Here is a 56,293-nt window from a genome sequence, read left to right on the forward strand (position 1 = left end):
TCCCAGGCGACATAACGTTTTCGAGCAGTGTCCATCGTTTTTTATTTAGTTCATAAATTTTTTTCCGTACTTGTGATAATTGTTCCATAACATTTCTCCTTTCTAGTACGTTTAATTATTATTATATTACGTAATATTTTACCATAAAAAAGAACGAAATGCAACTATTTTTTTAGTTTTTTTTCGTCCTTTCTATAACTATTGATTTTACTGTGTTTCAAGACTTATTTTCTTATAGCAACTTTTAAGATAAAATTAATATGGAATATAGTAGTAGAACTGTTATTCTATATTAAATATGCATGTATAAGTAAATGGTTACATTAGTTAACATAATTCATAAGCTGTAGATAAACACAAATAAAAAACAATTGTGAAGGAGGGTTTATTTTAATAAAAAGAAGGTTCAAAATATTTATAATTACTCTAATGTTTTTATTAATATTCCCTGTTTTTAGAAACATAGCTTTTGGAAATAATATTAAAGTAAATAATCAAAATGTAACTGACAGTGATATTATTTCCTGTATAAGGTTGTTTATTGAATTAGACGACAATTTTTTTGGGATTGGAAAAGAGAATATAATTGTGTCGGGGAAAAGACGCCTGATTTTGACTCTGATAATATATAATAGATTATTGCGTGGAACTCTACAGCAATGATGGCATAGTTTTAGATATAAAAAAATTTTAAAAGGATGTGGGATAGGTGAAAAAGAATAGTTTGTATTATTTATCAATTATTTTAATAATATGTTTTGCTTTCTTTAATGGTTGCTTGTACTAAAACGAAAAAGGAAATAAATGCCTCAATAGAATACTATAATTTTGAGGAATCTGTAGAAATGTCCGATTTGATAGCTGAAGTTGAAATATTAAAGAAGATTGATGAAATCGATGAACCATACTGTAAAACCCTTTTTAGTGCCAGTGTTATTAAAATCTTCAAAGGTGAAATTGATGATAATAAAAATAAAGAAATAATCATAATGCAGGAGGGTAATAGTGAATGGATATACAATAATATGAGACTGTTTGAAGCAGGCGAAAAGTATATTCTTATCTTGAAAAAAGCTAAAGGGTACGAAAACACATATTGGATAATAGCTGGAGATGCGAATATATACACAATTGAAACTTTAGATAATAAAGAATATGCAATAAAAAATTCTATTAAAGATGAGAAATTAAAGAAGATACAAATTGAAGAAATGGAAAGTATAGTAAAGAGAAAGTGGGAAAAAAAATTGAGTAAACAGGAAAGGATTAAAAATATACAAGTAATGGAAAAAGAATCATTTGAAAATGAACTTATTGCTACAATTAAGGAAAAGAGTGATGAAAAATGAAAAGAAAGTTGATTAAAAAAGTAATATTGATATTGCTGAGTGGCTTAATTGTGTTAGTTAGTTTTTCAGAAACATTTGCACATCCCAGTAGTCAGAGTGGAATTATATCATGGGGAGAAGACATCGGTTGGAGTATTGATGAAAACAATCATACAAATGGCACTACTATAACATATGATTTTCGTTCCGGAGTTGAAAGCCAATATCAAACAATTACAATTAATGGTGCGGCGAAATGGAGCATAATAAATATCGTGAGAACATCATCTCCTGTTGGAGAGGTATATACGTATTCAGATGAAAATAGTTATACAGTCGCTGCTTTCTGTGAATACTCTTCAGATTCCAACGGTCATCTAACAAATTGGAAAATAAAAATAAATACTGCCAAGAATCCTACTGAAGTTACAATGGCTCATGAATTTGGCCATGCTGCTGGTTTAAATGATTTAATACGATGAAGAAAATAATAAGGATAAGCTTATGTATGGTATAGAAGACAGGACAGCTTCTAGTCCCACCTCATCGGATAATAAAGGTGTGATGGTTATTACAGGGCAGCATATGGACCACAATTTTTCTTCTTGGACATTCTATGATAGTAATACTCACAGGAAATCATGCAGTGTTTGCGATGGCTACGTTTCTAGTAATCATGATTATGAATGGATAATAGTATATGATACAAGTGGTAATGATATAGGACATGTAAAGGATTGTGTACAATGTCATGACAGGAAAGATTCCGGATTTCATGTTTGGTCAGACTGGTATAATGCAGGTGCTATAGGTGAACAACGTCATTGTACGGTTTGTCAGCTTTCAACTGAAACTCGGCCACATGATTTTGATGTATATTGGTTATATGGGCAACCACCTACTTGCTTATATGAGGGGATTAAAGTATACGACTGTAAAAACTGCTTATACGAATATCAGGAAATTGTTCCTGCACTGGGACATGATTGGCAGTGGATAACATACAATAGCTACAAAAACTCATCTACCTGCCCATATCGGCGATATTGGGAAGATGAAAGATGTACAAGATGTGGAATATGGCACTGGGTAGATAGATATTATAAGGTTTCAGAGAACCATTCTTGCGCTTGGTTTTAATCCAGGCATATATAGTATTTTCGGATATTTGGTGGCGTCTAGCTACCAGGGATACGTTACCAACCTCCTGGCACTCAGCCAAAATTTGCTCTTTAAATTCTTCGATGTACTGCCTCATTAACCTCACCCCCTAAAGTTATTATAGTTCTTACACGGAAATTTTCCAAATCCTTTAGGAGCCAACTAGGCTACATCTCAATTTTCAGGACAAGAGTTATCTGCATTAATTCCTGCTTTGATTTATGCTTTTTTACAAACTGGCTTTTCGGAAGAGTTGTTTTTCAGAGTTTTTTTAACCAAAAGGCTGATACACAAGTTTGGCTTTCAGGTGGGAAATATAGTACAAGGTTTACTGTTTGGACTTATGCATGGTATAATGTTTATATCAAAAGCGGGAGTATCTGGTGAGTTTATTATTATTTATTTTACTGACTGGTATGGTGGGTTGGTTAATGGGTTGGATAAATGAAAAACAATCAAACAGGTCTATTATTTCAAGTTGGTTACTTCATGGTTGTGCTAACACTTTAGCATCCGTTATAGCGATGTTTAATATTCTTTAGATATACCTTATAAAGAGTATATCTTTCAGTTGTTAAACCGTATTTTACAATGTGTCGTAAAAGTAGAATAATGCAAAGTAAGGATAATTTGCATTAGCTTCGATAAAGCTTGACTAGCACCTTGGGGGATAGCTTATTATGAAGGTGGAGGTGTTTAGAAATGTTAATTAAAGAAGTGTGCAAAATAACAGGACTTACCAGAAAAGCGATAGAATATTATGAAGAAAAGGGGTTAATTGCTCCTAGAATTGAAGACAACGGATATCGTAATTTTAGCAAAGAAGATGTTAAAAGGCTTAAAGAGATATCTCTATTGAGAAAACTAGGTTTAAACATAGCAGAGATACGTAGTGTTTTGGATGGAGAAAATAAAAGGGCAAATCTAGCTAAAATCAAATACCAAAAAGATTTAGAATTACAAAAGGACAAGAGAAAACAAGAGTTATTGAATCAGTTGATTGAAGGGAAAAATCTTGATGAAATTATCCATCAAATTGAGCATCTTGATAAGCAGCAAACAATCATGGAAAAATTATTAAACGCTTTTCCTGGGTATTATGGGCGGTTCCTTGCTCTTCATTTTGGCAGATTCATGAATAGCAGAATTTTGACTAAAGAGCAAGAGATTGCATATAATACCGTTGTTGAATTCTTGGATAGTGTTGAAAATTTCAGAATTCCCCCTGAATTGGAGAAGTTTTTTGAAGACGCGACTTCTTATATAGATACTGAATTAATGGAGAGTATAACTACAAATATGATTAAAGCTGTGGAGGATATAGATGACTATATAGAACAAAACAAGGACATTTTAGAGCAATATATTGTCTATAAAAATTCAGAAGAATATAAGCAATCACCCCTTTATAAGATACAAAGTCTTTTATTGGAATTTCAAAGAACCAATAGGTATTATGACGTATTTATTTCAAACATGAGGAAGTTAAGTCCTTCATATGATGAATACTATAAAAAACTTGAAAGGGCTAATGAAAAATTTGTAGAGCAGTATCCTGAAGTATCTACATGGTATAGCAAATAAAGCTATTGAGCATTATCCTTGGTAAATTAATTATAAAGTTACCTGCATTTCGCAAACAAAAAGACGTAAAATGTAATGAAATAACATAAATGGATGCAATCTACCTGGACAGCCCAAAAGAAATATATGATAATTCTCAGAATTATGTCCAATTAAAAAGGAGGCGTGGCTATGAGAATAATAAAAATTAGTCAATTTGTTGGTTGTAAAGGTAGGTGTATATTATGGAGGGGTTAGGTGCAGTATATGAATCCATCATGACACTACTTCCTGTAGAAGCACAAAAGGAACTATTGTCAAAGCTAAAATTATCTGAAGAAATAGAAGCATCCCCCGCAGGTGCAATACTAATAGGGATGTATTATTCAACATGATTATGGATGCAGGGAAAAAAGCAGGTATACCGCTTAGCAAGTTTATAATTGACACAACGTTATTGGAACTTGATGGCACATTCAAGGATGCAGCTAAAGTTACAACTGGGAGGGGAAGCAACTCCTTATCACAGTTGATAGTAAGCCTTGTTATTGCATCGGGTTCAAGGCTGCCGGTTGGATTTGGCGTATTAGCGGGAAATACAAATGATTCAACTACTCTGCCCGAGGTTTATAAAACAGTGAAAGGAATTGCTGATGACGGAGCCGTAGAATTTATTATGGACAGGATTTATTCAACAACGAGCAATATTCTGTTTTTAAAAGAACACCAGGATGAACGAATGGTATATTGGATATCCCCAAGGAAAAAGAAAAGTTGAAAACATAATCTTGCCTTTAGGAGTGAAGACTTACGCTATCGCTCGGGACACAGAGTTGAATCAATTGTTCAGGAAGATATTTTCATTACCTGAACCATTGAAATTGATAAAAGTCTTAAGCGAAGCAGAAATGGCCCAAGTAGACGATTATGTACGAAAATGGTACGAAGCATGGTTGAAAACAAAATCCTAAAACCCGGTAAAATTCAATGATCCTGAAAGAAGGTGAAAACGAAGGTTAAATAATTTTTCATAAAAGCCATAGGATTAATATAGGCCTGATAAACTCATTTTATACCAGGCATAAGGTTGTGTTACGCAAAAATACAGAGCCCAATTGAATTCCTAAGATATATTTGGTATGATTTATTTGTAAAATGATAGCAGACATAGTACCAGAGGTTTTTCAAAAAACGAAAATTGCCTCATGATAGATAACGAGGACGAGTACGGTTTTATGCGTACCGTATTCCAACGCTATCAGCGTAAAAGCTTCGGCATATTTTTTGTGGTGAACAGTGGTGGACAGCGTAAAGAAAGCATATCTTCAATGACGGGCCAATTTGGCGACGCAGACTGGCCGAGGGGAATACAAATATTTTTATAACTCACCTAATTGTGAATATCATAGTGAAAAAGGGTTAGATATTATTGATCTTGTTTACAGGCTTAAATCTCTTACTTTTTATGGTGCTGTAAGATATTTATGTGGGCTGTATAATATTTGCATAAAAGATACGGATATGAAATGGGTGCATGAACAAGAAGCAAAATATATTAGTAACATGGAGCTATTGTCTTACCGAACATTTGCGGAGCGATACAAAAACCTGAATAGAGTTATCAGATCGGGGACAAAGATTCTGCTGGAAATTAACCAAATTGGACTTGAAAATATTACCTATGAATACTTTAGTTTTGAAGGGCAGAGCGTTTTCTTTTTCTCTAACCGTTATTTGGCTCATCTGTATAATTTTTATCTAAGAAATCTATTATTTTTTCCTTCATACGTATACAGCTGCCGTTTCGCTTATACATCATTGAATTGCATATACGCATGTAAACATCATATACAAATGTTCGCATTTCATTGAAAGTCAAGAGCCTCATAAACTGATGCTCGTTTACAAGTGTGGATATATCCATGTCGGTTTTAGAGATGATCGAAAGGGTAATGGATAATAAATTATAAAAGAAACACTGCATGGCCATATACTGAGTCTTTTGTTTTTAAAATTATCATCGATAAGGGTATCCAGTATCTCCTGTACTCTGTCAAAATTTCCCATACTGAGACTGTTTGTGAGATCACTCTCTTTATGGATATTTAATGTCATATATTAAATTTTAGATAATATACTAATTATAAGGAAAAGTTATAAATTTTCGTTAGGAAAACGTATAATAACGTATAATTATGAAAAAAATTCACCTGATTATAATAAAAAAACCAATTTTCCAATTTATTATATTGCCCTTTCTTTTCTTTACCCTTATTTGTATAAGCATATTTTATATCCAGGGCATTGAAACTGCTATTAAAGTTTCATCTTCTTCCAATAACGATGACTTTAGTTTATCTACACCTTCGAGTAAGGGAGGAAAACTTGCAATTATCATAGATGATTTTGGCTCAAACAGGGATGGGGTAAAGGAAATGATGTCCATCGGCAAGCATTTGACCTTTGCTGTTATGCCTTTTCTCGCTTATTCGAAATCAGATGCCCAGGAGGCACATGAAAAGGGTTATGAGGTTATTGTCCACCTGCCCATGGAGTCTAATTATGGTAAAGTGAGCTGGCTGGGCCCAATGCCTATATTAGTGGGGATGAGTAGTGATAATGTGAAACGGATTGTAAGGGATTCATTTGAAAGTGTGCCTTATGCTGTTGGAGCAAACATTCACATGGGATCTAAAGCAAGCAGTAATGAAAGTATAATGTCCAGTGTTTTGGATGTTATTAAAGAAAAAGGGTTATACTTTGTAGATAGTCGTACTGCAGACCGCCCTATCGGTAAAAAAATAGCGGATGCAAAAGGAGTACCATGTTATGATAGAGACATATTCCTAGACGGGCAAAAGCCCAAGAGTTTTGTTAAAAAGCGACTGGAAGAAGCAGGTAAGATTACACTAAAAAAGGGTAAAGCGATAGCGATAGGTCATGTAGGAATCGAAGGAGGTAAAGTGACAGCAGAGGCTATTTCTGAAATGCTGCCTGAATTTGATAGAAAAAATATACAGTTGGTTTTTGTATCTGAATTAGGGGAATAATCTTTTGAAGCTAAACAGTGAATAAAAATAATATGGAAAACCTGATAAGGTAGTGCTTTATGAGAAAGGTAAAAATAGTAGTGCTTAATAAAAAAATTGTATGTTTAACTGCTTTAATAACGTTTGTTATACTTTTTATGTCGGTGTTGTTATTTATTTATTTAGCAAATCTGCCGTCAAATATTTTTGTTGACCCCAAAAGTGGAATAATTGTCATTGACCCCGGACACGGAGGTATTGATGGAGGAGCAAATAAAGACGGGATATTGGAAAAAGAGATTAATCTTTCTATATCAAAAAAGCTTAGAATTTTATTGGAACAAAAAGGTTATAAAGTAATTATGACAAGAGAAGAAGATGTTTCATTGGACAGCCTGGATAATTCAAGCAGAAGCAGACATCAAAGGGATTTGAATGCAAGGGTAAACATTATAAACAGTAGTAATGCACAATTATTTTTAAGTATCCATGTAAATTGTAATTTAAAAAAGCCTACAACTGACGGGTCTATTGTGTTTTACAGCGACAAGTTCTGGCAAAATAAAGTGTTGGCTTACTGTATTCAAAGGTCGCTAAACGGAATGATAGTAAACGGTAAAAAGCGGACAATACACGACCCACAACAAGCCAACTTTTTTATATTAAGTTACTCTAACGTACCGGGTGTTATAGTTGAAACTGCCTTCATTTCCAATACAGAAGAGAGAAAACTATTGACAAAGGAGGAATTCAGAGAGGAAATTGCAAAAGCAATATCTAATGGGGTGGAACGCTACTTAAATGAACCAGGCTTTGTTTTTGCTCCAAATGAATTAAATAAACAAAATGATTTTTCATCTAAGTTTTATTCTCCTATCTTGCCCTGATTGTAACAGGGGTGCCATGGCAATCATTGCCAGAGACAAAAAAGACATTGTCACCTTTGGCTCTGAAGTATCTTGCCAGCACATCTTCCGGCAATAATGCGGCAATATGGCCAATATGCAATGTAAAGTTTCTGAAAACATTTTTGTAAGCAAACAAACTATTTAATATATATTAGCTGCTTCCTGCTGTTAAAAAAGCCCCTATAAGACAAGTAACAGGCAATAAATGAAGATATGGAAGTTGTTGAAAGCAGCATAAACGTAACCATTATCTGATACTTTATTGCTTCCAACGGCGATGTCCCAGCAAGGATTAACCCCGTCATCATACCAGGGAGTGATACAATACCTAATGTTTTCGCAGAGTCAATCGTCGGCAACATACCCGTTTTTATCGAGTCCCGGATAATTTCGATTGAAGAAGGCAGTATATCTGCTCCCAACGATAGTTTTGTTTCCACTTCATCCCGTTTGTTTTTAAAATCAGACGCTATCTGCTTATAACATAGTCCCAACGCAACCATCGAATTGCTGATAATCATACCGCTGACAGGTATAATTTGGTATGGCTCATATTGTATTGTTTTCGAAAAAATAAGGATTGCTAAAGTTACTAAAGTTCCTGCTGCTATAGACAAGAAAGATATGGTAAGCCCATTTTTAATAGCCTTTCCTCTTTTTGCGGCGTTATATGCAGCGTTAAAGGTCATAAAAAGAAGCAACAATGTTGTAAAAATAGGATTTTTTAAGCCGAAAATATATTCCAGAACGTATCCGACGGCAACAAGCTGAATTACAGCCCTAATTACACTAATAATGGTTTCCTTTTCAAGTTTGAGTTTTTGCGAATAGGAAAAGAAAAGTGTTACCAATACGAGAGAAGAAGCGATAAGTAACGATGTTATATTGATTGTATTTGAGCTATTCATTTTAATACCTCCAATGATTTAATTTCGCCGGCTTCTATTGTCAAAAGTTTGTTTGCGTATTTCCTGCTTTGTTCAGGGCTATGTGTTATCCATAAAACAGTAATGCCTTCCTTATTCAGTGAAACTATGACGTTTTCAACGATTTTAGTATTGTCTACATCAAGGGCAGAGGTGATTTCATCTAAAAGCAGGACTTCTGGCTTGAATAGTAAGCTTCTAATCAGTGCTATCCTTTGCTTTTCGCCCCCTGAAAGGTTTTTTACGTCTTTATTCAGAAAATCGGTTGTCATATTGAACAAGGAAAATAGCTCATTAATTCTATTTTGGTCGAGCTTAACGTTCCTAATGGAAAACGGGAACCTAATGTTATCCATCACTGTATCACCGAAAAGATAAGGCATCTGGAAGCAATACGCTATACTTTTCCTCAATTCCGTAGGATTGTACTCGGTAACATTTTTACCTTTGTATGTAATATTTCCGTTGGTGGGACTGATTAAGTGGCTGCAAAGTTTAAGGAACGTACTTTTACCGCTGCCCGACGAGCCAACAATTGAAATAAAATCTCTTGGCTCGATGCTTACCGATATATTTTTAAGAATAGTTTTACCGTCACTATCAAAAGATACATTTTGAAATTCAAGCAATGACAAAACAAGCACCTCCATATTTTATTCGTTATCATGAGAGAATAAGGCGTCTTTGTTGACGTTACTTAATAGTTCCCCAAGCAGTTCCTTTAGTTTCTCTTTTTTATCCTGGTCAAGAGTATTAAAAAAATTCTTTGAAAATAGCTTATCCTCTTTTATATGTTTCTCTACAGCTTTTTTCCCCTCAAGCGTGGTTACGAGTTCTATGGCTCTCCTGTCTTTATTTGTCCTTAACCTTTCAATCAATTTTTTATTTTCCAGCCTGTCGATAATCCCCGTGAGGGTAGACGGTGGGATGTTGTACTGCTTTGAAAGGTCTTTGACTACCATTTTTCCGTTAAAATATATCCTTTCTAAAACATACATATCTTGGGGCTGAATGTTTGAGGTTTGAAGCTGATATTCATTCTTGTATTCGAAAACTTCCAGGAGTTTATGGATTAAAGTATTTTCGTCCAAAATGTGACCTCCTTATTACATATTTACGAGTATCATAAATTACGATACTCGAACTATAATAATCATACCACTTTTTAATATTATCATCAATAAACTTTTATTATTTTTTTCCGAGTTATTATTTAACTTTCAAATCAGTTATAGTATTATAATTTATATTTGCGAAATATCGAAAATAAGAAAAGAGTAAAGTAATAAATGGTCGGTCATAAAGAGCTGTACAAACTCCATGCAGATTTCTGTAAATTCATGGCCAATCCCAAAAGGATTGAAAAACTGAAGAAGGTAAATGACCTTTGCATCGTGGGATGTGGATTTATTGGAGTGGAAATTGCTGAAGAATGCCGCAGAAGACGTCCAGACCTTAACATAAGCATTGTTGAAATGTTAAGCCACTGTCTTCAGCTTGTCTATGATGGGCATAGGTGCAGCGGCAAATATTAAGCTGGTAGAAAAGGCAGATCTTGAAATTGGTCCTACAAAAGGAATTCAGGTCAATCGGTATATGCAGACAAGTGATGATGATATATTTGCGTATGGAGACTGTGCTGAAAAAGTTTCATTTTTTGATGGAAAGCCGTCTAATTTAAAACTAGCTTCAATGATTTTTATAGTGTGAAACTTTAGCGCTATTAAGATTGCTAATTACAGATGCTGGTAAGTTGTGGTACATATTACTCCGGATAGACAACCGGAACAACATCCTTCATAAAACTCGTAAATGAATATTTTTTGTATTTTTCGGATGAGCAAGGATAACTAAAACTATAAATTGCTACAGGTTGGGGTATCTCAGCAGATACTTAAAGTTGTTGACCGTTTACTTTTGAAAATGACTATGCTTTAGGTATTGATTTTGGGCTTGACAACCTTGCAACATGTGTTTCTTCCAAAGATGGGCGTCATTCATAATTGACGGCAAAAGAATCAAAAGCATTAACCATCATTGGAATAAAGAAAAAGCAAGGCTTCAATCTATAGCCGACAAGCAAAATATTAAAGGTGTAACTAAAAAAATAGCCAGAATTACTGTTAAACGAAACAATCAAGTAATGGATGCAATTCGTAAAACTGCAAGGTATATAATCGACTAACTGCGTAGAAAACGGTATCGGCAAAATAATTGTTGGCTACAATCCCGATTTTAAAAGAAATATTAATATTGGGAAAGTTAACAGCCAAAACTTTGTCCAAATACCAACCGGCAAGATCCGTGAACAATTAGCCAACCTTGCGGAAAGATACGGTATTGAATGCCTGGAGCAGGAAGAATCCTATACCAGCAAAGCGAGCTTTTTAGACGCTGACGAAATACCGTTGTATAATACGGATAAGCCACAAGAATACGAGTTCAGTGGCAAAAGGATTAAGCGGGGACTGTATTAATCATCAAACGGCTTAACTATAAATGCCGATGTTAACGGAGCTTGGAATATAGTGCGTAAAAGTAAGCACAGACTGGATTACCAGCGAGTGTGTAAAGGGCTTTTGGCAAACTCTTTGAGAATAAGGCTTACTTAGCAAACTTCTCAAGAATCCCACGGCTTTAGCCGTGCGAAGTGTCAAAAAAGTTTATAAGTACCTCAAGGAAGCTATTGAAACTGGGAATTGCAGTGTTGTCAGAAGGAAGTAGAATATAAGCTCGTCAACTGGAATATGAAAATAAGAGAAACTATGAGAAAATTTAAGCTATAGGGCAAATTCTAAGAATAAAAGGGGTTAATTCGACTGAAATATTTTAAAAAATAAGACATTATGAGAAAAAACAATGCCGAACACTCAATAATTGATGGGTGTACGGCTATTTTGTTTTAGATTCATAATTCAAAAAAATCTGGAAATACTATTCTTGAACAAATAAGTTCCATCTTCAAAGCAACAAAATAGATATTTTGTTACATCATAAAAAACAAAAAAGAATAAGAATTTACGTTATATTATAGTAAGGCTGAGACAGCGGCTGTTAATATTAAGGGGATTAGTACATGAAGGGGATGGGACAATGCTTCAAATTATTGACGAGGAATTATTGAGGTACATAAAAAGCAGTGAGTCCGAATTCAATACTTTGGCTGAAATTCATAAGCTGCTTCTTCAAAACAATATTAAGTGTAGCATAGAAGAAATCCGCCAAAGGGTTGGCATGCTGTACCGGGATGGCTATCTAGGAAATGAACCTACAGGTGATGGTGTAAATATATACTATATCATTTTCCATCCGGAGTACCAGGAGTAAATTAACTAAAAACACCTTTTTTTCACAATAAAATTCTAGATTTATTTGTTGGACAGATAATTGTGTTCGATAAATTGGACAAAACGGTTAAGTCTATATAAGTCTATAATCGAACGCTTTATCGGATAAACTTGTTCCTGTAAAAAAACAGGCTTATAACATAAGGAGGTAGAATTGTTTATGGAAAAAAAACTTGCAAAACCGTCAAACATTAAAGATGAAAAGGGAACAGCACATGTATCTGTTCAAACCGCTGATGAAATGGAAAGGAAAAGAGAACTTGCCAGGAAGCAGGCACAAGATAAGGTAAAGGCCAGAACGCTGGCTAAGCAGCAGCAGTTGGCGGAAAGAATTGCAGCAGCTACAGAACAGCTTGCTTCTGGTATTGAGGAAGCCAGCAGTGCTGCGGAAGAACTTGGCGCTACAATGGCGCAGATAGCCAAGGGGGCTAGTGAGGCTTCTTCAGCGGCAGAAGAGTCAAGAGCCGCCATTAACCAGATAGACAAGGCTTCGGTAGTAGCTGACAAGAATGCAAAGGCATCCCTAGAAAGGGTGGATGCTGCAAAGGAACTCACCGAGAATACCTCAAAGGACATAGAATTGTTGATAAAGGGGATAAAGGAATCCGCTGATAAAAACCTGGAATCGGTGAAACTGGTAGCGGAATTGGAGAGGCAGTCCAACGAGATAGGGGAAATCGTACAGGCAGTAGTCAGGATTGCTGACCAGACCAACCTGCTTGCGTTAAATGCCGCTATAGAAGCTGCTAGGGCAGGTGAACACGGAAAAGGATTTGCGGTGGTAGCGGATGAAGTTAGGAATCTTGCCGAAACCTCAGAAAAGTCGGCAAGAAATATCAGGGAGCTTGTAAATGAAATACAAAATAATGTAAAAGTTGTTGTGGCCGATATAGAAAATTCAGGCAAAGTTGCCAATGAAGAAGTTGAAAAGGCAAAGAAAATTACTGAAGCCCTTGTGAAAATAAATGAGGAAATCGTTTTGGTACAAAAGGGCGTTGCTGAGATAGCTCAGAACGCGGCGGATGCAAATAAAGGAGCGGGTGAATTCCTTTCAATGGCTGAGCAAGTTGCGGCGGCTGCAGAGCAACAAAGCAGTGCTGCAGAGGAAGTGGAGAAGTCACTTCAGATGCAGAACAAAGCTTTTATTGAATTGAATGCAGCTGCGGCAGACCTGGCCCAGATGGCTGAAGACCTCAAGGTGTCTACAGATGCACAGAAATCCTCAGAGTCTCTTGCGGCCGCTGCCGAAGAACTGTCAGCAAATGTGGAGGAAGCAAATTCAACTGCGCAAGAGATATCAAAAGCTATGGAACAGATAGCTTCCGGTGCCAAGGCTCAGAGCGAGCTTACCGAGAAAGCTGCTACGTTGGCTGAAAAACTTGCCGTGGCTGCAAAACAAATGAACGAGAGGGCTAAATATTCAGAGGAAAAAGTAGCAGAACTTCAAAAATTGTTGGCGGACAATAAAATTGCAGTTGATAATATGATTGCCGGTATATCGTCCTCAGCAGATGCTAGTGTTGTGTCGGCTAAAAATATAAAGAACCTAGAAGAAACCACCAGAAAAATTGATAAAATCGTTGATGCCATAGTCAATGTAACTATACAGACCAATATGCTGGCTGTAAACGGTTCTATTGAAGCGGCAAGGGCAGGGGAATTTGGTAGGGGGTTCTCTGTAGTTGCCGGAGATATTAGGACTCTTGCCAATGAGTCTGCAGAAAATGCAGACAGGATTAAGGATCTTGTAAGAGGTATTCAAAACCAGATTCAAAGAGTTGCAGCCGATGTTGAACTTTCAAGTAAAACCTTATTCGCAGAGGTAGAAAAAGCAAAGAAGACAACTCACAATTTGAATGTGATTGAGGAAAGCATGGTGAAGATACTAGCAGGGTCAAGGGAAGTCCTAAAGGGTTCAGAGGAGTCACTGGTGGCTCTGGAGCAAGCAAGAAAGGGTGTAGAACAGATTGCTGCGGCTGCCCAGGAAGCCAGCAAGGGAGCCCAAGAGGCAGCTAATGCTGCAGCCGAACAGGCAAAAGGCTTGCAGGAATTGGCTGAAGCTATTGAAGAGATTTCCGGATTGGCCGACGAACTTCAAAATATGTAAAGAACGGAGGGAATAGTTATGGCTTCTGATATAAACAGTGCCAGTTTTACCGAGCGTCAGCTGGTTACCTTCCTCCTCGGAGAAGATGAGTTCGGGGCCGATATCATGGATGTAAAGGAGATTATCAGGGTTCCTGAAATTACAAAAGTGCCAAATTCCCCCAGCTATATTGAGGGTGTATGCAACCTAAGGGGAAACATTCTACCTATCATAGATGGAAGAATGAGATTCGGTCTGGAAAAAAAGAAAAAGGATGAGAACAGCAGGGTGCTGGTCATTGATGTAGACGGTAAGGCAACAGGAATGATTGTAGATAGGGTTTCCGAGGTGATGAGGGTAAATACGGCGGATATAGAGGAGACGCCGCAGATTGTAAAAAATGTGGATTCAGACTACCTGAACGGAGTTGTAAAGCTGGATAATGGAAACAGGCTTGTAATGCTTTTGGATGTTGTCAAGGCTGTAAATAAAGACAGCATAAGAATTAGTCATATGGGAGGGAAAAAAGAGGATATAGAAAAAAGTGGGATAAGGGAGGACAAAACAACTATTGAATCTTCTGAGGAAGAACAACTGGTTTCATTCCTGCTTGATAAAGAGGAGTTTGCCATTGGAATCATGCAGGTCAAGGAAATAATCCGCGTGCCTGAAATTGTAAAAGTTCCAAACTGTGAGGCTTATGTGGAGGGTGTAGTATCTATACGCAACAATTTACTTCCTATTCTAAACTTAAGAGTTTACTTTGGTATGGTACATAAAGAAATTACAGATCATACAAGGGTTCTTGTGGTGGATATGGGTAACTTTACAGCCGGAATCATGGTGGACAAGGTTTCGGAGGTTTTAAGGGTACCGGCAAGCATTATCCAGCCTCCCCCCAAATTTTCTAAACAAAGTAGAGAACAACTCAAGGGAGTGGCAAAACTGAATAACGGCAAACGGATGATACTTATGCTTGAACCATCACAACTAATCTCTGTTGATGAGTACAGCTCAATCAGCAGTACAGCCGGAGTACAAGAACAGGCTGAACAGGAAAAAAGCACTGAAAGGCAGTTAATTGACGAAGAACAGTTGGTCACTTTCAAAATTGATATGGAAGAGTACGGCATAAAGATAACTAATGTGCAGGAAATCAACAGGATGACGGAAGTTACCAGAATACCTCGGGCACCGTACTATATTGAGGGTATTGTAAACCTAAGAGGGAATATCATTCCAGCACTGGATTTAAGGAAGCTTTTCGGGCTTTCTGAAAAGCAAAAAACAGATGCAACAAGAATCATTATTGTTGATTTAAATGGTAAGAAAACCGGAATTGTAGTAGATTCGGTTTCAGAAGTTCTCCGGTTTGAAAAAACGCTGATTGAGCCCCCGCCGGACATATTAAGCAGCGGTATAGACAGTGACTATGTAGAAGGTGTCGGTAAACTCAACGATGGCAAAAGAATGGTTCTAATACTGAATCTGGATAAGGTTTTGAGCTTTAATAAAGTTGCAGTTTAACCGAATTTTACCCTCACGAGTGGGCAGATAATGCCTACTCGTGGGTAGACCTGATTAATTAAGTATTTGCAGCAGGTGATGGAATGAACGATAAAATAAAAGTACTGCTTGTAGATGACTCGGCCTTGATGAGAAAAGCGCTTAAGGAAATTATCGTGACAGACGGAAGCCTTGAAGTGGTGGGTACGGCAAGAGACGGACAGGATGCCATTGAAAAGGTGCATAAATTAAAGCCAGATGTAATTACCATGGATATCAACATGCCAATTATGGATGGTTTGACTTCCATGCAGTATATTTTGAACGATTATCCGGAAATACCTGTTCTAATAATAAGTTCCTTAACTACAGAAGGTGCATTGACTACCTTTGAAGCTTTGGAGCTTGGTGCTTTTGACTATGTTGCCAAACCTGCGGGGACTGTATCCTCGAATATATATATTGTAGGAAGGGAAATTATACAAAAAATAAAAGTGGCATATAAGAGCGCCAATAAAAAAAGCATTAGAGAAAGGATTAAAAGGCGGAATGCTTCAGTTCAACCAAATAAGGTTGCACCTGTAAGAAAAGCGGATATATCGCAAAGTACGGGCCTTTCAAAAATTGTTGTCATTGGTATTTCTACAGGTGGTCCGGGTACTTTGATGGAAGTCTTACCAATGCTTCCTCCCAACCTAAAAGCAGCAGTGATTGTAATACAGCATATGCCGCCATCATTTACATCTTCATTTGCAAAAAGGCTCGCTGATGCTTGTCAAATTCCGTTTAAGGAAGCAGAAGCGGGAGATATTCTTAGGGATGGCAGAGGATTCCTTGCCGCGGGAGGTTACCAACTGCTAGTGAGGCGTGAAAGAAATATGCTGCGCCTTTCAAACAATCCCAAGACTGTTTTTATGCCATCGGTTAATGTAACCATGGAATCTGTTTTAGATACATATGGAGGTAAAAATGTTATAGGTGTACTTATGACCGGCATGGGAGACGATGGGGCGGATGCAATGGTGAAAATAAGAGAAGCCGGGGGTATTACAATTGCAGAAGACGAGTCTACAGCTGTGGTTTTCGGCATGCCTAGGGAGGCAATTGAAAGAGGTGGAGCAGAGATTGTAGTGCCGTCTTACAAGATGGCCGATGAGATTGTAAAATCTGTTAATAGATAACAGTTCGAAAATGGGGATGCTGTATCAACGGGCATAACAGTAAAATTATAGGTACAAATGAGGAAAATGCAGGCATGGTATTTGCAATAACGTTACCATTGATGGATAGGCGGTGGTTTTAGTGAATTCAATGCTCCTGGCATATTTGGAGGAGACGGAAGACATGTTTCAGAAGGCTGAAGAATGTCTTATAAGGCTTGAGAAAGGTTATTCAACTGAAGATGTCAATGAACTTTTCAGAATTGCACATACCATTAAGAGTTCCTCCTATATGGTAGGATATGAGGATATAGGTAATTTGATGCATAAAGTGGAGGATATGCTGGATTGTGTCAGAACAGGAAAAATTAAGTTTGACCCGAACTTAGTTTCTCTTTGCTTTGAAGGTTTTGATACTGTTAAAATGATGTTGCAGTGCAAGAAGAATCTTGATGGTGAATCAGACAGAGCAAATCTTGCTAACGCTGTCTTAAAAGTTAGTAAAATGATAGATTCTTCCTTAAAATTATCTACAAAAAAGGAAGAAAAAATTCTTGCAAAGCAAAAGGAAGGTGGAATTGTTACTTCACTTCTAAACAAAAAACGGTTTGGCAAGAATATGTTCTACATATATTTTATTATAGAAAAAGATGCTCCTATGGTTTCTCCTGTTTTTATGATGATTCTCAAAAGCGTTGAAAGTGTCGGGTCTCTTGTTTACACAAGCATCTCTGATGAATATCTGTCCGGCTCTTATTTATGCGAGGATATCAGAATATGTGATGTTATTCTAAGCACAGACCTTGATGAAGCTGAACTTTACGCCTATTTTAACCTGTCCTACGTTGAAAAAATAAATGTGGTAAATATATCAAGAAGGAAAATGGACGAAAATGACATTCCGCTCACTCAGACAAACCAAACCATATTTGAAATATTTTTCGATGGTTATATAAAACTCTATCATTTGCTTTTTAAACAGCCTATGGAATTTGGTTCCCGTGAGGGGGAAACGGCACGGCTTCAGCAGTGGTATACATATATAAATAATTTTATCGGTAAGATGGAGCCAAATAAAGCGATCATGAGTTTTGCTGAAGAAATCAATGCATTGTATAATCTTATAATATACTTCATAGCAGAACATGTTAAGGAAAGTGAAATGCTTGAATCATTTATACGGGATCAGTACACCAAATTGCTGGAAAAAGCTTACAAATATGTACGGGGTAAATTTATATATGGACTGTTCAGACCCAGAAATAAAGAATTTATCTCAAGATTCAAAGAGTATATTGGACTGGTGAATAAGTCATTCATCAGGAAAATATTCCTTGATATGAGGGAGATTTCAGTTGTAGAAGTACATGAACTAAAAGAATTGATCGATGAAAAAAGACAATTAGAACGGCAAGGAATTGAAATAAATATTATTGCAAATGGACCGTATGCAAGGAGAATTATAAATATATTTGATTCAATTAAATCAATAGAGGAATTCAAGATGTTCAGTACCGAGTTGGATGCGGTTATAGGTAGAGGTATATAGGTATTAAGTATACAAATTTGAAGTACAGGAGTAATATAATTTCCCAAAACAAGGAGGGGTAGACGGATGAGCGATTACAGTATCATGATTGTTGACGATGAGGAAGGCATACTGGAGAATTTAAAAAAGAGTCTTGTCCTTGCGGGCTATAAAAAGGTGGAAACTTACTCAAGTCCTATTAAGGCAATGGAGATATTTAAGGAAAAGAAGTACCATATTGTTTTGGCGGATATTGTAATGCCCGAAATGGATGGTATTGAATTTCTAAAGGAGGTAAGAGGGTATGATCCTATGACACAGGTAATTATGATGAGTGGTTTTTCTACCATCGACAAGATTCTGTCGTGCCTGGAATATGGTGCGAATGACTGTATCTTAAAACCCTTCAAGAACGACAATTGTGTATTGGAAGTTGTAGAGTATTCTGTGAAAAAGCTTGATAGATGGAAGGAAGCTATTAAAGGTGTCGTAAAGATAGCCTTGTGAAGAGGATGTGTATCATGAGCAAGAATAAAACAGGGTTCGATCAAAAAGAACTGGCAGCCCTTATTGAAAGGCTGGTAAGAGAAAAAGAAAGGCATCAACAGGAAAAGATTGCACGAAAAATCGGAGAGATGAAACATGAGCAGACTGCAGAATGTGTTGCTGAACTGCTTTATTCAGATGATGCTTACGTACGCAATATAGCCATTGAGATACTGATATATCTTGGGGAAAAGGCACTGCCTGTTCTGGAAAGGAAACTGTATGACAAGAATAGAAATATAAGGAAATTTTCACTGGATGCATTAAGGAATATAAGAACAATTCAAAGCTGTGAAATGGCATTAAAGGCTCTTGATGACCCTGATGAAAATGTAGTGGAGGCGGCTATCGAGGTTATTATGGAACAGCAATATGCCGATGCATCAGGAAGGCTTGTAGAGATGTTGAAGAGGACAGACAGCGTATGGGTTCTTGATGCATTGATCAGGGCATTTGGCAGACTTGGGGCAAAAGGTATCGCAGATGAAATTGAAGAAAAGATATTAAGTCTCAATGCAACTACTATTGAAAAAAACATTCTGATAAATACATTGGTTAAAAGCCTTGGAACTATTGGTTCATCTCAGGATATAGAAAAGATTTTGAATACTTATTCAGTACAATACATGGTGAATGATTCGAATCTGATTTTTGGATTAAGTGGTCTTATAGTAAACAATAATGTAAGCATACTTCCAAATGAAGTTATTTTAAAAATTGAAAATATTTTCAAGAAGTACCGGGATTACAGCGATGCGGAACTAACACTACTTTTAATAGCTGCTTCAGTTAAACTTAAGCTTGTATTTTTCCTGGACGATGTTAAAGAAATAGTTTCCTTGCATAAAAGAGAGGAATTTTTTATTGAAAATCTTCTTGACCTTATTTGCAATTTAAATAATATTCCCCATGATTTTGTAAGTAAAATGCTATATAGTGAGGAACGTGAATTAATACTAATTGGGCTTAATCTGATATATAAAAAGCATATATGCGGATTTAATAGCATAGTTGAAGAACTGTGCTATTCTGAAGACAATGAGATATCGAAATTGGCAATAAATATTATTTCAGACCTGGATTGCTACAAGAATATCTGCTTACTTGAGAACTTTACGGATTTTAACGAAGAAGCGGCAAAAATTGCTGTTGAAGGCGTAAACGTACTAGATGCTAATACGATTGATTTTCTTTTTTCAAAACTTGAACACAAAAGTCAGAAAGTCAGGAAGGCTGCATCTGCGAAGCTTATTTCTCTTGCAAGTGAAATATGTATAGAAAGGCTTGAGGGAATTGTAAAGCGTAACCATGGTGAAGAAGGGCTTGAAGCACTGGAGGTTATGTTTAGGTTTGACAGAAATCTCGCATGGAAATATATAGCTGCCAGAATGGATAGCTGGGACGATAAGGTTAGAGCAGGACTGGTTGATATTATTGAAGATTCGGATGACAGCACTTTCTACAATTTTATGGAAACAATGGTGAATGATCCCTCTTATATGGTGAGAAAAAAGGCAATAAAGGCTTTATGTAAGAGGATAGAAGATAGAAGTTTGCAATTGCTTGAAAAATTATTGCAGTACGAATCTAACGTCGCAAACAGGAAAGATATTATCTCAAATCTATACAAATTTAACAATGACAAAGCGTTAAAAATAGCAATGGATGCGGCAGGAAGCAGCAACCCATTAATTCGGATTGCGGCAGTAAAGTCACTGGAATTGTTTAATGATGAACGGGCAAATAGTGTACTTAGAGAAATGTTGAAGGACCAGGTCGAGGAAGTGAGAAAATTGGCAGAAAGAGCATTACACAGGGGAGAGATGATTGAGTGATTTTAGACGATCAATTGTTTGACAAATTTGTAAAGTTGATTTATAAGAAAACAGGAATATATTATGATTGCAATAAAAAGTATTATGTTCAAAAAAGGCTTGAAAAACGTGCTGAAGCCTTGGAGATGGAAACATTGGACGACTATTACCAGATGCTTAAATTTACTGATGACCCATTAGAGTTTGAAAAACTGATTAATGAACTTACGGTAAATGAAACATATTTTTTTCGTGATTTTCCGCAGCTTAGGAACTTTGCTGAAGACGTCCTGCCTTTGGTTGTAAGAGAAAAAAGGAATAGTAGAAGGCTCAAGGTGTGGAGTGCAGCGTGTTCCACTGGAGAAGAACCCTATACTTTATCCATTATTCTTCAAGAAATGTTTGACAATCCTGATGAGTGGGAATTGCAGATTCTTGCTTCCGACATAAATACAGAAGTACTGCATTTTGCCAAGATCGGATTGTATGAGAACAGGGCAATCAAGGATGTGCCGCCTGAATATTTGGAAAAATATTTTACAAAGCGTCATGACAAGTACCTTGTTAATCTTAATGTTCGAAGGCTTGTTACATTCAAGCGGATAAATCTGGTGGACGAATATGAAATGAGCGGTGTAAGAGGGTGTGATTTTATATTCTGCAGAAATTGTCTTATATATTTTGATGATGAATCAAGAAGAAGTGTTTTATCAAGTTTTTATGAGAGCTTGAATCCTGGAGGTTTTATATTTCTCGGGTACTCGGAGTCAGTAGGAAGGATATCGTCAGCTTTTAAAGTTCAAAGAATAGGGGATTCAATAGTTTATTCAAAACCAAAATGAGGGGAGAGGTAATATGAGGCAGGATACTAAAAAAAGAATTCTGATTGTTGACGATTCTGAAATGGTCAGGAATTTCCATAGCTATATTATTAGAATGTTTGGTTATCAGACCGGAACTGCCGAAAATGGAGCTGTTGCTTTGGAAAAGTTGCTTACTGAAGAGTACCAGTTACTTGTAACGGATATAAATATGCCGAAAATGGACGGTTATGAATTGATAAAAAACGTACGAGAAAATGGTATTTCTATTCCTGTTATTGTAGTTTCTACCGAAGAAGAATACAAGTTAAGATTCAGCGGAGAAGAGCTTGGACCCAATTTGCACATTGTAAAGCCGACAGACCCTGAAAAGTTGATAATGGCAATTAAAATGCTTCTTTAGTGCTAAGGAGTGTGGATTATGAGCAACAGTTTTTATCTTGAAGATGTTGATTTGATTAAAATGTTTATTGATGAGTGGACTGAATGCCTGGAAGGACTTGAAAAGGAAATACTAAAGCTTGAAGTTCATTGGGATGACGGCGAACTGTTAAATGATATTTTAAGAAGGGTTCACAATATAAAAGGAGGGTCTTCCTTTGTGGGACTATCCTGTATAACAAAGCTCAGCCATGAGATAGAATTTACGCTGAATGCAATACGAAAGGGAAATACATCTGTTAATTTGGAACTTATAGATAGTTTGCTGCAGGCTGTAGACCTTTTAAACGGTTACATCGTCCAGCTTTACGAGAAATTGAAAGAATATGATTTGTCCGGTGAAAAGGGAGCAATTCATATAGAGTTTGTAAATAGTGAGAAAGAAAAGTCGGTTCTGGAAGGCTTAAAGCAGGCACTGGAAAAGAGTGAAAAAAATGAGAAGGAAGACGATGGGAAACCCGGGGGGAAAGAGGAGCAAGAAGAAGTCGGACTGGAGATACTGCAGACGGAGGAGTTTAAAAGCAGGCTGGCAGAGGGAATGAAGGAGCAGTTTCTCCTTGAAGGCACTGAACATGTTGAGCGGATTGAGAACCAATTGTTAATACAGCTGGATATTAATGGAGATGACAGGGATGTTATTCATGAAATGTTCAGGGCTATTCACAGCATTAAAGGCGGGATAGGAATTTACCTGGCAACGATAACTCATCAAAGTCCATATTATTCGGCATTAAAACAATTTTCCGAAGTGGTGCATACTTTTGAAAGCTTGCTAGCGCTGATAAGGGACAAGGAACTTACATTTGAAAAAAAACTCATCGATTTGAGTTATGAAGTGATAGATTATTTAAAGACTTCCATGAGTGCTGTTGCTTCTGAGGAATGCCATAACATTCCTGCAAGCGGTATTCTTGATAGAATTGACAGATATATATCGTACCTTCAATCCGTACCGGACAACAATACAAAGACTCCTGCAAAACCGCTCAGAGATGACCAAGGAGAGATTACTGATCTACAGCGAAAAGGCAATATAATACAGAGCATCCGCGTAAGTCAGGAAAAACTGGATAAAATGATGGACATGATATCAGAGTTAATAATTGCTAAAAATGCATTTATGCACATTTCATCAAGGTTAAATCTTGAATATGACCTTCCTGAAATGTCAAAAGAAGTAAAAGAGGTAGGGCTTTATATAAATAGAATCTCTGATGAACTTCAAAATACCATTATGTCTATAAGGATGGTAGAAATTAAAACAATATTTCAAAGAATGCCAAGAGTTGTAAGGGATATATCCCAGAGCACGGGAAAGAAGATGAAATTGATTATGGAGGGTGAGGATACAGAGATTGACAAGACAATAATTGAACAGATCAGTGACCCTTTAGTCCATTTAATACGCAATGCTGCAGACCATGGTATTGAGATTCCGCAAGAGCGATTGGCGAAAGGGAAACCTGAGACGGGAAGAATTGTGCTGAGAGCTTACAATAAGAACAAGTATGTGTATATTGAAATAGAAGATGATGGTAAAGGAATCGATGCGGAGAAGTTGAAGGAAAGAGCGGTTGAAAAAGGCTTCATCACTGAAACAGAAGCCGAAAAGATGAACCGAAGCCAGTTGATAAATCTTATATTCCTTCCCGGCTTCAGTACAGCAAAACAGGTTACTGAGGTGTCAGGGCGGGGAGTAGGGATGGATATTGTAAAAAGCAATATAGAAAAGATCAATGGAAATATTGCTATTGAAAGTGAAGTAGATAAGGGAACAAAAATGATAATTCAACTGCCTCTCACTCTTGCAGTTTCACGCGGTTTGATTGTTGAGGTATCCGGTGAAACATATATTTTCCCCTTGGAGTATATTGTTGAAACTGTAAAAATTAACCAAAAAAATATCCACACATTTAACGGAAAGTGCTTTGTACATCTCAGAAAAGATATTATTGGGGTTGAATGGCTTTGCAAGATTTTCCTAACAGGAGACAGAGATATGGAAAAGGAAGAATTGAATGCGGTTATTATATCAAACGGCGTAGAAAAATACGCAATTATTGTAGACAAATTTAAAAGCGAACAGGAATTCGTTGTAAAAACATTAGACGGGCAACTTGCGGCTATTCCGGGTATATCCGGCTCAACTCTGCTGGGTAATGGACAGGTTGTTCTGATTGTGAATCCGGTAGATATTATACAGCTTGCACAGAAATAATTAATTATAAATTTAAAAATAAAAGGATAATAAAATGACTAGGAGGGTAATAGAGATAATAACTATGAGGGTAATAGAGAGGGATTATATTGAGTTTTTTAAAGATTCTATAAGGAAATCTTTTGAGGATATGTTTGAAGAGGAAATAATATTGGAAAGCGAGACTTCAGCCCCAAGATGGATATCATCGAAGGGGGCCGCCGTTATTATCGGGATATCAGGCGTAAAAAAAGGAAGGGTTCTTCTTGACATGTGCCTTGACACTGCATTGGAGCTTGCCCAAAAACTTGATTCCGATTTTAACGATGAGGATCTTGCTCTTTTCACCATTGCCGAATTTTGCAATATTGCTTCAGGAGGGGCTATAACCATGATAAACGACAAATTTAGTGGAAGAGGTTTAAGACTGGCGTCTCCGAGTATTTTTGCCGGAACGAATGCTAGGCTTTTCTCTCCAAAACTGGATTCTGTATTATTGTCTTATTATACACGGTTCGGGAATATTGATTTTTATATCGGCTTTGGAGGAGAATGAAGGTGGACAAAAAATATATATGTCCTTTTGTAAATTCTATTTCGAAAGTATTTGCCAGTTTTGGGCTTGGAAAAATTGTAAGTGGAAGTGTTTACAAGAAAGATTCATTTATCTGTAAGTACAACCTTACAGTTATTATTGGTATATCCGGAAAAATGAAGGGAAATATTGCATTAAGTATGCCGTATGATACAGCCAAAAGAATTGCTTCAGTCATGATGATGGGGATGGAAATAACAGAGATAGATGAAATGTTGGTAAGTGCATTGGGAGAACTTACAAACATAATTTGCGGACAGGCTGCCACTGAGTTTTCATTGCAAAATTTGGTTAAAGAAGTTACTCCGCCTACAATAGTTTATGGGGACATGATGAAGGCTGTTATCAGCCAGGTTGAGACAACAGTAGTTGAGCTGAGTACTCAAATGGGAAATATTGAGCTAAATCTGGGTCTTAAAATATGACTTTTATTCTACCAGGGGGTTCATTCATATGACTAGCAAACTTAAGAAATATGCTGTATTTAACAATAAGGGAGGTGTCGGCAAGAGTACGATTGCAGTGCATGTTGCTCATGGACTAGCACTTAAAGGTAAGAAAGTATTATTGATAGATTTGGACGGACAAAATGATGCCGGTCTTTTTCTTGGATTTACGTCGGAAGATTATAAAAAGACTTTTTATGATTTTTTTGATAGGTTTGGGAATACCAAGGTTTCAGAATGTATCATCCATGCAAGAGAAAACCTGGATTTGCTGCCTTCAAAAAATTTAGATAGAATTAATGCTGAGCTATACAGAGAGTCCAGAATAGATGTAGTTTTAAAGGAAAAATTAAAAGATTTGGAATATATGGGCTACAATTACGTGATCATCGACTGTGGACCTCAGCGAAGCAAAATCAATGATGCAGTTTTGTGCTTTGTGGACGGAATTATTGTACCTGTGCAGCTAGAAGCAGCTTCTGTAAGAGCTATTGGGAATATTTACGAGTATCTTTCGGATTTGAAACTGGATTCAGACATGGTTTCTCTGATAGTGCCCAACATGTACGATCAAAGGACTATTGATGGAAAAGAAAACTTGGGGTTTATTAAAGAGTTTTTTGCAGGTACTGATTTGCTGACTCACCCCGTCCACAGGAGGATTAAGATTACGGAAGCAGGCAAGCTGGGAAAAACTGTATATGAATTTGATGAAGAGTCTTCAAAGCAATTTAATCATATTGTTGAAAGGCTGGTGAACATTGATGCCAGGGCGGAACAGTAAAAAAAGCCAGAATAATTTTGAAAAGATAAAAAGGGAAATGAATAGAAAGAAGCAGAAAGCTGACGGCTTAAAAAATGATTTTGACTTAAAGGCTGAATTGGAAGAACGGAACATGGTTGAAGGAGTGCCGAAGGATGAAGAAAGGGATTCGGCAAAGGATAAGAAAATTGAGATGGTGGTGTTCCGCGTCGGAGAAGAAGAATTTGCATTTATATTAAGCAATGTGAAAGAAATTATCAGGGTGCCTGCCATGATGAAAGTTCCTAATACACCTCCTTATATTGCCGGTTTGTGTAGCTTGAGAGGAGAGCTGTTGCCTGTCATTGACAGCCATAAGTTGTTTGGTATACCTGACAAGGAATACAATGAGAGCAGCAGAATTATTGTTACCGATATGAATGGCAAGAAGGTTGGAATGATATCGGATAAGGTTTCGGAGGTATTAAGTACGGAGGAAATATACATAAAAGAGACGCCAGAGAGCATTAGGGAGATTAATGGAGGAGTTATCAGCGGTATACTTGTGCTTGACAATGGAAAAAGAATAATCATGATTCTTGATGCTGAAAAAATTGTAAAAGCCGGAGAGCTCGACAGCCATGCAAATTATCAGAACGGACTACTAAAAATGGAACTGGAGGGTTCAAACACAAAAATTGAGGAAGAACAAATAATTATTTTTGCCGTAGGAAATGAAGAGTATGCTGTCAATATAAATGATGTAAAAGAAATCATAAGGCTTCCTAGTATAATGAAGGTTCCAAATACCGCAAATTATATTGAAGGGGTTCTTTCTATCAGAAACCATCTTCTTGCAGCAATCAATCTGGGAAAACTTTTGAATGTAAATTGCAAAGAGCCGGATGAATACAGCCGTGTTATAATCATTGATACAGGAAGCTTCACATACGGTGTTATTGTTGACAGGGTGTTAGAGGTTGCTCATATAAAAAAGGATTCATTCAAGAAGCATTTTCAGATTGCAATCAGTAAGGGTACAGAGTTCATCAAAGGGTTTGTTAATCTGAATAATGGCAGAAGACTTGTAATGGTGCTGGAAACCAATAAGATAGTAAATTTTAATGATTTAACCGGTATTTGCGATGGCGGACGGAAAGAAGACGTTAAGGATAACTCAGTGGAGCTAGATTTAAATGATTATAGTATTGAGCATATTGTAATATTTAAAATTGCAAATGAAGAATATGGAATCAGGATCAATTATGTTCAAGAAATTAACAGAATGAGCGAACTTGTGCGCTTCCCAGGTGCTCCTGCTTTTATTGAGGGAATGGTTGATTTGAGGGGAGAAGTAATTCCTATACTCAATCTTAGAACACTGTTTGCGATAACAGATATACATTCTCTTGACTCTTCCAAATTTTTAGTTATAGAGTATCAAAAAAAGAAGATAGGTATTTTGATAGATTCGGTTTCTGAAATTTTGAGGTTTTCAAACGAGCTTCTTGAAGAAGCTCCGGAGGTGATTTCCGTAAGTGATAAAAATAGATATATTGATTCTATTGCCAAACTTAGTGATGGCAAAAGAGTTATTCTAATACTTAACCTTGCTGTAGTACTCAATTTTATGTAATTTATAATGAAAAGGACATGAGGTATTTTTATGCTTAACATATATGCCGAAAATAACTAGTTAGGCTGCTTGAATTATTACATCCATGGAGGAATATGAAACAGGTAATGCTTAGAATTGATGAAATTTTCAACATTGGTATAAGGATTTGCTACTTAAAATCAAGCATATTGCTGTAGACAGACAAACTTCGGTGTCGAGACTTCTGGCAAAAACCCTGGAGGAGATAGTTGAAAAGGAGGATTCCTATATAAAAGCCAGGCAGCACCATTTAGAAATCCTGGAAAAGGGCATAGACATGAATACCAAAGGTGAAATTAACTGGAAGAGGGATGACATTCATGAACGATAAAAGCAATCGGCAGTTTATTGACACTAATATCTTGGTCTATGCCCATGATATTTCAGTCGGTATTAAAAACCGGAAAGCCAGGGCGCTTCTTGTTGATTTATGGAATTCAAGAAAAGGCTGTTTAAGCATACAGGTACTTCAGGAGTTTGAGGTCACTTAGCGTTGTTAGCCTTTCTTTTTCACAGGAAACCATATTGATCTTTCAACATTTTTGTAATAAAGTTTTTCTCTAAATCCAGTTTTTTATCTTCTATTTGTGATACCGGCATAATTTCTAATAAGGAATTAGTCAAAAAAATTTCATCTGCTTCCAGTAGTTCTTCCTTTGTATATTCTCCTATTTGAAATTTCAAATTTAATTTATCTATGATATCTATTACTTTATTTCTTATAATACCCGGTAAAAGCCCGCAATCTATGGAAGGTGTATGAATTGTACCGTCTTTTACAAAAAATATATTAGTCATGGAACCTTCACAAATTTTTTCATAGATATTCAAAAATATAACTTCATCGTATCCTCTTTCCGTTGCTCCTTGTCTTGCTATTAAATTTTCCACATAGTTATTGGACTTTATATAGGTTAACGGAGTATAAGGATTTCTTTTTATATCAGTAAAACAAAGCTTAAACCCCTTTTTATAATCTTCATCTTTATATTTGTTTTCCCTTACTGAAATAATCAAATCATTTCTGTTCTTGTTTTTTGCATATAAAATTCTCAAAACCCCAGACTTAAGGTTATTAGCAGCAATTAATTTATTACAATGATCCTGAATAAACAATGTATCATAATCTAGGGAAAGCTTCAATGTATAGCAACCATCTTTAAGTCTTTCAAGGTGTTCTTTTAAAAAAAAGATTTTTTTATTATCGAATTTTATTGTTTCAAATACACCATAACCGTAAAGAAAACCTTCACTACTTACTGACACCAAAGCTTTTTCTTCCTGTATGAATTCACAGTTTATTGAAATGTACATTTTTACCACCTTTTCTTAATTTATCTGGAATTGATAGCTAACTAACTGTTTAGTGCCTCAATCAACGCTTTTGCCTTATGAAGAGTCTCTTCATATTCCAGTTCCGGATCTGAATCCCATACAATACCGCCACCCACTTGAAAATAGGATTTATTGTCTTTACATATTATTGTTCTAATAACAATATTTAAATCTATATCGCCATTAAGGCCTATATACCCTATTGAACCTGTATAAACATTTCTTTGAGTAGGCTCCAGTTCATCGATAATTTCCATAGCCCTAATTTTAGGTGCTCCTGTTATTGAGCCTCCCGGAAAAGCAGCCATAATACAATCAATGACATCACAGTCTTCCCTCATCTCTCCCTGTATTGTGGAAACTAAATGATATACAGTTGCATATTCTTCTAAATGAAATAGCTCCGTTACTTTTACCGTGCCGATTTTTGAGACTTTGCCCAGATCATTTCTCTCTAGGTCTGTAATCATCAACAATTCTGCCCTATCTTTCTCGCTGGATAACAAATCATTTCTGTTTTTTGAATCTTCTTCCGGCGTTTTTCCTCTTGGTCTCGTACCTTTAATAGGTCGGGTTTCAATAACTCTATTTTTAATCTGTATAAATCTCTCCGGTGAACTGCTGACAATATATCCTTCCCCAAAGTCAATAAAACTTGCAAAAGGAGCGGGGTTAATATTTCTAAGCTTCGCATATAATTCATAGGGACTTCCCTCCATATTACATTCAAAACGTTGGGTAAGATTTACCTGATAGATATCTCCATTCTTAATATAATCCTTAACTTTCTTTATTGCCTTGATGTATTCATCTTTAGTGAAATTAGCCTTTAATTTCACTGGATTATTCTTTTTGTTTATATTACTTATATTATTACTTATATTTCTTTTAATACTTTTTTCTTCTGCCCGGTATATTTTGTTTGATATTTCGGTAACGATATTTTCCGCTCTATCTTTAATACCTAAAGCTGCAATATAGACCTTATTTTTTACATGGTCAATAATAATAATTCCATCATACATACCTAGAAAGCAATCTGGAATATTTACATCATCAATAGCTGTTCTGGGCAGTTTCTCTATATGATGGCATAGGTCGTAGGATAAGTATCCAACTAGACCGCCCATGAAGGGAAATTCACTCCTATAGTCTATCTTGTATTTTGAAAGAATTTCTTTAAGCTTTTGAAAAGGATTACCATAAAAAGTCCGATATACACCTTTTTCTATGATATTTATTTTATTATTTTTGCTTTTAAAAACTAATTGAGGGTCAAACCCAATAAAAGAATATTTCCCTAATTTTTCATGATCCACACCACTGTCCAGAAAAAAACTAAAGGAATTATCTTTAAAAATGGTATATAACTCAAAACTATCCAGTGAAGTCTTTATTTCCTTTATAAGCATTTTTTTCACCCGTTTTTCTTGTATAAAATAATTAAAGAGAACAGTATCACTTTATACAACATTATAACTTATTTACTTACCGATATTCAATTACAATATCGTGTTTTTCCTAACTTTTAAGGCAAGTATTTTGGCTACACATTATGCATGTTTTTTCCCTGCCTCAAGCTAAAGCTTATTCTGTATCCTATATTTTGATGGAGGAATGCCGGTATGTTTTTTAAAAAAGCGGGAGAAGTAGAATTCATCTGAAAATTTAAGCTTATAGGCAATTTCCTTAATGCTTGAGTTTGACGTAAGAAGTTCTTCTTTTGCTTTATGTATAATCATTTTATCTATGTCATATTATGATGGAATGGCAGCTATAAACCTGGAAATGCCTTCGAGGGTACCTCGTACTGAATATTCCGCTGAATCCCATTGGGAACTTTTAAGCATTGTAACAGGTATACATGTTGACAATAAAAGTCCATGGGATTTAAAGAAGAAGGCCCAGAGAGCTTTCAGGAAAGCCTGGAATTATGATTTTATCTGGAGCACTCTTATAAGTGGTCACATATTTGGCGATATAAGGACAAGTATGGGGCATGCCGTATATGCTGCAGAAGGTGTTGATTATAATAATCAAATTTATTGTCCTTTCAAAGAGCCTGAAGATGTATTAAACTTCGACCCATGGAAGGTTTATGGAGAAAAGGATATAAGAAAATTAAAAACCGAATTTGAAGAACATTATAAAAAGGCATGTATGGAATATCCTGATGCCGTTAATATGACAGGAATATATGTCACATGCATATCCGGACTAATTGATATATTTGGATGGGAGATGCTACTTATCAGTGCTGGTGCCGACCCTGAAAAGTTCGGTGAAGTTACAAACCGTTATGTATCCTGGATACAGCAGTATTTTGATGCTTTGGCAGAAGCTGATGTGCCTGTGGTTATGGTTCACGATGATATTGTATGGACCCAGGGGCCTTTTCTGCATCCTGATTGGTATAGAAAGTATGTTTTTCCCAACTATAAAAAATTACTGGCTCCCTTAATTGAAAGCAAGAAAAAGATAATGTTTACTTCAGACGGAAATTACACTGTATTTATAGACGATATTGCTGCTTGCGGAGTTCACGGTTTCGTGCTGGAGCCGGTTACCGATATGGAGTATGTGGCAGAAAAATACGGTAAAACCCATGTATTTATTGGTAATGCAGACACGAGGGTTTTATTGGATGGAACAAAAGAAGAAATATACTTAGAGGTTAAACGCTGTATGGATATAGGTAAAAAATATCCGGGATACTTTATGGCAGTAGGCAACCACATACCCCCCAATACACCTGTGGAAAATGCACTTTATTATAATGAAGTGTATGAAAAGTTAAGCAGGAGGTAAAATAAATCACTATAAATATTTGGAAAATACCAATTGTTATATTTGGAATATGATATAATTAGATTAGGTGCAATAAACATTTTTGATTTTTTAATGATAAAGCGTAACAATAGGGCTATAGAAGGAATTATTTGAAGCAAATAATGATAAATAGTCCGGAGGGAACAACAATGTATGGTCTTGTATTAGAAGGAGGCGGAGCAAAGGGCGCCTACCATATAGGGGTAGCTAAAGCTCTGGTTGAAATGGGAATAGAAATAGGCGGGGTTGCAGGGACTTCGGTAGGTGCCCTCAATGGGGCAATGATAGTCCAGGGCGACCTGGATAAGGCTTATGAGGTTTGGTACAATATAAATCCCTCCAAAATAATAAAGCTTACTGATCACGAAGAAAAAGAATTAAATGATATGGAAACTGCAGGGGAAAAACTAAGTAAAAAAATTGAAAGATTAAAGAAAATTGTAACAGAAAGGGGCCTGGATATAGGACCATTGGTTCAAATACTAAATGCACTGATAAACGAAACAAAAGTTCGGGAGTCTGCTGTGGATTTTGGAATAGTTACCTTTGATTTAACTAGCAGAAAACCCGTGGAAATATATAAAGAAGATATACCGAAAGGCAAATTAATAGATTACCTTATTGCAAGTGCAAATCTTCCATTTTTCAAGATGAAAACAATAGATGGGAAAATATATATTGATGGAGGAGTTTATAATATCCTTCCCATTAACCTTGTCCAGGGAAAAGGATATAAGGATATAATTGTAGTGAGGACTTTTGGATTGGGACGTGTAAAGAAAATTGACACAACAGGATTGAATATAATTACTATAGCTCCAGGAGAAAACCTTGGCCCGATTCTGGACTTTAGTGCGGGAAGGGCACAGAAAAACTTGGCTATGGGTTATTTTGATACATTGAAAATTTTTAATAAGCTAAAGGGCAAAAGATATTATATTAAACCTATAAACGATGATGATTTCTTTATTAAGTATTTAATAGGGCTGGAAAATCAAAAAATTGAAAAAGTATGCAGTTTATTCGGGTTGGAAAATGTATATGGCAAGAGGGCACTTTTCGAGTATGTTATACCGAAGATAGCAGACATATTGGGAGTGCCTTCAAATGCTTCTTATGAAGACATAGCGGCTGTCCTGGTTGAAGAGGTTGCGCGAATTTACGGCGTAGAGAGGTTCAAGGTATATACTATAGAAGAATTAATTGTGGAAATTAAAAAGAAATATAAACCGGAAGAGGAAAACTTTATAAAAGAAATACCCGCTTTCTTGAGAGGTATGAATCTTGTTTCCAGGATTGTAAGGGACAAAATGGTGGGAAGCATAGCCATGGAGCTGTTTTAATAAGGCAAACATAATAGGTAAACGGGCGCATTTTATTTTTATTTTTTATGAAGAAAATGCGCCCATTTGACCTTGAATAATTAATGAAAATAGAGTAAAATACAAAATGATGAAAAGAACAAAAGGGCCAAAATCCCCGATGAATTTATGGACTTTATGCTTCAAGGGAAAGGAGATTGATATGACAAAGAAAATTGTAATGAAGGTACCTCTTGTTGAAATTGACGGGGATGAAATGACAAGGATTATATGGAAAATGATAAAGGAGTTGTTATTGGAACCCTACATAGAGTTGAAAACCGAGTACTATGACCTAGGTCTGAAAAAAAGGGATGAAACTTGTGATAACATTACCATACAGGCTGCCTATGCAATCAAAAAATACGGTGTTGGCGTAAAATGCGCAACAATAACTCCTAATGCTGAAAGAGTAGAAGAGTATAATTTAAAGCAAATTTGGAAGAGCCCGAACGGTACTATAAGGGCTATACTGGACGGCACAGTCTTCCGTGCCCCCATTGTTGTAAGCAGTATAAAGCCTTCTGTAAGGACATGGAAAAAGCCCATTACAATTGCCAGGCATGCATATGGAGATGTGTATAAGGATGTGGAATACCGCATTGAGAAACCAGGCAAGGTGGAGCTTGTCTATACTTCTGTAGGGGGAGAAGAGGTACGGCAGCTTATCCATGAGTTTGACGGCCCAGGGGTTGTCCTTGGAATGCATAACCTTGACAAATCAATAGAGAGCTTTGCCAGGGCTTGTTTTAATTATGCTTTGGACCAGAAACAGGACCTTTGGTTTTCAACAAAAGATACTATTTCAAAAAAGTATGATCATACCTTCAAAGACATTTTCCAGGAGGTTTACAATAAAGAATACAAGAAAAGGTTTGAAGAAGCAAACATAGAATATTTCTATACTTTAATAGACGATGCAGTGGCTCGTGTAATAAGGTCGGAAGGGGGTTTTATATGGGCATGTAAGAATTATGACGGAGATGTTATGTCCGATATGGTGGCAACGGCTTTCGGAAGCCTGGCAATGATGACTTCGGTACTTGTTTCCCCCGACGGCAGCTATGAGTACGAAGCAGCTCATGGCACAGTTCAGAGACACTATTACAGGTATCTCAAAGGTGAAGAGACTTCTACAAACTCTATGGCAACAATTTTTGCATGGACGGGAGCCTTAAGGAAAAGGGGAGAAAAGGACGGAATACCTGGACTTGTGGAATTTGCAGATAAATTGGAAGCATCTTCTATTAGAACAATTGAAGAAGGAGTAATGACAAAAGACTTAGCCTTGTTGTCGGAAGCTGCCGACAAAAAAGTTGTGAATACAAGGGAGTTTTTATTGGAAATTAAAAAGAGATTGGACGATGAGTTTACACGGCTCTAGGGAGCTATGTTATAATTATAAATATCAAAAGAATATATTTTCAAGGAGGCATGGATATGGTTAAAGTAGGTTTAATAGGTTTAGGATTTATGGGAAGGACACATTTAGATAACTACATACGTCTTGAATCAGAGGGCTATCCTGTAAAACTTACAGCAATCTGTGATATTGATTCCGAAAAGTTCAAGGGAAAGTTTGTAGAAGGCAATATAGGAGTAGGTAATGCCGACTATGACTTCAGCAAGTATAATCTTTATACTTGTATAGATGAAATGTTGGAAAAAGAAAATGTGGATTATGTAGATATTACTCTTCCGACTTACCTGCATGCTGAAGTTACTATAAAAGCCTTGGAAAAAGGTTTTCATGTGTTATGTGAAAAACCTATGGCCCGTACTTCTAAAGAATGCAGGCAAATGATTGAGGCCGCCAAGAAAAACGGGGAAAAATTAATGATAGGACAGTGCCTTCGTTTCTGGCCTGAATATGAAATTCTTAAAGAATATGTTGATAGCGGAAAATTCGGCAAAGTAACAGGCGCATATTTTTATAGAGGAGGAGGTTCGCCTATATGGTCATATCAAAACTGGCTTTTGCAGAAGGATAAGAGCGGAGGTTGCTTGCTAGATCAGCATATTCATGATGTAGATATGATTAATTGGTTGTTTGGGAAACCTGAAAAAGTATCCACAATAGCAAAAAATATTATACCGGGAAGTGGGTATGATATTGTTTCTACCAATTACATATATGAAGATGGAAAGGTAATAAACGCCCAGGATGACTGGACATTGAACGGCGACTATGGGTTTGAAATGCTTTACAGGGTAAACTTTGAAAAAGGGAATTTAATTTTTAAAGACGGCAAGCTTATAATAAACCCAAATGATGGGAAAAGCTTTGTTCCGGAATACCCTAATGAAATGGGGTATTATAGGGAGATTAAGTATTTTATCGACTGTATTTTAAACGATAAACCCATAACGGTAGCTCCTCCTGAAAGTACCATGGAAACGATATCCATTGCGGAGGCTGAAGAAGCTTCTGCTGATAACGGAGGAGAGCTGACGCCGGTAATGTATTAAGATGTAGCAGTGAACCTAAAAATTAAGAATTAAAAATTAAGAATATATATAAGAATATATAAACAAAAGGCTGCCGGGACTAAAATTCCTCGGCAACCTTTTGTTTTTATTTTCAGTTGATGGCTGACATGGTTAATTGAGCTGTTAATCCATGTCATATGATGGAGCAGCCGGAGGAGTGGTTTCTTTCTTTGGTTTTTCTGCAACGCTGCTCTCAGTTGTAAGTATCATTGTAGCGATAGATGCTGCATTTTGAAGTGCAGTTCTTGTAACTTTTGTTGGGTCAACGATTCCAGCTTTGATCATATCTACATATTCTTCCTTAAGGGCGTCAAAACCAATACCCTTAGGACTGTTCTTTACTTTATCTACAACAACAGAACCTTCGAAGCCGGCATTTACTGCAATCTGTCTCAATGGTTCTTCCAGAGCCCTAAGTATAATCATGCCGCCTGTTTTCTCATCCCCTCCCAGGGAATCTACGAATTTCTTAACTTCAGGAATAATATTGATGTAGGCTGTCCCGCCACCGGCGACAATGCCTTCTTCTACAGCAGCTCTTGTAGCATTGAGAGCATCCTCAACCCTGAGCTTCTTCTCTTTCATTTCGGTTTCGGTAGCTGCTCCTACTCTAATAATTCCTACGCCGCCTGAAAGTTTTGCAAGTCTTTCTTCAAGTTTTTCTCTATCATAATCGGAAGTGGTTATTTCAATCTGCTTCTTTATAGCTTCTATTCTCTTTTTGATTGCAGAAGGATCACCGGCACCGTCAACAATTATTGTATTCTCTTTTTCTATTTTTACTGATTTAGCTTTACCAAGCCAATCCAGTTTTACATCTTTAAGACTCATACCGGTGTCGTCTGAAATAACCTGGCCCCCTGTCAGAATAGCAATATCCTGGAGCATTTCTTTCCTTCTGTCACCAAAACCTGGAGCTTTAACAGCTGCACACTGGAGAGTTCCTCTTAACTTGTTTACAACAAGAGTAGCAAGAGCTTCACCTTCAACATCTTCAGCAATGATTAGGATTTTTCCGCCTTCTTTAACGACAAGCTCAAGAACAGGCAACAGGTCCTGTACATTGCTTATCTTTTTATCAGTTATTAATATATAGGGATTTTCCAAAACAGCCTCCATTTTTTCACTGTCGGTTACCATATACGGTGAGATATAGCCTCTATCAAACTGCATGCCTTCAACTATTTCAATATAAGTTTCGGAAGTTTTTGACTCTTCAATGGTAATAACCCCGTCTTTTGTAACCTTTTCCATTGCATCAGCGACAAGTTTTCCTATTTCTTCATCGCTGGAGGAAATGGTTGCAACAAATACCATGTCTTCTTTACCTTTTATTGGTTCACTGTTTTGTTTTAGAAGTTCAACAGCTTTTTCGACGGTTTTTTCTATACCCTTCTTGAGTATCATTGGATTAGCGCCTGAAGCAACATTCTTCAGACCTTCTCTTACTATGGACTGGGCAAGCAGAGTTGCAGTAGTTGTACCGTCACCCGCAATATCATTGGTTTTGCTTGCAACTTCCTTTACAAGCTGTGCACCCATATTTTCATAAGGATCTTCTAGTTCAATTTCTTTTGCGATGGTAACACCATCGTTTACAATTTGAGGAGAACCAAATTTCTTATCCAGTACAACGTTTCTTCCTTTTGGACCAAGAGTAATTTTTACAGTATCCGCCAGTTTGTTAACTCCTCTTTCCATAGCCTTTCTGGCATCTTCACTATAGAGAATCATTTTAGCAGACATTATTCATCCCTCCTGAAACATTATTGTATTACTCATTATTACGTTATTGCAAAATTGCAAGTATATCATCATATTTTACAATTAAATATTTTTCATCATCCAGCTTCACTTCAGTGCCGCTGTACTTACTGTAAAGTACCTTATCGCCCTTTTTAACTTCGATTTTTACTTCTTTCCCATCTTCTAATGTTTCGCCGGGTCCTACTTCAATAACTTCAGCAATATAAGGCTTTTCCTTGGCATTTGAAGGAAGGACAATACCACTCTTGGTAGTTTCTTCGCTTTCAATTTCCTTCAGTAGCACCCTGCTTCCCAAAGGTTTAATTTTCATAAGCTCATCAACTCCCCTTCTCATATTTTATTGTTTCCTATTTTATTTGATAATTTTACCTGTTAGCACTCTATTAAAGTGAGTGCTAACAATAAATATTTTAGTAATTGTACCTTGTTCTGTCAAGAGGTTTTTATAAAAATTTTTTTATACAAATTTTTTATATTCCTCAATGAAGGTATAGTATTAGGATTTACTCATTTGCTCTTTCCCATGCATCCAGCACCATATTTCTGTCTTCCTTTTTGCAGCTATACTGTAAAAGCAAGTGTTTTCTGCCATTCTTATGGGAGGCTTGTACATATTTTCTGAAATATACATCAAGGGGCTCATTCTCATCCTTTGGAATATATCCATAATATATTTTACCTTCTTCAGCACATCTGTTTAAGACAGTTTCCATATGGTGCATTTCAGGGTTTCCAAAATTTATACCATATGCCAAAGACTCTGACATAACCGCTTCGAAGAGGTGAGGGTTTTTGCCACAATAATGAATATAGCCACCGCCGAAGTGTTTGAGTATTCTATGCATATAGGGGGATACAAACTCTTCAATATGCTCTTTTGACAAAAGGGTGGATGTATCTTCACTCAACTTTATACCGCCCTTGGATCTTGGCATTACTAGGCTATTATAATGGGCTACTTTTATGTTTGCGTCCGGTATTATTTTCAGGCATTCTTCCATACCAAGAATAATTGCATGACAACTCAAATCCAACAAATGATGCACAAATTCCGGGTCGTCATACAAATCATAAAATATCTGATCTCCATATACAATATGGGCAGTATCAAAGACGCCTTGTAAATCCATAGGAAAAACAAGACATCCTGTATCTTCCAAGTGCTCTGCCATATAAGACATATGTGAGAGCCCTGCCTTGAATTCATCTCCCAGCTTTAAATCTTCCGGGCCCATTTTAATTAAAACATTTTTAGGAATGTGTTCCTGTACCCAGGGCATTTTATCCTCAAAAAGCTCCTGTTTAACTCCAAAAAGACTTGGAAAAATGCCGCAACCCATATTTGCCCTTACTGAAGGAACAGCTTCGCGACCTCCATACAGGACTGTCAAAGTATCTCTCAAACCGTTTAAAAGCATTTTATCTTTATCATAATGTATTTCTTTCAGGTTGAAATACGGCAGGGCATTACTTTCTTCATCATCAAGAAGACACTGCAGGAGTAATGGTTGTCTTTCAGTTTTTTCCCCGTTCCACAAAGCTAATTGAATTTCAGCTGCTTTGTCGAAGGTTTCCTTGTTCTGTTTTAATAAGCTAATAATATTAAGAATAATCTCTTTCATATTTATTTGTCCCTCCTGGTATACTTTAATCAATTTCTATTCTACAAATAAAAATATACAAAATCTTTGCTAATATTGGCAAAAAGTTTGCACAAATTGCTATATGCAAGTCTATTGACAAAAATAGGTGTGTGCATTAAAATTTATACGTATAAATGAATATAATGAATATAATAAAACTATACAATTAATGCAAGGGGTGTGCTATGAAACGTAAAAGTTCGGTATCAAGCCGGGATGTAGCAAGGGAAGCTGGAGTGTCACAGGCTACAGTCTCATATATACTAAATAATGTAAGTGATGTTAAAATAAAGCCTGAAACCAGGCAGGCAGTACTTGATGCTGTAAAAAAACTGAATTACCATCCAAATCAAATTGCGCGGGGAATGAAACTTAAAAAATCGATGTCTGTAGGTGTTGTTACTGATAGAAATGTTACCAATTTTTATTTTATGAAAGCCCTGGAGGGTATTAGAGACGGTCTTCAGGAAGATAATTATTCTATAACCCTTCTGTTTAACAAACATGAGGGCATAGAAGAGGCGGAATTTATCAAATACTATAGTTCAAATAGGATAGACGGTATAATATTTGCTTTTGCTTCTGTTGGGGATGGTGAGATTGAATATATGGACAATATAGGATTACCATATGTAATTGTAGATACTCATCCTTCAGGAAGGAATGTCCACGAGGTATGTACAGACCATCTTGCCTATATTCAAAATGTGATAGGTTACTTTAAATCCAAGGGAGTACAAAATGTGGCATATACGGGGCCTGTACCAAAATGCAGGGCTGACAGAAGGCTTGAAGCCTTTAAAAATGCTTTAGCTTTCCATGGTTATGAGTTAAAAGAAGATTTTATTATCCGGAGCACATTCGATGATAATGAGGTATGCAAAGCAATAAAAGGACTTTTTGAAGATAATTACTGCAAACCTGATGCTATACTTGCAGGTTCTCCCAGATTTGGCATGCTTACTGTGAAGTCCTGTCAGATGCTTGATATAAAAATACCTGAAGATGTTCGTATTATAGCCGTAGGTTCCTCAAATTTCTTTGACCTTATTCACCCACCCCTATCTTCAATCGAACTGCCTCTTTATGATATGGGGTTTAAAGCAGCGCAAATGCTTCTGGAAATAATTAATGGGGGTGATATGGAAATGACGTTAATACTGCCTTCTGAACTTATTCTAAGAGAGTCTTCATGATATTGCCGTATCGCAAACAAAACATCCTGATACCACATGAGAATAAGAATAGGAGTTGATATGATATAATATGGGAGCAAAACAGATTTTATGGGATTTTATTAAAGAACATAAATGGAGATATTTAGCAGGTATAGTATTTCTCTTTATTACATCGTTTATTACATCATTAATACCGAAAATAATTGGGTTAATAACAGATAGCCTTAATGATAGAATGCCAGTTTCAGTTATAAACAGGTACCTGGTTATTTTAATTGCTGCAGCGGTTGGAGCTTTTGTTTTTCGATTTATTTGGAGATATTTCCTTGTAGGTAATTGCAGGTACTTGGAGTGTTATCTTAGAGAAAAGTTGTTTAAACACTTGCAAACCCTACCGGCAAGTTTTTACGATAACAATAAGACAGGAGATCTTGTAGCCTATGCTATAAATGATATTCAGGCAATAAGGCGGACATTTGGTTTCGGTTTTACTGCAATACTCGACGGGGTTGTGGTGAACGCTGTGTCAATTCTGATTATGGTAAAGACCATTAACCCTATATTGACTATAATGGCCCTTGCACCGGCGCCATTAATCGTATTTATACTTTACAAATTAAGAAAAAAAATACGTGAAAGATTTGCTGCAGTGCAGAAAGCCTTTGCCGAAATATCTGAAAAAGTACAGGAGAATATATCAGGCATTAGGATAATAAAGGCTTTTGCCCAGGAAGAAGAGGAAGTTAAGGACTTTGTAAAATACAGCCAGGCCAGGGTTGACACCCACATGGAACTGACAAGGATTTCTGCTGCCTTAGGGCCGGTAACCCAACTTTTCTTCGGTTTGAGCCTGGTGTTCTTTATTATTTATGGTAGCGGATTGGTCACAAGAGGCATAATATCTTTGGGAGACTATGTAGCCTTCAATTCATACATAATGGTGATCATGGGTCCTATAGTAAGTATAAGCAGGATTGTTGAGGTTTGGCAGAGGGGCATAGCTTCAGTCGGCCGGTTGGATAAGATATTTTGTGAAAAGGGAGAAGAAAGTATAGAAAGTATAGAAAGTGTAGAAAGTGTAGAAGCAGTAACAACAACGGAGGAAACAGCAGCGGAAACAGCAGCAACAACAGCAGGGAAAATAGGGAAAGAAAGAACTCGTTGCTCTCAGAAAAACAAGTTTACGGGAAGTATTATAATAAGAAACTTGGATTTCACATATCCTGGCTCAGAAAATAAGGCTTTAAAGGGTATTAACCTGAAGGTCAGGGAGGGAGAAACACTGGGTATCCTGGGTAAAACAGGCAGCGGAAAGACTACATTGGCAAACTTGCTGTTAAGATTGTACAATGTTGAAGACGGGCACATATTTATAGGAGGAAGAGATATTAACCATATACCTGTGGAAGTCTTAAGGGAGAATATGGGTTATGTACCCCAGGATAATTTCCTGTTTTCGACGACAATAAGGAGCAATATTGAATTTTTCAGGCCTGTTTATGCGGAATATGAAATTGAACAGGCGGCGAAGATGGCGGGAATATACGGTGATATACTATCTTTCTCTGAAGGTTTTGAAACTGTTGTCGGGGAACGGGGAGTAACCCTTTCAGGGGGACAGAAGCAAAGAGTTTCCATTGCCAGGGCTCTTATTAAAAATCCAGCCATACTCATACTTGATGACAGCCTTTCAGCAGTAGATACAAAAACTGAAGAAGAAATTCTTAAGAATATAAAGAAAGTATTGGAAAACAGGACGGGAATAATTATTTCCCACAGGGTTTCTACGGTAAGATACGCCAACCAGATTGTTTTTATGGACGAAGGACAGATTGTCGAAAGAGGGACCCATGAAGAATTAATGGAAATGAAAGGAATGTACTATAACCTGTATAAATCCCAGGTGGAACAAAATAACGATGTATTATAGAATCAGGGGGTATTAACAAAAATGAAAGACAAATATGTACATGATGAATATTCACTAAGTAAAGGGAAGAGGACTCTATTTGCAAGGTTGTTGGGTTATTTCATACCGTATTTGCCGTTAATGCTTTTAAGCATTTTATTTGCGTTTTTAATTAATGGAGCAGTATTGATAAAGCCGTATATAATCAAGTATGTAATAGATGATTACCTGGCTGTGGGAAAAAATGATCCCAATGTTTTTATGCTTATGGGTTTAATATACTTAGGAGTAGTATTACTCGGAGCAGGATTTGGTTATTCCCAAACCTACCTTTTGACTTATATTGGACAGAAAATTATGTACGATATCAGGAATCAACTTTTTACTCATATACAAAACATGTCCATGAAGTTCTTTGACAGGAATTCATCCGGAAGAATTCTTACAAGGGTTACAAATGATGTAGAGGCCCTCAATGAAATTTTTTCCGGTGTGTTGGTAAATTTCATAAGGGATTTTATAATGATTGTGGGAATAATAATTGCAATGTTTTCAATGAATAAAAACCTTGCTTTATTAAGTATATGCAGTGTGCCGCTGATAGCAATTATAACAGTAATATACCGTAAAGCTGCAAGAAAGAATTTCATAAAAATGAAGGGACTTATTGCAAGAATAAATGGATTTTTGGCGGAAAATATATCGGGCATGAAACTTGTCCGAATCTTTCATAGAGAAAAAGAAAAATTTGAAGAATTTGAAAAACTGGATAAAGAATATTTTGCCACAAGTCTTAGGGAGGTAATTCTAAACAGTTTGTGCAGGCCAATTGTGGAAATTATCAATACTCTTACTGTGGCACTATTGATATGGTATTGTAGTGGGAGAGTTACAGAAGGCTACCTGGAAATAGGAGTTTTATATGCTTTTATCACCTATATTAGACAGTTTTTCGGCCCTATAAACGAAATTTCCGAGAACTATACTTCAATACAGTCAGCTCTGGTATCGTCGGAACGAATATTTGACATACTTGACAACCGGGAGTTGCTGGAGGATATTGAAGGAGAAAAGCATATAGATAAGCTTAGAGGTGAAATTGAATTTAAAAATGTATGGTTTGCATATAATGAAGGAGAATGGGTATTAAAAGATGTCAGTTTCAAGATCAGGCAGGGAGAAACAGTTGCTTTTGTAGGTGCTACAGGTTCCGGAAAGTCTACAATTATAAACCTTATGGCAAGGTTTTATAATATACAAAAGGGAGAAATTTTAATTGACGGGATTAATATAAAAGAATATAATTTAAAAGACTTAAGACGTCAAATAGCAGTTGTAATGCAGGATGTATTCCTGTTTTCAGGAGATATAAAATCCAATATACGCCTTAAAAACAGCGTAATAACTGACGACGATATTGTATATGCAGCAAAACTTGTATGTGCTGATAAATTTATCGAGTCTCTTCCAAATAAATACGATGAGGAAGTAAAAGAGAGAGGGTGTACTTTTTCTGCCGGCCAGAGGCAATTAATATCCTTCGCCAGGGCAGTCGCATTCAGACCTGCCGTATTTGTATTAGACGAGGCTACAGCAAATATTGATACAGAAACTGAAACTGCCATACAAAGTGCCATGGCTAACATATCGGGGGGCAGTACCACTATTATTATAGCTCATAGGCTTTCTACTATAAGAAATGCCGATAAGATTATTGTAATTAATAAAGGCAGAGTGGAAGAGATGGGTACTCATGAGGAACTGTTGAATAAGGGAGGTATATACAGCCAGCTTTATGAAAAGCAACAAAGCTACCAGCGTACTGCTTAAGTAACCTTACTTAAGTAATCTTAATAAATTGATGTTTAATATAAATAATCATAAAAATTTTTTGAGTAATGTAGATAAAAAAGGATTTTATTAATTTATGCAGAATATATTTATATATATAATATTAAAAATATTATATAATAATATGAGTTATAACCGACGTTAGGTAAGTTGGTAGGGGGGTGTATATTTCGTCTACTTGCGTTGGTTTGCCAGGAGGAATTTTGTGAAAGCTGAAAAAGCTTTATACAATAATAAAGTTGTATTTATATTTGTATGGGTGCTTGTATTTTTGTCAGTGGTCTTGCTTGTATTTGTGATATGTTTTTCCCCAAGCTATAGTTATACAAGACAAGTTCCTAGAGCAGAAAAAGGGATTCTAGACCTAACAAGCTGGAGTTTTGAGAAGGACGGAGCTGTCAAGCTAAATGGAGAATGGGAATTTTACTGGGGGCAACTCCTAACACCTGAGGATTTTGCAAAAAAACAGAGTGAAGAAAAAGCTGAAATGAAAGATATATGGGCAATTGTTCCCAAATCATGGAATAAATATAAGTTAAACGGGAAAACACTAAGTGCAGATGGATGTGCTACATTCCGCCTGAAAGTAAAACTTAAAGATACTGATAATATAAATGTATTGGGTATAAAATTAGCGACAATTTGTACATCCTACAAACTATGGATTAACGGAAATATACGCAACAGCATCGGCAAGGTAGGCAAGAAAAAAGAAGAATTTTCTCCGGGGTATTTCCCGGATACTGTTTACTTTAACTGGCAGAATCAGAATGAAACAGGTGAAGCAGACGGAATAAATGAAATAGAAATAATAATTCAAGTTGCTAATTTTATTCACAGAAGGGGCGGAATTTGGCAGCCTTTAATTTTGGGTACAGAGAACCAGATAAAAAGCTTAAATGAACGAAGACTGTTTTCAGATATATTTATTTTTTCATGCCTTTTTATAATAGGCTTATATCAAATATTTATGTATTTTACATCTCCAAAAAGATTGTATATGTTTTATTTAGGGGTGTTTAGCCTTATTTTGTCAATTCGGACGTTGCTTCTTGGGGAGATGTACCTGGTTAAATTATTTCCTGCTGTTCCCCAGGAAATATTCCTGAAAATAGAGTATATAACCTTATGCCTTGGCCTTATATATAGCACTTTATATCTTGAATCTATATTTCCAGGAAAATTAAGCAAAGAAATATGTTTAATTTTCAAACTTTCCGGAATAGCATACTCGGTTTTCGTAGTGTTTATTCCTACAAGAGTACTTACCAGGTTTGTAATTGTTATTCAATTAACAGTTATTATGGCCGGTTTGTACTTTATTAGTGCAATAAAACCAGTGCTAAAGGAAAGAAAGGAGAAAGTCTTTATACTCGCCGGAACACTATTATCACTATTATTTTATGGAACAATAGTAAATGATATCCTGTATTTTAATGAAATAATATCTACAGGAAGCTATTCTTCCTTTGGTTTCTTTATCTTTGTTCTTGCCCATTTCCTTATGATTTCCGTACGTCATACGATGGCATTCTCAAGAGCCGAAAGTGCATCGCAGCATTTAGCGGCAATTAACAGATTAAAGGATGATTTTGTAATACATGCTTCATACCAAGGTGATTTATATTCTTCAACCCTTGAATTAAATGAAGTTTTAGATAGACTTTTAATAAGGCTTAAGAGTTTTGTTTTGTTTGATTGTGGTGTGGTAATGCTTAAAGAAGATGGAGAAGAGACCGATAGTCTGTGGGAAGTTGGGTTTAGAGTTGTTTTGCGTATGGGCTGTTTCAATGCGAATTGTTCTCATCGGGGAAAAGGCGGTAAAACTTTAATTATTCCGAAAGATAACCCTCTTATCAAAACTGTACTGGAAAAGCAACGACCTGTAATAATCAGAGATGCTAATAACGTTTCATACTGTATTTGTGAAAATGTTGAATGTGATAAAAGGTCTTTTCTCGCGGTACCTATTGTAAACAGTGGGGAGGTTTTAGGAATTATAGTCTTGCAAAAAAAAGAGAAGAATGCTTTCACTGAATATGATGCAGAGATATTGTATAATTTTGCCGCCCACTCGGGAATAGCTATAAAGAATGCAAAATTATTTACTGAAGTAAAAAATCTTGCCAGAATTGACGATTTAACAAAGCTTAGTAACCGTAGGTATTTCTTTGAACTTGCTGAAAGAGAATTTAAGTTGCATAAGAGATATAAGAACCTTCAAACCCTTTCGATGATAATGATGGATATTGATGACTTTAAAAAGATCAATGATACTTATGGTCACTATTTGGGAGACAATGTTTTAAGGGCTGTGGCAGAAAAGTGCAAAAAATCTTTAAGAGAAACTGATATAATAGGCCGTTATGGAGGGGAAGAGTATACAATACTTTTACCTCATACAGGCAGTGAAGAGGCAAAGAGCGTTGCAGAACGCTTACTGTCAAGTATAGCTGAATGCCCTATAATATTCGATGATAATGAGATTTCTGTGACAGTTAGTATAGGAGTGGCAGTTATGGATGATAGTATAAACACTATGCAAGAACTGTTGCAAAAAGCAGATACTGCTTTATATGCAGCTAAAAAGAAAGGGAAAAATTGTATTGTTCTGTTATAAGTAATAGTATGAGTTATATTATGAGTATATTATGAGCTATATGGGATGAGCCATTCAATGAACTTTACATAGTAGCGGGTGAAGGGTAGAAAGATTGCTGCACTAAGTAAATTGAAAACAGTGTGGGCATTGGCTACAAGTCGTGATTTGTCCTGCCCCAGCATGAATGTAAAGCTTTTTACACAGTGGGAAAATTGGCTAAGGAGGACAAGGGCAAGGAGGCTTCCTATTATGTTATACAAAGTGTGAGCCCATGCAGTGCGCCTGGCAGGAACAGTAGCCCCTATAGTGCTTATTTGGGCCATAAAGCAGGTGCCAATATTGTCACCCAAAATCAAGCCTAGAGCAGCGTCAAAACTAATCAGTCCTCCATTGAACAGAACAATGGTAAGCCCTACTGTCGCACTGCTGCTGTGTACCAACATTGTTGCAATCATGCCTATAATCAAACCCAGGTAAGGATTGTTACCATACTTAATGAATGTATTCTTAATAAAGTTGCTTTTTTCAATATATGGAATGCTCCAACCCAATATATTTATCCCCATTAACATAATTCCGAAACCTACTGCCGCATTGCCTATATTCTTGACAGAATATTTTTTCCCCAAAATCTTTATAACCAGCCCGGCTATTATAAATAAAGGGGCAAAATCCGTAAGTTTAAAAGACATAAATTGAGCTGTAATTGTGGTACCTATATTTGCACCGTAAATAATGCCTACCGCTTGAGTAAGACTGAGCATGCCGCTACTGACCATGCCTACTGTGATAAGTGTAACTGCAGTGCTGCTTTGTGTTAAAGCAGTAATAACAGTACCTGCTATAAGTGAAGTAAACACACTTGCCGTAAAGCGCGAAAGAACCCGCCTGATCCTGTGCATATTTATTTTTTCAAGGCTTCCACTCATAAGATTTACACCAAATATCAGACTTGCACTACCTGCAGCAAGATTCAATAGAATAATTAAAATTACTGTCACACATACCTCCACAAATAATACTGAATGATACCCTATAAAATAATAGTTTTTTTGTGTGTAAATTAGAACTGGAAAACTTGTTCATAATTAATAATGGTTAATCATGAAAGAATTAGGAAAGGGAAGGATAGTTTTTCCCTTATGTGACAGTAGTTAAAAGGCAATGGTACCAGGCTCAAGTCTTGCTGTTGCGAACATCACGAAGGTATGATACCCTGTATTCACCAGGTGTTGTACCATATTTTAACTTAAATTTCCTTATAAAATATTGAGGACTTGAATATCCTACTGCAGCACAAACATCTTCTATCTTTATATTTTTATTTACTAAGAGCAACTCTTTGGCTGCATTAAGTTTTTCTTCCATCAAATATTCCACGAAGTTCATTCCCGTTTCCTGTTTGAACATTCTACTTAGGTAGGTAGGGCTTATGTGCATAGCTTCAGCTACATAATTAAGAGATATTGATGGATTTAGGATGTTTTCTGATATAAAATCCTTGACCTCTTTTATAAAATCTGAGTTCTTTTCTGACCTCATTTCTTCAAAATATTCAAATATTTGAGTTATTATTACTTCAAACCACTTCTTAAGGTCTAGTATGTTGTCTATATTGTTGAAATCTGTATAAATATCATTAGATGTAATATAATCGGGATTAATTTTAAGCTCTGCAACAGTATCTTCAATGCAGGTTACACATTGCAACAAAGTTCTTATAGAATAGTTGTAGCACATGTGTTCCTTGCGTATAGTACCAATTATGTTTTTTATACTTTCAAGAGAAGCTTTTTTGTCGCGCATTTTCATTGAATTATAAAATTCCTCATAAATTGTACGTAATACTTCACCTGAATTCAATTCCCAGTTTATCCCTTCCTTGACGGTAAAGATGTTCTTTTCAGGATAAATGTAGCTGTAATTGACGTACATTTCCGCTTCAGTAAAAGAAGTGCGTATGTTATCAAGACCTGAATAACTGTTTCCAATGCTTATATTTACCTGGAGATTCAGAGAATTATTTATATAATCAACCAGCTTCATAGCATAAGGTATAATATCGATATCCTTATTATTAAGATTTAAAATTATATTTATGGAATCTATGCCTTCAGTACAAATAGATTTTAAATTATAATCCGATAGAATTTGCTCGGCTTTTTCCATAATATCAAGTTTTACCATCTCAAGAGTTTTTAAACCTATGGAGTTAGGGTATTTCCGTAATTTTAGGGTCATTGCAATAAAGTATTCAAATGGAAATGTTACACCTAAAAACTCCATTTTTTCGTATATATCTTCTTCATTTAAGGAATCGGACTTAAGAAGACTTTGAATAAAATGGTGCTTTATTATAGGAATACTCTTTTCTAATTTTTTTTCTTGTTCTTTAACTTTTGACGACAATAAACCGAGGGTTGAACTTATTATCCTGCATTCATCTTTTGGAATGTTAACAAAACGTGTTTGTATAATATTTTTACATAATTCGGATAAATATTTTAGGGGGGAATATATGCTTTTGGTTGATATTAATGAGACAAACAGGCCGAATATGAGGGTTACAACAGTAATAAGAATTATAGTTTTCCCAAGAAAATTAAATTTTGTTTCAATTAGTTCTGCTATTGGCTGTACCGTAATATATTTCCATTTATTGTAATCCGATGATATATAGGAGATAATACAATCCTTTCCAGCAACTTTTGCTATGAAGTAACCATTATCATTATTATTACAAGAATTCCATACTTTATTTCCGAACGATAAATCCCTTATATTGCTGAAGAGATATTTTTTGTCACTATGAGAAAGGATTTCACCGTCTTCATTAATGACAAAAATCTGGCCGAAATTAACAGGTGCAGAACCTTTAATTAAACTGTGCAGGATACTTTCATCAACAGCTATGGCAATACTGCCCCCGGCTTTGGATTTTGCCGAAGGAGAAGATATTTTACGGACATAGGTTATAAACACTTTTTCTGTATCAGTTGAAGAATTCACGGAGGGTGCCAGGGTAGACCTTTCTTTTTTTAGTCCCCAGTATTCCTTAATATCCGAATCATATAACTCGTAAATATATAGTCTATCTGGCATTATAGAGTTATCATCAGGATTATATTTTATTCCATCTGTGGAGACCAGCAGTTCATTATTTTTATAATATATTGTTATAGAATTTATTAATGGGTTTGCTGCTTTAATATTCTTTAAAAAATCAGATACTTTAAGCAAACCTGTATAATTACCTTCTATAGAATTTAAAAAATAGTATGAAATGTCAGGGTTATTTATTGCATTTTGAAGTACAATTAAAGATATTTTATCCACATTATCCAGTATAAAACTATCAATGGTGTGTTTAAAGTGATTAAGAAGGTCATTATTGGATTTTATTGCCCAATTTTTAATGTTATTGCTTTCAAGCCTGTAGGAAAATACAGCCATGAAACCAACACAGATAATTACGATAATTAGATAAGAAATAAATAGCTTATATAAATAACTTAGCTGTAAATATTTTGCATTTTTAATATTTTGCACATTTTTAATATCGAAAAATCTTTTTGATTTTTTTGAAAAATCTATTTCATGGTAATAATCCCAAAATTTGAGGTGCATTAAATAACCCTCCTTCAAAATACATTATAACTCATTGTTATTCTTTTTTAAAGGTCTTACTATAAGGTTTTCAAATTATTTACCATAAGTGCAAGAAAATTATCATTAGAAAATCAAATAAATTATTATGGTTGAAAGTTATTTATATTGAATTTCTCTCTCAAAGGTACTAACATAAAATCATAGTAGCCAGTTACTTATGATGTTTGTATTAATTTTCGTTATTTTCTATTAATTATATTATTGAACTAATATTGAACTAATTTCCGGTTTATGCCGGGATTAGTAAATAAAAAATCAAATATAAAAATCAAGGAGGTATTATCTTATGCAAAAAGCTAGAAAAAGACTTTCATTAGTACTAGTTATAGTACTATCTATACTAGTGCTTACAACTGGGTGTGTAGTGAGGGATACTGATACAGGACAAAAGACGGGGCCGGATAAGACTACAGAACAGACAAAAACGTCTGCGGATGAGCCAAAAGTTGAGCCCCCTGTAAAATTGAAAATGTTTTTTGGGGATGCGGGTATAGCTTTTCCAAATGATGTGGACAAAAGCAACAATCCATTCTTGAATGTTATTGAGAAAGCTGCTAATGTAGATTTGGAAATGATTCAGCCAGCATATGCGGATTTCCAGACAAAATTCAACTTAATGATGGCTTCCGGTGATATACCTGATATTGTACACTGTTGGTTCCACGCAGATATTGACAAGTATGGTGCTGATGGTGCATTTTTAGACTGGGAACCTCTAGTACAAAAGTCGCCTGTATTATCAAAACTTTATAATAAAGAAATGCTTGATATGATGAGGACAAATGATGGAAATATTTATAAATTATATACATTAAGCAATGATAACCCGCAGGGGACATATGCAAGAATAGACCTTATAAGAGAGGTAAACGGAGACAAGATGCCTATTACTCCGGATGACTGGTATGAAGTAATGAAAAAAGTTAAGGAGAAATACACGGATTCTGTTCCCCTTTCAAGCAGAGGCGGCTTCATGATGATGGATATGTTCTTTAAAGCTTTTGGTGCACAAGTTGACGGTAACGGCGTAAAAATGCAAGTAACACCTGACAATAAATATATCTGGGCTTTTGAATATCCTAAAATGAGAGACGCAATCGCATATCACAGGAAATTGTATGAAGAAGGATTACTTGACAAGACTTTTGTAACAAATACTGGAGTTGAATTTGCCAATAGAATCACCGAAAAGAACATGATGGTATGGCGCGGTGATTCTGCAGCAGTATTAGGGCAACAACAGCAGTTTGTTCAATTAGGAAAGAAGAATGTAATAATTGGCTTTGTTAATAATCCTATAGCGCCTGGAGTAGATCCTGAATTAGCATACTGGTCATATTCTCCTTTAGGGTGGCATATAGTTTCCATTTCTTCAAAGTGTACTAATGTTGATGCTGCTGTGAGAGTAATAGAGACATTTCTGGATTACGAAATTTGCAAACAGATGTCATGGGGACGCGAAGGCATAGAATATTATGTACGTCCTGACGGTACAAGACTTGTGGATGTTGAAGCAAGTGCCAAGACATATTATAGAAATGCTTATACATTCATGAGACAATACTGGTATCAGGAAGGTATGAATGTAAGAATGGCTACTGTACTTCCTACCATGGATGCTACACAGGCTTCAGAGTTTAGAAAGGCATGGGACTCTGGTATTGAAATTAGAAACAAGGAATCAGCAAAGGTGCCAATAATAACGCCTGCAAGTTTTGTTTCAACAATTGCTGACCTTGCTCCGAAGTCTAGTCAAGCGCGTGAGGAATCCAAAGCAATAATGTATAAGGCTGTTATAGGTGAGATATCAATGGAAGAGTATGACAGACAAGTTGCAGCCTGGCTGCAAAAATACAAATATATTACTGACGAATATACTAAGTCATTGCAAAAAGTAATCCAAGAAAGAGGAGATAAAAAAGTTTATCGGTCAAACTAAATAACTTTTATGTAGTGGCTTATATAGAAAAAGTGCACGTATTTAAGTTTTAGATATTATACTAATTTATTTTAATAATTTTTAGCAGTCACCGGGGATATGACTTGGTAAAAAGTCATACCCCCGGGAGTATATATATTTTTTGCAGCAGGGTTACGGAGGTGGTGTGAATGGCAGAAGCAGGTCAGATGAAAGCTGTACAGGTGACCAAGACAACAAAAAAAATAAAGTATAATAAAAATGGCAGACTGAGTTTTTTACCGGGCAGAGATATACCGATATATATGCTTCTTGCGCCTGCAGTAATATTGTTATTTGTCTTTCATTATATACCGATTTATGGTATTGTTATGGGTTTTCAGAATTACAGTCCTTTTAAAGGAGTATTTCGAAGTGAATGGGTTGGGTTATATCATTTTAAAAAATTCTTAACAGATGCAAGCTATTGGAGAGTAATGAAAAATACCGTAATAATAAATATATACTCCCTCATTTTTTCTTTTCCTGCACCAATTATATTTGCTTTGTTATTAAACGAAATAACTAATATGAAATTCAAAAGAACTGTACAGACAATAAGCTATCTTCCGTATTTTATATCATGGGTTGTTACGGCAGGACTTGTAATATCAGTACTTTCACCTACAACTGGAATAGTAAATATTATTCTTAACAAAGCCTTCGGTATGGAACCTATTTATTTTATGGTAAAAAAGGAATACTTTCGGACTATACTTATTAGCTCGGGTATATGGAAAGGTGTGGGAATGTCATCAGTATATTATCTTGCAGCAATAAGTTCTATTGATCCAAACCTATACGAAGCGTCAATAATAGATGGGGCTAATAGATGGAAACAAACGTGGTATATTACTCTTCCGGGGTTATCTTCCATTATTACTGTTCTTTTGTTACTACAAATTGGAAGTCTTTTAAGCATAGGATTTGAACAAGTATTTTTACTTTATAATCCGATGGTATATGAAGTCGCAGATGTTATCAGTACTTATACTTACAGGTTAGGTATTGAAGAGACGCAATTCAGTGCAACAACTGCTATAGGATTCACCCAATCAGTGGTAAATTTCGTTTTATTGTTTATTGCAAACAGAACTGCAAGAAAGGTTGCAGGATGGTCTGTATGGTAATATGAAAATTAGTAACTAGAAAGGGAAGAGTTATGATTAAATCAACGGGAAAAAAATTATTTGATGCATTTAATTATACATTTATGATTGTGTTTTGTATGTTAATTGTATTACCCTTCATGCATATTATAAGTATTTCATTAAGCAGCAAGGAAGCACTGATAAAAATGAGTGTCAGCTTCTGGCCAAAAGGGTGGGAATTTTCAGCGTATAAAGCTATACTAAGTGATAATGTATTTTTATGGTCAGTAGTAAATACCATTTATATCACAATAGTTGTAACAATATTAAACTTAATAATCGATGTAATGGCTGCATATGCCTTTTCAAAAAAATTTTATGGAAAAGCTTTTTTTAATTATTATTTTGTTTTGACAATGTATTTTTCAGGAGGATTAATTCCTTTTTATATATTAATGACAAATTACTTGCACTTGCAGAACACATACCTGTCACTTATACTTCCGGCACTGGTAAATGTTTTTTACATTATTGTAATACGCACCCAGATAGAATCAATTCCGACAAGCCTGGTGGAAGCAGCTATTATTGACGGAGCAACACAATCACAAGTACTTTTCAGAATAGTTGTTCCCTCCATTGTACCTACAATTGCGGCTATAGGGATGTTTATTGCTCTTGGTTCTTGGAACAGTTGGTTTAACGTGATGCTTTTTATAAATAATAACAAAATGTGGACACTTCAGTATTATTTAAGGAAATTAGTTATGGAGAAAATGATTACTGCAAGTCTAAGCGAAGCGGGTCAAAGAATAATGGAATTGGGAACAGTAGAAATAACACCGGAAAACTACCAGATGGCTGCTATTATCCTTGTAGCACTGCCAATTGTTTGCATATATCCGTTTGTTCAAAAATATTTTGTTAAGGGAATACTTGTAGGTTCGGTAAAGGAGTGATAAAAAGAAGCAGATATTGACATTATACCCACGTTTAAACATACACAAAATCACAAATTTGTGCTATTATAAAACAATAATGTTAATGAAAAACTCTTTTTGTACAAGTATAATTAATATAGAAGTACAATTAAAAAAAATTAATATGAATTGTTAAGGAAAAGTTCTTTAATTGGCCTGAAAATACTGTACAAAATATTGATTCAAACATTGGGTCGAAAAGGAACTGATTCCTGTGATGTGACTTCTATGATTTATGCTAGAATGAAATTAAAATGAAAGGGTGGATAATACATGTCTAACCTAGCAATTAATGGGGGGAACCCTCTTAGGACAGAAGGCTTTCCTAAATGGCCTCAATATGGAGAAAAGGAAAAAAAGGCATTGGAAAGGGTTTTAAATAGTGGAGTCTGGGGAACTCTGGGAAACGAGGTAAAGCAGTTTGCCAAAAAGTTTGCTGAATACCAGCAGGCAAATTATGGGATAGCAGTAACAAACGGTACCGTTTCAATAGAAATTATTTTAAGAGCATTAGGGATAGGATATAGTGACGAAGTTATAATCCCACCATATACATTTAACGCTACAGCATCTGCCGTACTTTTCTTGGGAGCTACACCCGTGTTTGTTGATATAGAAGCTGATAGTTATAATATTGATCCTAATAAAATTGAAGAATCAATTACCCCAAAAACAAAAGCAATTATACCGGTGCATGTAGGCGGAAGAGCCTGTGATATGGATAGAATAATGGACATAGCATCTAAGCATAACCTCTATGTAATAGAAGACTGTGCACATGCCCATGGTTCCGAATGGAAAGTGAGAAGAGTGGGTTCAATTGGCCATGCCGGTTCATTCAGTTTTCAGGCCAGTAAGAATTTAACCGCAGGGGAAGGTGGATTTATTACAGTAAACGATACTGCCATTTATGAAAAATGCTGGTCAATACATCATTGCGGGAGGGCTTACCGAGGGACAGTATGGTATGAACATGTAAACATTGGGACCAACGCCAGGATGACTGAATGGCAGGCAGCTATACTGGATGCTCAGATGGAATCCCTGGATGAACAGATACAAAGGAGAATGGAAAACGCAGAGTATTTGAATTCACGTTTAGAGGAGATACCATGTGTTGAGCCATTAAAGCATGATGAACGGATAACTAGGAATTCATACCACTTGTTTATTTTCAAGTATAAAAGTGAAAATTGCAAAGATTTACCCAGGGAAAGGTTTATAAAAGCATTAAATGCTGAAGGAATACCCTGTTCTTCCGGATATGTATGTCTTTATAAGCAGCCTCTTTTCCATGGCGAAGATATTAGAAGGGTAACAGATTCTAAAATAGATTATAAGAATATGTATCTTGAAAATGCAGAAAAGGCCGGAGAAAAAGAAGGGATATGGCTTACTCAGAATATGCTGCTTGGGACTAAAAAAGATATGGACGACATTATAGATGCTATAATTAAAGTATATGAGAACGTGGATGAATTGCTGTAGATGGGGTGATTATTAAATGAAAATATTGGACGCTGTATACGAATTAGGAAAAACTGGGAAATGATTAAGCTTAAGTGAGTGTAGAAAAAAAGGGGTGGCCTCGGCCACCCCTTTTAAAATTTCTCCGATGTTGGTATAATATACAAAATACTATATTTTATAAATAATATAAGTATAAATTTTAGGATAAATTGTCAAGGGGGATTAATTTATGACAGAGCTGAAGCATGAAAATTTTATTCTTATCCATTAATAGTGGCTGCGTTAGTAATTTTATCCAATTATATAATAATATTACATAAATTTAACCATACGTTTAAGTCATCGGATAACACTATAACC

At 35.9% G+C, this 56,293-nt stretch carries 53 protein-coding genes and 1 pseudogene; 41 read left to right on the forward strand and 13 right to left on the reverse strand.

Annotated features, from left to right (window positions below; all coding sequences use genetic code 11):
• The first annotated feature begins 845 nt into the window (after nt 1–845).
• The 3 genes from HPY74_02450 to HPY74_02460 are packed head-to-tail and all read left to right on the forward strand — an operon-like array spanning nt 846 to nt 2,468.
• Nucleotides 846–1,349 (forward strand): hypothetical protein, encoded by a 504-nt coding sequence (locus HPY74_02450; GenBank protein NSW89537.1) that lies wholly within the window; start codon nt 846–848, stop codon nt 1,347–1,349.
• Entirely contained in the window at nt 1,346–1,810 is a 465-nt protein-coding gene (locus tag HPY74_02455) for a hypothetical protein (protein NSW89538.1), read from the forward strand. The genes HPY74_02450 and HPY74_02455 overlap by 4 nt, the downstream gene beginning before the upstream one ends.
• Before the next feature lie 22 nt (nt 1,811–1,832).
• Nucleotides 1,833–2,468, forward strand: coding sequence for a hypothetical protein (locus HPY74_02460; protein NSW89539.1), 636 nt, complete (start codon nt 1,833–1,835; stop codon nt 2,466–2,468).
• Here HPY74_02460 and HPY74_02465 read toward each other — a convergent pair.
• Nucleotides 2,353–2,586, reverse strand: coding sequence for a transposase (locus HPY74_02465; GenBank protein NSW89540.1), 234 nt, complete (start codon nt 2,584–2,586; stop codon nt 2,353–2,355). The two genes, HPY74_02460 and HPY74_02465, sit on opposite strands and share 116 nt — an antisense overlap.
• 117 nt (nt 2,587–2,703) lie before the next feature.
• Between HPY74_02465 and HPY74_02470 the strand changes: the two genes are divergently transcribed.
• The 7 genes from HPY74_02470 (at nt 2,704) to HPY74_02500 (ending at nt 7,968) form a co-directional block, all read left to right on the forward strand.
• Complete coding sequence (locus HPY74_02470) at nt 2,704–2,937, forward strand: CPBP family intramembrane metalloprotease (GenBank protein NSW89541.1); 234 nt, start codon at nt 2,704–2,706, stop codon at nt 2,935–2,937.
• A 254-nt stretch (nt 2,938–3,191) separates the two neighbouring features.
• Nucleotides 3,192–4,073: a MerR family transcriptional regulator gene (locus HPY74_02475; protein NSW89542.1), complete on the forward strand. Its 882-nt coding sequence runs from the start codon at nt 3,192–3,194 to the stop codon at nt 4,071–4,073.
• A 224-nt stretch (nt 4,074–4,297) separates the two neighbouring features.
• Complete coding sequence (locus tag HPY74_02480; GenBank protein ID NSW89543.1) at nt 4,298–4,447, forward strand: hypothetical protein; 150 nt, start codon at nt 4,298–4,300, stop codon at nt 4,445–4,447.
• Nucleotides 4,444–4,830: a transposase gene (locus HPY74_02485; protein ID NSW89544.1), complete on the forward strand. Its 387-nt coding sequence runs from the start codon at nt 4,444–4,446 to the stop codon at nt 4,828–4,830. Before HPY74_02480 ends, HPY74_02485 begins: the two co-directional genes overlap by 4 nt.
• A gap of 427 nt (nt 4,831–5,257) precedes the next feature.
• On the forward strand, nt 5,258–5,437 hold the full coding sequence (locus tag HPY74_02490; GenBank protein ID NSW89545.1) for a hypothetical protein: 180 nt from the start codon (nt 5,258–5,260) through the stop codon (nt 5,435–5,437).
• 810 nt (nt 5,438–6,247) lie between these two features.
• A complete protein-coding gene (locus tag HPY74_02495) occupies nt 6,248–7,102 on the forward strand; it encodes a divergent polysaccharide deacetylase family protein (protein NSW89546.1) in 855 nt (284 codons plus the stop codon).
• 59 nt (nt 7,103–7,161) lie between these two features.
• Nucleotides 7,162–7,968, forward strand: a complete 807-nt coding sequence (locus tag HPY74_02500) for an N-acetylmuramoyl-L-alanine amidase (GenBank protein NSW89547.1) — start codon at nt 7,162–7,164, stop codon at nt 7,966–7,968.
• Here HPY74_02500 and HPY74_02505 read toward each other — a convergent pair.
• From HPY74_02505 to HPY74_02520, 4 genes are read right to left on the reverse strand one after another with little or no spacing between them, the layout of a single operon-like run.
• Nucleotides 7,955–8,125, reverse strand: coding sequence for a class I tRNA ligase family protein (locus HPY74_02505; GenBank protein ID NSW89548.1), 171 nt, complete (start codon nt 8,123–8,125; stop codon nt 7,955–7,957). The genes HPY74_02500 and HPY74_02505 overlap by 14 nt on opposite strands.
• A 1-nt stretch (nt 8,126) precedes the next feature.
• Nucleotides 8,127–8,897 (reverse strand): iron export ABC transporter permease subunit FetB, encoded by a 771-nt coding sequence (fetB, locus tag HPY74_02510; protein NSW89549.1) that lies wholly within the window; start codon nt 8,895–8,897, stop codon nt 8,127–8,129.
• Nucleotides 8,894–9,550 (reverse strand): ATP-binding cassette domain-containing protein, encoded by a 657-nt coding sequence (locus HPY74_02515; protein ID NSW89550.1) that lies wholly within the window; start codon nt 9,548–9,550, stop codon nt 8,894–8,896. Before HPY74_02515 ends, fetB begins: the two co-directional genes overlap by 4 nt.
• A gap of 18 nt (nt 9,551–9,568) precedes the next feature.
• Complete coding sequence (locus HPY74_02520) at nt 9,569–10,006, reverse strand: MarR family transcriptional regulator (GenBank protein NSW89551.1); 438 nt, start codon at nt 10,004–10,006, stop codon at nt 9,569–9,571.
• Between the two features lie 198 nt (nt 10,007–10,204).
• Here HPY74_02520 and HPY74_02525 point away from each other — a divergent pair, with 198 nt between their 5' ends.
• The 19 genes and pseudogenes from HPY74_02525 (at nt 10,205) to HPY74_02615 (ending at nt 28,292) form a co-directional block, all read left to right on the forward strand.
• Entirely contained in the window at nt 10,205–10,450 is a 246-nt protein-coding gene (locus HPY74_02525; GenBank protein NSW89552.1) for a hypothetical protein, read from the forward strand.
• A complete protein-coding gene (locus tag HPY74_02530) occupies nt 10,419–10,625 on the forward strand; it encodes an FAD-dependent oxidoreductase (protein NSW89553.1) in 207 nt (68 codons plus the stop codon). Before HPY74_02525 ends, HPY74_02530 begins: the two co-directional genes overlap by 32 nt.
• A gap of 292 nt (nt 10,626–10,917) precedes the next feature.
• A pseudogene (gene tnpB, locus HPY74_02535) lies at nt 10,918–11,527 on the forward strand (IS200/IS605 family element transposase accessory protein TnpB).
• Nucleotides 11,528–12,008: 481 nt separating this feature from the next.
• Nucleotides 12,009–12,242 carry a hypothetical protein gene (locus tag HPY74_02540; GenBank protein NSW89554.1) on the forward strand — a complete coding sequence of 78 codons (234 nt, stop codon included), beginning with the start codon at nt 12,009–12,011 and terminating at the stop codon, nt 12,240–12,242.
• A 180-nt stretch (nt 12,243–12,422) separates the two neighbouring features.
• Nucleotides 12,423–14,369: a methyl-accepting chemotaxis protein gene (locus HPY74_02545; GenBank protein ID NSW89555.1), complete on the forward strand. Its 1,947-nt coding sequence runs from the start codon at nt 12,423–12,425 to the stop codon at nt 14,367–14,369.
• A gap of 18 nt (nt 14,370–14,387) precedes the next feature.
• On the forward strand, nt 14,388–15,875 hold the full coding sequence (locus HPY74_02550) for a chemotaxis protein CheW (protein ID NSW89556.1): 1,488 nt from the start codon (nt 14,388–14,390) through the stop codon (nt 15,873–15,875).
• 83 nt (nt 15,876–15,958) lie between these two features.
• Nucleotides 15,959–17,035, forward strand: coding sequence for a chemotaxis response regulator protein-glutamate methylesterase (locus HPY74_02555; GenBank protein NSW89557.1), 1,077 nt, complete (start codon nt 15,959–15,961; stop codon nt 17,033–17,035).
• Between the two features lie 121 nt (nt 17,036–17,156).
• Nucleotides 17,157–18,563, forward strand: a complete 1,407-nt coding sequence (locus HPY74_02560; protein ID NSW89558.1) for an Hpt domain-containing protein — start codon at nt 17,157–17,159, stop codon at nt 18,561–18,563.
• Between the two features lie 66 nt (nt 18,564–18,629).
• Complete coding sequence (locus HPY74_02565) at nt 18,630–19,049, forward strand: response regulator (GenBank protein ID NSW89559.1); 420 nt, start codon at nt 18,630–18,632, stop codon at nt 19,047–19,049.
• Between the two features lie 14 nt (nt 19,050–19,063).
• Nucleotides 19,064–20,923 carry a HEAT repeat domain-containing protein gene (locus HPY74_02570; GenBank protein NSW89560.1) on the forward strand — a complete coding sequence of 620 codons (1,860 nt, stop codon included), beginning with the start codon at nt 19,064–19,066 and terminating at the stop codon, nt 20,921–20,923.
• Nucleotides 20,920–21,744 carry a protein-glutamate O-methyltransferase CheR gene (locus tag HPY74_02575; protein ID NSW89561.1) on the forward strand — a complete coding sequence of 275 codons (825 nt, stop codon included), beginning with the start codon at nt 20,920–20,922 and terminating at the stop codon, nt 21,742–21,744. The genes HPY74_02570 and HPY74_02575 overlap by 4 nt, the downstream gene beginning before the upstream one ends.
• 13 nt (nt 21,745–21,757) lie before the next feature.
• Complete coding sequence (locus HPY74_02580) at nt 21,758–22,126, forward strand: response regulator (GenBank protein ID NSW89562.1); 369 nt, start codon at nt 21,758–21,760, stop codon at nt 22,124–22,126.
• An 18-nt stretch (nt 22,127–22,144) separates the two neighbouring features.
• A complete protein-coding gene (locus HPY74_02585; protein ID NSW89563.1) occupies nt 22,145–24,382 on the forward strand; it encodes a chemotaxis protein CheA in 2,238 nt (745 codons plus the stop codon).
• Between the two features lie 34 nt (nt 24,383–24,416).
• Entirely contained in the window at nt 24,417–24,917 is a 501-nt protein-coding gene (locus HPY74_02590) for a chemotaxis protein CheX (protein NSW89564.1), read from the forward strand.
• Nucleotides 24,918–24,919: 2 nt separating this feature from the next.
• Entirely contained in the window at nt 24,920–25,381 is a 462-nt protein-coding gene (locus tag HPY74_02595; GenBank protein ID NSW89565.1) for a chemotaxis protein CheX, read from the forward strand.
• A 28-nt stretch (nt 25,382–25,409) separates the two neighbouring features.
• On the forward strand, nt 25,410–26,186 hold the full coding sequence (locus HPY74_02600) for a ParA family protein (GenBank protein ID NSW89566.1): 777 nt from the start codon (nt 25,410–25,412) through the stop codon (nt 26,184–26,186).
• Nucleotides 26,167–27,780 (forward strand): chemotaxis protein CheW, encoded by a 1,614-nt coding sequence (locus HPY74_02605; GenBank protein ID NSW89567.1) that lies wholly within the window; start codon nt 26,167–26,169, stop codon nt 27,778–27,780. Before HPY74_02600 ends, HPY74_02605 begins: the two co-directional genes overlap by 20 nt.
• 148 nt (nt 27,781–27,928) lie before the next feature.
• Nucleotides 27,929–28,132, forward strand: a complete 204-nt coding sequence (locus HPY74_02610) for a CopG family transcriptional regulator (protein ID NSW89568.1) — start codon at nt 27,929–27,931, stop codon at nt 28,130–28,132.
• Entirely contained in the window at nt 28,122–28,292 is a 171-nt protein-coding gene (locus tag HPY74_02615) for a hypothetical protein (GenBank protein NSW89569.1), read from the forward strand. Before HPY74_02610 ends, HPY74_02615 begins: the two co-directional genes overlap by 11 nt.
• Before the next feature lie 19 nt (nt 28,293–28,311).
• On the opposite strand, the gene HPY74_02620 is transcribed toward HPY74_02615, so the two are convergent.
• The 3 genes from HPY74_02620 to HPY74_02630 all read right to left on the reverse strand — a co-directional run bounded on the left by HPY74_02620 (nt 28,312) and on the right by HPY74_02630 (nt 30,878).
• Nucleotides 28,312–29,115, reverse strand: coding sequence for an aminotransferase class IV (locus tag HPY74_02620; protein ID NSW89570.1), 804 nt, complete (start codon nt 29,113–29,115; stop codon nt 28,312–28,314).
• A 41-nt stretch (nt 29,116–29,156) separates the two neighbouring features.
• Nucleotides 29,157–30,548 carry an aminodeoxychorismate synthase component I gene (gene pabB / locus HPY74_02625; GenBank protein NSW89571.1) on the reverse strand — a complete coding sequence of 464 codons (1,392 nt, stop codon included), beginning with the start codon at nt 30,546–30,548 and terminating at the stop codon, nt 29,157–29,159.
• 168 nt (nt 30,549–30,716) lie between these two features.
• A complete protein-coding gene (locus HPY74_02630; protein NSW89572.1) occupies nt 30,717–30,878 on the reverse strand; it encodes a helix-turn-helix transcriptional regulator in 162 nt (53 codons plus the stop codon).
• A gap of 7 nt (nt 30,879–30,885) precedes the next feature.
• Here HPY74_02630 and HPY74_02635 point away from each other — a divergent pair, with 7 nt between their 5' ends.
• From HPY74_02635 to HPY74_02650, 4 genes are all read left to right on the forward strand, one after another.
• On the forward strand, nt 30,886–31,944 hold the full coding sequence (locus HPY74_02635) for a hypothetical protein (GenBank protein NSW89573.1): 1,059 nt from the start codon (nt 30,886–30,888) through the stop codon (nt 31,942–31,944).
• Nucleotides 31,945–32,114: 170 nt separating this feature from the next.
• Nucleotides 32,115–33,308, forward strand: a complete 1,194-nt coding sequence (locus tag HPY74_02640) for a patatin-like phospholipase family protein (protein NSW89574.1) — start codon at nt 32,115–32,117, stop codon at nt 33,306–33,308.
• Between the two features lie 181 nt (nt 33,309–33,489).
• Nucleotides 33,490–34,710 (forward strand): NADP-dependent isocitrate dehydrogenase, encoded by a 1,221-nt coding sequence (locus tag HPY74_02645; protein ID NSW89575.1) that lies wholly within the window; start codon nt 33,490–33,492, stop codon nt 34,708–34,710.
• Between the two features lie 56 nt (nt 34,711–34,766).
• Entirely contained in the window at nt 34,767–35,795 is a 1,029-nt protein-coding gene (locus tag HPY74_02650) for a Gfo/Idh/MocA family oxidoreductase (GenBank protein NSW89576.1), read from the forward strand.
• A gap of 144 nt (nt 35,796–35,939) precedes the next feature.
• Here HPY74_02650 and groL read toward each other — a convergent pair whose 3' ends face one another.
• The 3 genes from groL to HPY74_02665 all read right to left on the reverse strand — a co-directional run bounded on the left by groL (nt 35,940) and on the right by HPY74_02665 (nt 39,205).
• A complete protein-coding gene (gene groL, locus HPY74_02655; protein ID NSW89577.1) occupies nt 35,940–37,562 on the reverse strand; it encodes a chaperonin GroEL in 1,623 nt (540 codons plus the stop codon).
• A 43-nt stretch (nt 37,563–37,605) separates the two neighbouring features.
• Nucleotides 37,606–37,893: a co-chaperone GroES gene (groES, locus tag HPY74_02660; protein ID NSW89578.1), complete on the reverse strand. Its 288-nt coding sequence runs from the start codon at nt 37,891–37,893 to the stop codon at nt 37,606–37,608.
• Between the two features lie 193 nt (nt 37,894–38,086).
• The gene (locus HPY74_02665; GenBank protein ID NSW89579.1) at nt 38,087–39,205 is read right to left on the reverse strand and encodes a hypothetical protein; all 1,119 of its coding nucleotides are present in this window, start codon (nt 39,203–39,205) and stop codon (nt 38,087–38,089) included.
• Nucleotides 39,206–39,411: 206 nt separating this feature from the next.
• On the opposite strand from HPY74_02665, the gene HPY74_02670 reads away from it, so the two are divergent.
• From HPY74_02670 to HPY74_02685, 4 genes are all read left to right on the forward strand, one after another.
• Nucleotides 39,412–40,422 carry a LacI family DNA-binding transcriptional regulator gene (locus tag HPY74_02670; GenBank protein NSW89580.1) on the forward strand — a complete coding sequence of 337 codons (1,011 nt, stop codon included), beginning with the start codon at nt 39,412–39,414 and terminating at the stop codon, nt 40,420–40,422.
• A gap of 70 nt (nt 40,423–40,492) precedes the next feature.
• Entirely contained in the window at nt 40,493–42,334 is a 1,842-nt protein-coding gene (locus HPY74_02675; protein ID NSW89581.1) for an ABC transporter ATP-binding protein, read from the forward strand.
• A gap of 21 nt (nt 42,335–42,355) precedes the next feature.
• Nucleotides 42,356–44,143 carry an ABC transporter ATP-binding protein gene (locus HPY74_02680; protein ID NSW89582.1) on the forward strand — a complete coding sequence of 596 codons (1,788 nt, stop codon included), beginning with the start codon at nt 42,356–42,358 and terminating at the stop codon, nt 44,141–44,143.
• A gap of 226 nt (nt 44,144–44,369) precedes the next feature.
• Nucleotides 44,370–46,784 carry a diguanylate cyclase gene (locus HPY74_02685; GenBank protein ID NSW89583.1) on the forward strand — a complete coding sequence of 805 codons (2,415 nt, stop codon included), beginning with the start codon at nt 44,370–44,372 and terminating at the stop codon, nt 46,782–46,784.
• A 29-nt stretch (nt 46,785–46,813) separates the two neighbouring features.
• Here HPY74_02685 and HPY74_02690 read toward each other — a convergent pair whose 3' ends face one another.
• Together HPY74_02690 and HPY74_02695 are read right to left on the reverse strand one after the other, a co-directional pair.
• Nucleotides 46,814–47,767, reverse strand: coding sequence for a Na/Pi cotransporter family protein (locus tag HPY74_02690; GenBank protein ID NSW89584.1), 954 nt, complete (start codon nt 47,765–47,767; stop codon nt 46,814–46,816).
• A gap of 175 nt (nt 47,768–47,942) precedes the next feature.
• Nucleotides 47,943–50,393 carry a helix-turn-helix domain-containing protein gene (locus HPY74_02695; protein ID NSW89585.1) on the reverse strand — a complete coding sequence of 817 codons (2,451 nt, stop codon included), beginning with the start codon at nt 50,391–50,393 and terminating at the stop codon, nt 47,943–47,945.
• Between the two features lie 328 nt (nt 50,394–50,721).
• Between HPY74_02695 and HPY74_02700 the strand changes: the two genes are divergently transcribed.
• The 4 genes from HPY74_02700 (at nt 50,722) to HPY74_02715 (ending at nt 55,951) form a co-directional block, all read left to right on the forward strand.
• Complete coding sequence (locus HPY74_02700; GenBank protein ID NSW89586.1) at nt 50,722–52,374, forward strand: extracellular solute-binding protein; 1,653 nt, start codon at nt 50,722–50,724, stop codon at nt 52,372–52,374.
• Nucleotides 52,375–52,562: 188 nt separating this feature from the next.
• The gene (locus HPY74_02705; GenBank protein ID NSW89587.1) at nt 52,563–53,522 is read left to right on the forward strand and encodes a sugar ABC transporter permease; all 960 of its coding nucleotides are present in this window, start codon (nt 52,563–52,565) and stop codon (nt 53,520–53,522) included.
• A gap of 32 nt (nt 53,523–53,554) precedes the next feature.
• Entirely contained in the window at nt 53,555–54,442 is an 888-nt protein-coding gene (locus tag HPY74_02710) for a carbohydrate ABC transporter permease (protein ID NSW89588.1), read from the forward strand.
• Between the two features lie 294 nt (nt 54,443–54,736).
• The gene (locus HPY74_02715; GenBank protein NSW89589.1) at nt 54,737–55,951 is read left to right on the forward strand and encodes a DegT/DnrJ/EryC1/StrS family aminotransferase; all 1,215 of its coding nucleotides are present in this window, start codon (nt 54,737–54,739) and stop codon (nt 55,949–55,951) included.
• Nucleotides 55,952–56,293: the final 342 nt, after the last annotated feature.

This window comes from Bacillota bacterium, from assembly GCA_013314855.1.
In the GTDB taxonomy this organism is placed as follows: Bacteria; Bacillota; Clostridia; order Acetivibrionales; family DUMC01; genus Ch48.

Bases quoted from the DNA above. Each gene is read 5' to 3' on its own strand.
- pabB (NSW89571.1), bottom strand. From the start codon at position 30,548: ATGCTTATAAAGGAAATAAAGACTTCACTGGATAGTTTTGAGTTATAT.
- HPY74_02670 (NSW89580.1), top strand. From the start codon at position 39,412: ATGAAACGTAAAAGTTCGGTATCAAGCCGGGATGTAGCAAGGGAAGCT.
- HPY74_02465 (NSW89540.1), bottom strand. From the start codon at position 2,586: ATGAGGCAGTACATCGAAGAATTTAAAGAGCAAATTTTGGCTGAGTGC.
- HPY74_02495 (NSW89546.1), top strand. From the start codon at position 6,248: ATGAAAAAAATTCACCTGATTATAATAAAAAAACCAATTTTCCAATTT.
- HPY74_02680 (NSW89582.1), top strand. From the start codon at position 42,356: ATGAAAGACAAATATGTACATGATGAATATTCACTAAGTAAAGGGAAG.
- HPY74_02525 (NSW89552.1), top strand. From the start codon at position 10,205: ATGGTCGGTCATAAAGAGCTGTACAAACTCCATGCAGATTTCTGTAAA.
- HPY74_02615 (NSW89569.1), top strand. From the start codon at position 28,122: ATGAACGATAAAAGCAATCGGCAGTTTATTGACACTAATATCTTGGTC.
- fetB (NSW89549.1), bottom strand. From the start codon at position 8,897: ATGAATAGCTCAAATACAATCAATATAACATCGTTACTTATCGCTTCT.
- HPY74_02650 (NSW89576.1), top strand. From the start codon at position 34,767: ATGGTTAAAGTAGGTTTAATAGGTTTAGGATTTATGGGAAGGACACAT.
- HPY74_02695 (NSW89585.1), bottom strand. From the start codon at position 50,393: ATGCACCTCAAATTTTGGGATTATTACCATGAAATAGATTTTTCAAAA.
- HPY74_02485 (NSW89544.1), top strand. From the start codon at position 4,444: ATGATTATGGATGCAGGGAAAAAAGCAGGTATACCGCTTAGCAAGTTT.
- HPY74_02545 (NSW89555.1), top strand. From the start codon at position 12,423: ATGGAAAAAAAACTTGCAAAACCGTCAAACATTAAAGATGAAAAGGGA.
- HPY74_02480 (NSW89543.1), top strand. From the start codon at position 4,298: ATGGAGGGGTTAGGTGCAGTATATGAATCCATCATGACACTACTTCCT.
- HPY74_02705 (NSW89587.1), top strand. From the start codon at position 52,563: ATGAAAGCTGTACAGGTGACCAAGACAACAAAAAAAATAAAGTATAAT.
- HPY74_02635 (NSW89573.1), top strand. From the start codon at position 30,886: ATGTCATATTATGATGGAATGGCAGCTATAAACCTGGAAATGCCTTCG.
- HPY74_02585 (NSW89563.1), top strand. From the start codon at position 22,145: ATGAGCAACAGTTTTTATCTTGAAGATGTTGATTTGATTAAAATGTTT.
- HPY74_02450 (NSW89537.1), top strand. From the start codon at position 846: ATGTCCGATTTGATAGCTGAAGTTGAAATATTAAAGAAGATTGATGAA.
- HPY74_02455 (NSW89538.1), top strand. From the start codon at position 1,346: ATGAAAAGAAAGTTGATTAAAAAAGTAATATTGATATTGCTGAGTGGC.
- groL (NSW89577.1), bottom strand. From the start codon at position 37,562: ATGTCTGCTAAAATGATTCTCTATAGTGAAGATGCCAGAAAGGCTATG.
- HPY74_02600 (NSW89566.1), top strand. From the start codon at position 25,410: ATGACTAGCAAACTTAAGAAATATGCTGTATTTAACAATAAGGGAGGT.
- HPY74_02605 (NSW89567.1), top strand. From the start codon at position 26,167: ATGCCAGGGCGGAACAGTAAAAAAAGCCAGAATAATTTTGAAAAGATA.
- HPY74_02645 (NSW89575.1), top strand. From the start codon at position 33,490: ATGACAAAGAAAATTGTAATGAAGGTACCTCTTGTTGAAATTGACGGG.
- HPY74_02580 (NSW89562.1), top strand. From the start codon at position 21,758: ATGAGGCAGGATACTAAAAAAAGAATTCTGATTGTTGACGATTCTGAA.
- HPY74_02640 (NSW89574.1), top strand. From the start codon at position 32,115: ATGTATGGTCTTGTATTAGAAGGAGGCGGAGCAAAGGGCGCCTACCAT.
- HPY74_02590 (NSW89564.1), top strand. From the start codon at position 24,417: ATGACTAGGAGGGTAATAGAGATAATAACTATGAGGGTAATAGAGAGG.
- HPY74_02550 (NSW89556.1), top strand. From the start codon at position 14,388: ATGGCTTCTGATATAAACAGTGCCAGTTTTACCGAGCGTCAGCTGGTT.
- HPY74_02475 (NSW89542.1), top strand. From the start codon at position 3,192: ATGTTAATTAAAGAAGTGTGCAAAATAACAGGACTTACCAGAAAAGCG.
- HPY74_02665 (NSW89579.1), bottom strand. From the start codon at position 39,205: ATGAAAGAGATTATTCTTAATATTATTAGCTTATTAAAACAGAACAAG.
- HPY74_02460 (NSW89539.1), top strand. From the start codon at position 1,833: ATGTATGGTATAGAAGACAGGACAGCTTCTAGTCCCACCTCATCGGAT.
- HPY74_02555 (NSW89557.1), top strand. From the start codon at position 15,959: ATGAACGATAAAATAAAAGTACTGCTTGTAGATGACTCGGCCTTGATG.
- HPY74_02675 (NSW89581.1), top strand. From the start codon at position 40,493: ATGGGAGCAAAACAGATTTTATGGGATTTTATTAAAGAACATAAATGG.
- HPY74_02570 (NSW89560.1), top strand. From the start codon at position 19,064: ATGAGCAAGAATAAAACAGGGTTCGATCAAAAAGAACTGGCAGCCCTT.
- HPY74_02710 (NSW89588.1), top strand. From the start codon at position 53,555: ATGATTAAATCAACGGGAAAAAAATTATTTGATGCATTTAATTATACA.
- HPY74_02630 (NSW89572.1), bottom strand. From the start codon at position 30,878: ATGATTATACATAAAGCAAAAGAAGAACTTCTTACGTCAAACTCAAGC.
- HPY74_02530 (NSW89553.1), top strand. From the start codon at position 10,419: ATGATGGGCATAGGTGCAGCGGCAAATATTAAGCTGGTAGAAAAGGCA.
- HPY74_02565 (NSW89559.1), top strand. From the start codon at position 18,630: ATGAGCGATTACAGTATCATGATTGTTGACGATGAGGAAGGCATACTG.
- HPY74_02540 (NSW89554.1), top strand. From the start codon at position 12,009: ATGCTTCAAATTATTGACGAGGAATTATTGAGGTACATAAAAAGCAGT.
- HPY74_02620 (NSW89570.1), bottom strand. From the start codon at position 29,115: ATGTACATTTCAATAAACTGTGAATTCATACAGGAAGAAAAAGCTTTG.
- HPY74_02490 (NSW89545.1), top strand. From the start codon at position 5,258: ATGATAGATAACGAGGACGAGTACGGTTTTATGCGTACCGTATTCCAA.
- HPY74_02500 (NSW89547.1), top strand. From the start codon at position 7,162: ATGAGAAAGGTAAAAATAGTAGTGCTTAATAAAAAAATTGTATGTTTA.
- HPY74_02715 (NSW89589.1), top strand. From the start codon at position 54,737: ATGTCTAACCTAGCAATTAATGGGGGGAACCCTCTTAGGACAGAAGGC.
- groES (NSW89578.1), bottom strand. From the start codon at position 37,893: ATGAAAATTAAACCTTTGGGAAGCAGGGTGCTACTGAAGGAAATTGAA.
- HPY74_02700 (NSW89586.1), top strand. From the start codon at position 50,722: ATGCAAAAAGCTAGAAAAAGACTTTCATTAGTACTAGTTATAGTACTA.